Source organism: Streptomyces sp. NPDC051180 (genome assembly GCF_040689545.1).
In the GTDB taxonomy this organism is placed as follows: domain Bacteria; phylum Actinomycetota; class Actinomycetes; order Streptomycetales; family Streptomycetaceae; genus Streptomyces.
Genome location: NZ_JBFBBC010000022.1, coordinates 1 through 56574, shown reverse-complemented (window position 1 = coordinate 56574; position 56574 = coordinate 1). Strand labels below are relative to the sequence as shown.

At 71.1% G+C, this 56574-nt stretch carries 61 protein-coding genes (1 of these 61 only partly in view); 43 read left to right on the top strand and 18 right to left on the bottom strand.

The features are described 5' to 3' along the window. Window positions 1-219: the 5' portion of a hypothetical protein gene (locus AB0424_RS28720; RefSeq protein ID WP_366309487.1), read on the bottom strand. Its footprint begins 27 nt before the window's first position; only the first 219 of its 246 coding nucleotides appear in the window; the start codon lies at window positions 217-219; its stop codon lies beyond the left edge, outside the window. Window positions 220-533: 314 nt separating this feature from the next. Here AB0424_RS28720 and AB0424_RS28715 point away from each other — a divergent pair, with 314 nt between their 5' ends. The 15 genes from AB0424_RS28715 to AB0424_RS28645 all read left to right on the top strand — a co-directional run bounded on the left by AB0424_RS28715 (window position 534) and on the right by AB0424_RS28645 (window position 9415). Then, complete coding sequence (locus AB0424_RS28715) at window positions 534-737, top strand: hypothetical protein (RefSeq protein ID WP_366309486.1); 204 nt, start codon at window positions 534-536, stop codon at window positions 735-737. 16 nt (window positions 738-753) lie between these two features. After that, a complete protein-coding gene (locus AB0424_RS28710) occupies window positions 754-957 on the top strand; it encodes a hypothetical protein (protein ID WP_366309485.1) in 204 nt (67 codons plus the stop codon). Between the two features lie 48 nt (window positions 958-1005). Continuing rightward, on the top strand, window positions 1006-1404 hold the full coding sequence (locus AB0424_RS28705; RefSeq protein WP_366309484.1) for an SSI family serine proteinase inhibitor: 399 nt from the start codon (window positions 1006-1008) through the stop codon (window positions 1402-1404). A 226-nt stretch (window positions 1405-1630) separates the two neighbouring features. After that, window positions 1631-2140 (top strand): hypothetical protein, encoded by a 510-nt coding sequence (locus AB0424_RS28700; protein ID WP_366309483.1) that lies wholly within the window; start codon window positions 1631-1633, stop codon window positions 2138-2140. A gap of 582 nt (window positions 2141-2722) precedes the next feature. Next, a complete protein-coding gene (locus AB0424_RS28695) occupies window positions 2723-2989 on the top strand; it encodes a hypothetical protein (RefSeq protein WP_366309482.1) in 267 nt (88 codons plus the stop codon). Window positions 2990-3056: 67 nt separating this feature from the next. Beyond that, window positions 3057-3500, top strand: a complete 444-nt coding sequence (locus tag AB0424_RS28690) for a hypothetical protein (RefSeq protein ID WP_366309481.1) — start codon at window positions 3057-3059, stop codon at window positions 3498-3500. A gap of 86 nt (window positions 3501-3586) precedes the next feature. Beyond that, the gene (locus tag AB0424_RS28685) at window positions 3587-4063 is read left to right on the top strand and encodes a DUF6573 family protein (RefSeq protein WP_366309480.1); all 477 of its coding nucleotides are present in this window, start codon (window positions 3587-3589) and stop codon (window positions 4061-4063) included. Window positions 4064-4178: 115 nt separating this feature from the next. After that, the gene (locus AB0424_RS28680) at window positions 4179-5786 is read left to right on the top strand and encodes a ParB N-terminal domain-containing protein (protein WP_366309479.1); all 1608 of its coding nucleotides are present in this window, start codon (window positions 4179-4181) and stop codon (window positions 5784-5786) included. A 318-nt stretch (window positions 5787-6104) separates the two neighbouring features. Further along, window positions 6105-6437, top strand: coding sequence for a hypothetical protein (locus tag AB0424_RS28675; protein ID WP_366309478.1), 333 nt, complete (start codon window positions 6105-6107; stop codon window positions 6435-6437). A 26-nt stretch (window positions 6438-6463) separates the two neighbouring features. Then, on the top strand, window positions 6464-6640 hold the full coding sequence (locus AB0424_RS28670) for a hypothetical protein (RefSeq protein WP_366309477.1): 177 nt from the start codon (window positions 6464-6466) through the stop codon (window positions 6638-6640). Between the two features lie 76 nt (window positions 6641-6716). Beyond that, window positions 6717-6848, top strand: coding sequence for a hypothetical protein (locus AB0424_RS28665; RefSeq protein WP_366309476.1), 132 nt, complete (start codon window positions 6717-6719; stop codon window positions 6846-6848). Then, on the top strand, window positions 6845-7150 hold the full coding sequence (locus AB0424_RS28660; RefSeq protein ID WP_366309475.1) for a hypothetical protein: 306 nt from the start codon (window positions 6845-6847) through the stop codon (window positions 7148-7150). Before AB0424_RS28665 ends, AB0424_RS28660 begins: the two co-directional genes overlap by 4 nt. 94 nt (window positions 7151-7244) lie before the next feature. Next, entirely contained in the window at window positions 7245-7691 is a 447-nt protein-coding gene (locus AB0424_RS28655; protein WP_366309474.1) for a hypothetical protein, read from the top strand. Between the two features lie 94 nt (window positions 7692-7785). Further along, the gene (locus tag AB0424_RS28650) at window positions 7786-8391 is read left to right on the top strand and encodes a hypothetical protein (RefSeq protein ID WP_366309473.1); all 606 of its coding nucleotides are present in this window, start codon (window positions 7786-7788) and stop codon (window positions 8389-8391) included. A gap of 346 nt (window positions 8392-8737) precedes the next feature. Beyond that, window positions 8738-9415: a hypothetical protein gene (locus AB0424_RS28645; RefSeq protein ID WP_366309472.1), complete on the top strand. Its 678-nt coding sequence runs from the start codon at window positions 8738-8740 to the stop codon at window positions 9413-9415. A gap of 136 nt (window positions 9416-9551) precedes the next feature. Here the strand turns inward: AB0424_RS28645 and AB0424_RS28640 are convergent, their stop codons facing one another. The 7 genes from AB0424_RS28640 to AB0424_RS28610 are packed head-to-tail and all read right to left on the bottom strand — an operon-like array spanning window position 9552 to window position 16832. Further along, window positions 9552-10061 (bottom strand): DUF6233 domain-containing protein, encoded by a 510-nt coding sequence (locus tag AB0424_RS28640; protein WP_366309471.1) that lies wholly within the window; start codon window positions 10059-10061, stop codon window positions 9552-9554. Between the two features lie 28 nt (window positions 10062-10089). Next, window positions 10090-11646, bottom strand: a complete 1557-nt coding sequence (locus AB0424_RS28635; protein ID WP_366309470.1) for a type VI secretion protein — start codon at window positions 11644-11646, stop codon at window positions 10090-10092. Continuing rightward, window positions 11643-13169 (bottom strand): SCO6880 family protein, encoded by a 1527-nt coding sequence (locus AB0424_RS28630; protein ID WP_366309469.1) that lies wholly within the window; start codon window positions 13167-13169, stop codon window positions 11643-11645. Before AB0424_RS28630 ends, AB0424_RS28635 begins: the two co-directional genes overlap by 4 nt. A 10-nt stretch (window positions 13170-13179) precedes the next feature. Next, window positions 13180-15144, bottom strand: coding sequence for a hypothetical protein (locus AB0424_RS28625; protein ID WP_366309468.1), 1965 nt, complete (start codon window positions 15142-15144; stop codon window positions 13180-13182). 4 nt (window positions 15145-15148) lie between these two features. Continuing rightward, the gene (locus AB0424_RS28620) at window positions 15149-15913 is read right to left on the bottom strand and encodes a hypothetical protein (protein WP_366309467.1); all 765 of its coding nucleotides are present in this window, start codon (window positions 15911-15913) and stop codon (window positions 15149-15151) included. Then, the gene (locus AB0424_RS28615; RefSeq protein WP_366309466.1) at window positions 15913-16227 is read right to left on the bottom strand and encodes a hypothetical protein; all 315 of its coding nucleotides are present in this window, start codon (window positions 16225-16227) and stop codon (window positions 15913-15915) included. Before AB0424_RS28615 ends, AB0424_RS28620 begins: the two co-directional genes overlap by 1 nt. After that, window positions 16224-16832: a hypothetical protein gene (locus AB0424_RS28610; RefSeq protein ID WP_366309465.1), complete on the bottom strand. Its 609-nt coding sequence runs from the start codon at window positions 16830-16832 to the stop codon at window positions 16224-16226. The genes AB0424_RS28615 and AB0424_RS28610 overlap by 4 nt, the downstream gene beginning before the upstream one ends. Before the next feature lie 669 nt (window positions 16833-17501). Between AB0424_RS28610 and AB0424_RS28605 the strand changes: the two genes are divergently transcribed. The 9 genes from AB0424_RS28605 to AB0424_RS28565 all read left to right on the top strand — a co-directional run bounded on the left by AB0424_RS28605 (window position 17502) and on the right by AB0424_RS28565 (window position 26256). Next, the gene (locus AB0424_RS28605) at window positions 17502-18599 is read left to right on the top strand and encodes an NlpC/P60 family protein (RefSeq protein ID WP_366309464.1); all 1098 of its coding nucleotides are present in this window, start codon (window positions 17502-17504) and stop codon (window positions 18597-18599) included. A gap of 24 nt (window positions 18600-18623) precedes the next feature. After that, window positions 18624-19214 (top strand): hypothetical protein, encoded by a 591-nt coding sequence (locus AB0424_RS28600; RefSeq protein ID WP_366309463.1) that lies wholly within the window; start codon window positions 18624-18626, stop codon window positions 19212-19214. Between the two features lie 198 nt (window positions 19215-19412). Next, on the top strand, window positions 19413-19703 hold the full coding sequence (locus AB0424_RS28595) for a hypothetical protein (RefSeq protein ID WP_366309462.1): 291 nt from the start codon (window positions 19413-19415) through the stop codon (window positions 19701-19703). Between the two features lie 565 nt (window positions 19704-20268). Further along, on the top strand, window positions 20269-22284 hold the full coding sequence (locus AB0424_RS28590; protein WP_366309461.1) for a hypothetical protein: 2016 nt from the start codon (window positions 20269-20271) through the stop codon (window positions 22282-22284). A gap of 360 nt (window positions 22285-22644) precedes the next feature. After that, window positions 22645-23763, top strand: coding sequence for a hypothetical protein (locus tag AB0424_RS28585; protein WP_366309460.1), 1119 nt, complete (start codon window positions 22645-22647; stop codon window positions 23761-23763). Window positions 23764-23842: 79 nt separating this feature from the next. Beyond that, entirely contained in the window at window positions 23843-25057 is a 1215-nt protein-coding gene (locus AB0424_RS28580) for a hypothetical protein (protein WP_366309459.1), read from the top strand. Then, window positions 25050-25442, top strand: a complete 393-nt coding sequence (locus tag AB0424_RS28575) for a hypothetical protein (RefSeq protein WP_366309458.1) — start codon at window positions 25050-25052, stop codon at window positions 25440-25442. Before AB0424_RS28580 ends, AB0424_RS28575 begins: the two co-directional genes overlap by 8 nt. After that, complete coding sequence (locus AB0424_RS28570) at window positions 25439-25711, top strand: hypothetical protein (RefSeq protein ID WP_366309457.1); 273 nt, start codon at window positions 25439-25441, stop codon at window positions 25709-25711. Before AB0424_RS28575 ends, AB0424_RS28570 begins: the two co-directional genes overlap by 4 nt. A 29-nt stretch (window positions 25712-25740) precedes the next feature. After that, complete coding sequence (locus AB0424_RS28565; RefSeq protein ID WP_366309456.1) at window positions 25741-26256, top strand: hypothetical protein; 516 nt, start codon at window positions 25741-25743, stop codon at window positions 26254-26256. Window positions 26257-26335: 79 nt separating this feature from the next. Here AB0424_RS28565 and AB0424_RS28560 read toward each other — a convergent pair whose 3' ends face one another. Continuing rightward, window positions 26336-27082: a hypothetical protein gene (locus AB0424_RS28560; RefSeq protein ID WP_366309455.1), complete on the bottom strand. Its 747-nt coding sequence runs from the start codon at window positions 27080-27082 to the stop codon at window positions 26336-26338. Between the two features lie 312 nt (window positions 27083-27394). Here AB0424_RS28560 and AB0424_RS28555 point away from each other — a divergent pair, with 312 nt between their 5' ends. The 6 genes from AB0424_RS28555 to AB0424_RS28530 all read left to right on the top strand — a co-directional run bounded on the left by AB0424_RS28555 (window position 27395) and on the right by AB0424_RS28530 (window position 36840). Then, window positions 27395-27574, top strand: coding sequence for a hypothetical protein (locus AB0424_RS28555; protein ID WP_366309454.1), 180 nt, complete (start codon window positions 27395-27397; stop codon window positions 27572-27574). Then, window positions 27571-27909: a hypothetical protein gene (locus AB0424_RS28550; protein WP_366309453.1), complete on the top strand. Its 339-nt coding sequence runs from the start codon at window positions 27571-27573 to the stop codon at window positions 27907-27909. Before AB0424_RS28555 ends, AB0424_RS28550 begins: the two co-directional genes overlap by 4 nt. Before the next feature lie 1367 nt (window positions 27910-29276). After that, a complete protein-coding gene (mobF, locus tag AB0424_RS28545; protein WP_366309452.1) occupies window positions 29277-34307 on the top strand; it encodes a MobF family relaxase in 5031 nt (1676 codons plus the stop codon). An 85-nt stretch (window positions 34308-34392) separates the two neighbouring features. After that, a complete protein-coding gene (locus tag AB0424_RS28540; protein WP_366309451.1) occupies window positions 34393-34857 on the top strand; it encodes a hypothetical protein in 465 nt (154 codons plus the stop codon). 100 nt (window positions 34858-34957) lie between these two features. Next, window positions 34958-35629: a plasmid partition protein gene (locus AB0424_RS28535; RefSeq protein WP_366309450.1), complete on the top strand. Its 672-nt coding sequence runs from the start codon at window positions 34958-34960 to the stop codon at window positions 35627-35629. Beyond that, window positions 35626-36840 carry a hypothetical protein gene (locus tag AB0424_RS28530; protein WP_366309449.1) on the top strand — a complete coding sequence of 405 codons (1215 nt, stop codon included), beginning with the start codon at window positions 35626-35628 and terminating at the stop codon, window positions 36838-36840. Before AB0424_RS28535 ends, AB0424_RS28530 begins: the two co-directional genes overlap by 4 nt. A gap of 72 nt (window positions 36841-36912) precedes the next feature. On the opposite strand, the gene AB0424_RS28525 is transcribed toward AB0424_RS28530, so the two are convergent. The 4 genes from AB0424_RS28525 to AB0424_RS28510 all read right to left on the bottom strand — a co-directional run bounded on the left by AB0424_RS28525 (window position 36913) and on the right by AB0424_RS28510 (window position 42440). Then, window positions 36913-37563, bottom strand: coding sequence for a hypothetical protein (locus AB0424_RS28525; RefSeq protein WP_366309448.1), 651 nt, complete (start codon window positions 37561-37563; stop codon window positions 36913-36915). Further along, the gene (locus tag AB0424_RS28520; protein WP_366309447.1) at window positions 37564-39960 is read right to left on the bottom strand and encodes a TraM recognition domain-containing protein; all 2397 of its coding nucleotides are present in this window, start codon (window positions 39958-39960) and stop codon (window positions 37564-37566) included. Window positions 39961-40185: 225 nt separating this feature from the next. Then, a complete protein-coding gene (locus AB0424_RS28515; protein WP_366309446.1) occupies window positions 40186-42120 on the bottom strand; it encodes a hypothetical protein in 1935 nt (644 codons plus the stop codon). Further along, window positions 42117-42440 (bottom strand): chromosome segregation ATPase, encoded by a 324-nt coding sequence (locus tag AB0424_RS28510; protein ID WP_366309445.1) that lies wholly within the window; start codon window positions 42438-42440, stop codon window positions 42117-42119. Before AB0424_RS28510 ends, AB0424_RS28515 begins: the two co-directional genes overlap by 4 nt. Before the next feature lie 346 nt (window positions 42441-42786). Here AB0424_RS28510 and AB0424_RS28505 point away from each other — a divergent pair, with 346 nt between their 5' ends. From AB0424_RS28505 to AB0424_RS28455, 11 genes are all read left to right on the top strand, one after another. Next, a complete protein-coding gene (locus AB0424_RS28505) occupies window positions 42787-43107 on the top strand; it encodes a hypothetical protein (protein ID WP_366309444.1) in 321 nt (106 codons plus the stop codon). A gap of 4 nt (window positions 43108-43111) precedes the next feature. Beyond that, window positions 43112-43258: a hypothetical protein gene (locus AB0424_RS28500; protein ID WP_366309443.1), complete on the top strand. Its 147-nt coding sequence runs from the start codon at window positions 43112-43114 to the stop codon at window positions 43256-43258. Between the two features lie 93 nt (window positions 43259-43351). Continuing rightward, a complete protein-coding gene (locus tag AB0424_RS28495) occupies window positions 43352-43639 on the top strand; it encodes a hypothetical protein (protein ID WP_366309442.1) in 288 nt (95 codons plus the stop codon). Next, complete coding sequence (locus AB0424_RS28490) at window positions 43636-43932, top strand: hypothetical protein (RefSeq protein ID WP_366309441.1); 297 nt, start codon at window positions 43636-43638, stop codon at window positions 43930-43932. The genes AB0424_RS28495 and AB0424_RS28490 overlap by 4 nt, the downstream gene beginning before the upstream one ends. Then, on the top strand, window positions 43932-44240 hold the full coding sequence (locus tag AB0424_RS28485; protein ID WP_366309440.1) for a hypothetical protein: 309 nt from the start codon (window positions 43932-43934) through the stop codon (window positions 44238-44240). Before AB0424_RS28490 ends, AB0424_RS28485 begins: the two co-directional genes overlap by 1 nt. Before the next feature lie 70 nt (window positions 44241-44310). Further along, on the top strand, window positions 44311-44517 hold the full coding sequence (locus AB0424_RS28480; RefSeq protein ID WP_366309439.1) for a hypothetical protein: 207 nt from the start codon (window positions 44311-44313) through the stop codon (window positions 44515-44517). Window positions 44518-44520: 3 nt separating this feature from the next. Then, complete coding sequence (locus AB0424_RS28475; protein WP_366309438.1) at window positions 44521-45603, top strand: DnaB-like helicase N-terminal domain-containing protein; 1083 nt, start codon at window positions 44521-44523, stop codon at window positions 45601-45603. After that, complete coding sequence (locus AB0424_RS28470) at window positions 45600-46376, top strand: hypothetical protein (RefSeq protein ID WP_366309437.1); 777 nt, start codon at window positions 45600-45602, stop codon at window positions 46374-46376. The genes AB0424_RS28475 and AB0424_RS28470 overlap by 4 nt, the downstream gene beginning before the upstream one ends. Before the next feature lie 441 nt (window positions 46377-46817). After that, window positions 46818-47195, top strand: a complete 378-nt coding sequence (locus tag AB0424_RS28465; protein ID WP_366309436.1) for a hypothetical protein — start codon at window positions 46818-46820, stop codon at window positions 47193-47195. A 186-nt stretch (window positions 47196-47381) separates the two neighbouring features. After that, the gene (locus AB0424_RS28460; RefSeq protein ID WP_366309435.1) at window positions 47382-48857 is read left to right on the top strand and encodes a hypothetical protein; all 1476 of its coding nucleotides are present in this window, start codon (window positions 47382-47384) and stop codon (window positions 48855-48857) included. Window positions 48858-49145: 288 nt separating this feature from the next. Beyond that, window positions 49146-49643 carry a hypothetical protein gene (locus AB0424_RS28455; RefSeq protein ID WP_366309434.1) on the top strand — a complete coding sequence of 166 codons (498 nt, stop codon included), beginning with the start codon at window positions 49146-49148 and terminating at the stop codon, window positions 49641-49643. A gap of 88 nt (window positions 49644-49731) precedes the next feature. Here the strand turns inward: AB0424_RS28455 and AB0424_RS28450 are convergent, their stop codons facing one another. From AB0424_RS28450 to AB0424_RS28440, 3 genes are all read right to left on the bottom strand, one after another. Further along, window positions 49732-51444 carry a hypothetical protein gene (locus AB0424_RS28450; RefSeq protein ID WP_366309433.1) on the bottom strand — a complete coding sequence of 571 codons (1713 nt, stop codon included), beginning with the start codon at window positions 51442-51444 and terminating at the stop codon, window positions 49732-49734. 223 nt (window positions 51445-51667) lie between these two features. Then, window positions 51668-52576: a hypothetical protein gene (locus tag AB0424_RS28445; RefSeq protein WP_366309432.1), complete on the bottom strand. Its 909-nt coding sequence runs from the start codon at window positions 52574-52576 to the stop codon at window positions 51668-51670. A gap of 130 nt (window positions 52577-52706) precedes the next feature. Beyond that, the gene (locus AB0424_RS28440; RefSeq protein WP_366309431.1) at window positions 52707-52835 is read right to left on the bottom strand and encodes a hypothetical protein; all 129 of its coding nucleotides are present in this window, start codon (window positions 52833-52835) and stop codon (window positions 52707-52709) included. Window positions 52836-53039: 204 nt separating this feature from the next. On the opposite strand from AB0424_RS28440, the gene AB0424_RS28435 reads away from it, so the two are divergent. Beyond that, the gene (locus AB0424_RS28435; protein WP_366309430.1) at window positions 53040-54149 is read left to right on the top strand and encodes a hypothetical protein; all 1110 of its coding nucleotides are present in this window, start codon (window positions 53040-53042) and stop codon (window positions 54147-54149) included. 223 nt (window positions 54150-54372) lie between these two features. Continuing rightward, a complete protein-coding gene (locus AB0424_RS28430) occupies window positions 54373-54654 on the top strand; it encodes a hypothetical protein (protein WP_366309429.1) in 282 nt (93 codons plus the stop codon). Window positions 54655-54733: 79 nt separating this feature from the next. On the opposite strand, the gene AB0424_RS28425 is transcribed toward AB0424_RS28430, so the two are convergent. Beyond that, on the bottom strand, window positions 54734-55414 hold the full coding sequence (locus tag AB0424_RS28425) for a restriction endonuclease (RefSeq protein WP_366309428.1): 681 nt from the start codon (window positions 55412-55414) through the stop codon (window positions 54734-54736). Between the two features lie 628 nt (window positions 55415-56042). Beyond that, complete coding sequence (locus tag AB0424_RS28420) at window positions 56043-56273, bottom strand: hypothetical protein (protein ID WP_366309427.1); 231 nt, start codon at window positions 56271-56273, stop codon at window positions 56043-56045. Window positions 56274-56574: the final 301 nt, after the last annotated feature.

Below are 56574 nucleotides of genomic sequence, written 5' to 3'. Positions count from 1 at the left end.
CGGCATGCCCCGGCCGGGCCGCGCGACCTCCCCGCCGCTGTCCACCAGACTCGTGCCGAAGAAGAGCATGAGCACGCCGGCGACGGCGACGCCCACCGTGACGGCCCCAACGACGTCGCCCTGTCCGCTCACGCGCTCCGTCCGCTTGAAGATCATGTACGCGGCCAGGATGCCCAGGAACAGCAGGAAGACGTGGACGGGGTTGATTACCAGGGTCACCGAGACTCCGTGGTTCGGGGAGCCGTACGGCTCCTTGTCAACAGGGGGAGCCCTCCGGACGCAGACGAAACCGGCCCCTGAACTGGGGCAACGGCGGACGTCTTGTATTCCGAGTGGTGACTCAGGTCACATGGGGAGGGCTTTTTTTTGAGTGGGCGGGCGCTCAGCCCCAACTGCCCTGCCGACCGCTGCGTGAACTGGTACCGCGCCCGATAGGCGCGCCCGATGCTCGGCTTAGCCCCAGTCTACCGGGGGATGCCGCCGCGGATCGAACGGCTGAACAGCGCTTCACTGAGCGCCGGGTGACGAGTTGTTTGCCCCGCTCCTCACCGTCCTGGACTCAGCGGCTCCCCGCCGCCCTCGCCTGCGACGCCGCCGCGTACCTCACGGCCGCCGCCCCCGGCCCGCCGACCACCGCCGCCGGGGACACTTACACCACGACCACCGTCGACCTTGTGGTCGAGGTCCTGGAGGGCACGACCCGACACCAGGTCGTCACCGCCACCCGCGTCCGCTGACCAGGAGCCCCACGCCATGCCGTACATCGTCGCGATCAGGTACGTCCCCGGCGGCCCCCGCGTCACCGGTGAGTGGGACGACGAGCCGACCGCCGACCGGAAGTTCCGCGCGTGGGTAGGGCTTTACGGTGTCCCCGGCCCGACCGTGATCACGCTGGTCGAGCAGACTCCCGACGGTCGCGAACGCCTCATCAAGCAGTGGCCCGAGCCGCCGGCGTGACCCAATCGAGCGAGGTGACCGGGCACCCGCCCCCGCGTTGATCCGATCATGAACAAGATCGTCACCGCCCTCACCGCCGTACTCTTCGCCGCCACGCTCGCCCCGGCCGCGGTCGCCGCCGCCCCCTCGGCTGACGACACCCGCCTCCAGCTCACCGCCGCCCGCACCGAGGGCGAGACCGAGGTGATCGGGTATGTCTGGCTCGACTGCCCCGCCAGCGGCCGCCCCGCCCACCCCCACCGCGAAGCGGCCTGCCACGCCCTCGACGCCGTCAACGGCGACTTCGACCGCCTGAACGCCGAGCCCAACGCCACCTGCACCGCCGAGCACGCACCCGTCACCCTGACGGCGAGCGGCACCTACAAGGGCCGCACCGTCGACTGGACCAAGACCTACGACAACAACTGCGAGGCGACGCGTATCACCGGGGCGGTGTTCTACTTCTGACGGGCATTCCGACCCGTACAAGGGCATGACGCCCATACCCTGAGCTGCGAGGCGGCCCCGAGCCGACTGGTCCTCAGCTCCCCGCGCCGCCTCGCACCGTGCCCCCGAACCACCCCCCCGGTTCGGGGGCACGACCATGCCCACCGTGGAGCGCCGGTCACTCGTCACGGTGGACCCGCGCCGCGCCACCACCCCACCCCCCTTCACCTGCGGAAGCGTGGCGCCCATGAAACGCCGTACCACCGTCCTCGTCCTGGCCGCCGCCCTCACCACCGGCTGCGTAGCCGTCCCCCACACCCCCGCGCCGCCACCCGCAGCCCAGCCCGCCCCACTTGCCCCCGCCAACGACCGGCCGCCGGCCCCGCTCCCCGATCCGGACCCCACCCAGGCCCCCGCACGGGAGGAGCTCGGCGCCGTCGAGACCACGCCGCCCGCGCCCGGCCGCCCGGCCGCGAAGCCCCCAGCCGCGGCTGCCCTCCCCGTCGAACCGCCGGCCGCACGGCCCGCCGTACGTCCCCACGGCCGCCCCGTCGCCGCGAAGCCCGCGCCCAAGAAGACCCCGAAGGCGAAGACGAAGACGCCGGCGAAGAAGCGGAAGCAGGCCGCGACCCCGCGTCGCCAGCAGCAGCCGGCCCCCGGCCAGACCCCCCAGATGCGCCAGCTCTGCCGCGAAGCCCAGCGCATCGGTGCCCCCATGGGCGCCGCCGACCTCTGCCGCTCCACCTACGGGCGGTAGTTCTCAAGGACGGCCTCCCTCGCCCGCGGCGCCGTGGGCGAGGCGGCATCCGTCCGTAATCCTCCGTAGCCCGCGCCGTTGCCGACAGCGAGCCGGCCGGGCTGAGAAACACGGCAGCAGCAGGAGGCAGAGGGGCCGCCGGGGCCCGGAACGGCACCCGCCCCCCGCTCACGGGGCCCAGACCGTACCCCCGCCGTCGCACCCCCAGACCGTAAGGCGACCGCACCGCCGCCCGGGGCTGAGCGGGAGCAGCAGCTACCGCGATGTGGCCGAGGCCGAATAGCTGATCCCAGCGCTGCGGACCGCCCCTGGCCGAGCGTCCGGCCACCCCGCCCACCGGGCCGAGGCACAGACCCCCGCGTGACCGGAGGCCCCGTCACAGCCCCCGCTCAGGGCACCCCGACCCCCTCGAACACACCCCGAACAACCCGAGCCGAATTCACTCCCAGGAACAAGAAAAACCGCAGGTCAAAGGCCGTTTCTGGCTCGTGACGTGACGGGAAATTGGTAGAGTTGTCTTTGTCGGAAGAGGTTGGCCCCGAATCCGACGCGAACCACGTACGACCCACGAAGGAGCCGGAAATGCAGCTCACCGAGACCCTGATGATCTCCGCGCTTGAGGCCGAGGCCGAGTACCAGACCCTTCGGGGCGACCTGCTCAGCGCCAAGGCCAAGCGGGACACCGTCCTGTACGCCGCGTGGCGCCAGGTGCCCGACGCCCAGGCCGTCGCCCGCCAGCTCCCGAGGACCGTCACCGTCTCCACCATCCGCGCCGCCGTTCTGCGCGTCGCGCCCCCGGCCGACTTCGAGCAGCTCGTCCTGCTGCCCGAGTTCGCCGACCAGAGCTGATCCCACCGCCCCGGCCGGACCGCCCGGCCGGGGCCCCGACTCCCCCACCACCAGAACGGAGACCACCGTGAACCTCCCCTTCGACCTCCTGACCCTGTCCGTCGGCATGGCCCTCGGAGCCGTCGGCGCGCTGCTCGCCACCGCCGCCGACCGGCACCTGTCCAACATCCAGCACCACCGCGCCGCCGAGCCCGACGCCCAGCAGGGCAACGCCTGCCCCCTGCCGGACGAGGCCGAGCAGCTGCACGACTTCACCGTCGTTTTCGAGTGGAGCACCGACGAGCTGGGCCACCTTGACCCGTTCTGCGTGCACCTGACGGCCCCGGACGCGCTCGCCGCCCTGTACGACGCGTACGCCGACGCCGCCGAGCAGTACCGCACCACCATCCCCGCCCTGATGACCGCCGACGGCCACGCCGCGCGCCAGGACGTGGCGATGGAGATCCTCAGCCACATCCACACCTTCCCCGGCACCCAGGTGCCCGTGGACTTCTCCCACATCTACGCCTGACCCCGCCGGAGCGGGCGGCGGTAGGCCCCGCCGCCCGCCCCGGGACCACCCCGAACCACACCCGACTCGCAAGGAGAGCAGCAGACATGACCGACGACCAGAACCGCGCCGACGCCCTGAACTGGATCCCCGGCACCGACGAGGACTCGCCCGAGACCCTTGCCGACCTCCCGATCCTCCACGTCTACACCCGCGCCCACGCGCTCGCGGACGGCTTCCTGATCGCCGTCCCCGAGGCCATCGCCAAGGAGGCCGGATTCCGGGCCCCCATCGCCCTCACGGCCGCCGCATGGGCCGACTGTGTCGCCTGGAGCGACGAGGACGACGAGAAGCAGCCGGGCGCCTTGCAGGACGAGACCGGTCGACTGTGGGACGTGCTCCAGATGACGAAGTACGCCATCAAGCGCGCCCCGGAGCCCTCGACCATCGTCACCGTCGTGCTGCACCGCGTCCCGCGTGACGGCCGCTCCGACATCGCCCGTGAGACCCGGCTGACCCTCAGGTCCGGCCCCGGAGACCAGGGCGAGTTGGTACTCACGGTCATGCTCCCCGACGAGGACTGACCCCCGTCCGGTCCGGGGGCGGCGGTAGGCCCCGCCGCCCCCGGACCCTCCACAGCCGAATGGGTGAGACCCGGCCGGCTGCGACCCACGCCGATAGTCATACGAAGGGCTCGACATGACGACCACCGTGAAGAAGACCGCCAAGAAGGCCGCCGCGAAGAAGGCCGCCGCCCCCGCCACGCCGACGACCGCCCCCGCCGACACGGTCCCCCAGCAGTCCGCCGAGCCGGTCCGGCACGACGTCGGCCGCCTGGAGTACCTCGACCCGCACGCGCTCATCGTCGACCCGTTCAACCACCGCCGTACGGGCCGGAAGAACGACTCCACCGCCCCCGACCCGAAGCTGATCGCCTCCGTCCGTGAGCGGGGAGTGCGGGTGCCCCTGCTCGTCCGCCCGCAGGCCGACGGCGCGATGGGCATCGTCTGGGGCCAGCGCCGCCGCGCCGCCGCTCTGCTCGTCGCCCAGGAGGAGCAGGCCGCCGGACGCCCCTACGCCTACGTGCCGTGTCTCGTCCGCGAGGATCTCGCCGGAGCCGACGACGAGGCCCTGATCGAGTCCATGATCGAGAACGACCAGAGGGCCGCCGCCGACATGCGCGACGACCTCGACGCGCTGGAGCAGCTCGCCCTGATGGACATGAGCGACGCCAGGCGCGCCAAGGCCGCCCGGACCCTCGGCTACAAGCCCGCCGAGATCAAGGCCGCCAACCGGGCCGCCAAGCTCTCCGACGCGGTACTGGGGTTCGCACTGGGCGAGGAATTCGACCTCCTCCAGACCGCCGAGTTCGCCGAGGTCGAGGACGTGCCCGGAGCGTTCGACCACCTCTTGGAGGCCAAGGAGAAGGACGACGCCGAGGGCAAGGGCGGACGCGGGCACTGGGCCCACGCCCTGGAGGAGATGCGCGAGGAACAGCGCCGACGCGCCCGTACGACCGAGGTCGAGGCCGAACTCGCCGCCGCCAGGATCAAGGTCATCCCCTTCCGCACCAGCTACGCCCACACCACCGGCCGACTCCTGGAGGATCTGCGCACCGCGCTGGACAACCCGATCAGCGCCGAGCGCCACCAGGCCGACTGTGCCGGACACGCCGCCGCCATCGACCCGGACACCGTCGAGCCGGTCTACCTCTGCACGGACTGGGCCAAGCACGGCCACACCCTGCCCGGTGGCGCGACGGCCGCCAGGACCGACACCGAGGGCGAGGCCAAGCAGAAGGAGGCCGAGCGCGAGGCCCGCCGCCGCACGATCGCCCACAACAAGGCGTGGCGCACGGCCCGCCCGGTCCGCCAGGAGTTCATCACGGCACTGTGCGCCCGGAAGGAGATCTCCGAGCCGCTCCGGGTGTTCGTCCTGTCGATGATCACCGGCACCGGCTACGCGTACTCCCGGTACGTCAGCAAGAAGGACACGGCCCTGATGGCCCAGTTCCTCGGCACCGCCGACCCCAACGCCGACCAGCCCGGATGGAAGCGGGTTGCCGACCCGTTCGGCGCCGTGATCGCCAAGTGCGGCAAGGCCCGGTGGTGGCGCCCCCTGCTCGCCCAGGTCTGCGCCGCGATGGAGAGCGAGGTCATGTACGACGGCGCATGGAGGACGCCGACGCAAGAGGTGTCCGGGTGGCTCGCCCTGCTCGCCGCCGAGGGCTACACCCTCTCCGAGATCGAGCACGGCATGGCTCCGGCGAAGCCCGAGACGCCCACCGACGAGGCCGACCAGGAGTAGGACCCTCCCTCGGAGGGGCGGCCCGCGCCGCCCCTCCCCGGGCAGCAGAACGGCGGCCGTCCGCATCAAGTACGGAACCCCCGAAGGGGCTTTGGCCCGGCCGCCGGTCTTCGAACCACGCCGACCCGCGCAGAGCGGACCAGCCGTGAAGACCCCAGGGTAGCGGCTTCACCCGCCCGAGTGGAAACCCGCCGCGACACGCCGGGACAGGGCCCCGAACCCCCCTCGATGTGTCCCAGATTTGGTATGTTCTCTGTGTCGGAACCGGTTGGCCCCGGACCGGCGCGAACCACGCGAGACCAGCAAGGAGCACCACCGATGAACCACATGACGGGCACGATCTCCACGGTCAACGCCCCCGCCTGCCTCACCTGCTACGCCGAGACGTCCCAGATCGGCGCGTGCCGCGCCGAGACGCTCGACGCCCGCCGCGACGCCGCCCACGCGCTCTACGCCGCCCTGCTGGACGAGGCCGCCGAGTACTGCACCAGCGCGCTGGACGACATCGCCCACGACCTGATCGCCGTTCAGGAGCCCCGCGACGGACTCGCGGCCCTGGAGTCCCACCCGGTCTACAGCCAGATGCGCACCCTGTCCGCGACCGCCCAGGCCCTGCGCCTGCTGGCCCCCGCGACCTTCCCCAGCGCGTGAGCGACCAGCCCGAGACGGAGACCACCGTGAGCCAGCCCCCCGCCCCCAAGACCCCCGCCCAGCCCCCGCTGTGGACGGAGATGACCGCCGACCGCTGGAACACCAAGGGCACCCAGACCGCCCTGTTCGCCACCGGCGACGACGGTTTCGGCACCGGCTCCCTCTTCGCCGACGAGGACGGCGACGAAGGCGCCCTGTTCTAGACCCCCGGCCGGGCGGCGGTAGGCCCCGCCGCCCGCACCGGGTCCACCCGAACCACCCACCCCGAAGGGAACCCCCATGTTCGACGACGACCAGCCCGCCATCCCCCGTATCCACGGCATCCCCCACCCGCGCCAGAGCGAGGACAACCCCCTCCCGCCGGTCACCATCGTCAACCCCCGCCGCTCCCCCGAGGACGGTGCCGAATGACCGTCACCGCAACGCTCCTGCCGTACACCGACGAGGAGATGGACGCCGCGATGGACGCGTTCTTCCCCCTCCTGAAGTCCACCGCCGCCCGCCACGGCCGCCCCATCGGCGAGTACGTCGAGTCCGAGGAATTCGGACTCCACGCCATGGCGTACGTGCTCGCTCTGCGGGAGACCGCCCCCCGGTCCACCCTTCACGGCCGCGCACTCGCCCGCTTCCTCCAGATGCGGGCTCAGGGCCCCGGCATGGACGAGGTGATGGAGCACCTGACGGACGCCCTGTACCAGGCGCCCACGCACTAACCCCCCAGTCCGGGGCGGCGGTAGGGCCCGCCGCCCCGGACCCCCAACCGGGACCACATAGGCACCCATGACACGAGAGACCAGAGGACGTCTCATGGCCGCTCAGCTCCGCCGGACCTACACCCTTCCCGACATCGGAAACGCCGCCCACGAGGCCCTGGAGGCCCTGCACAAGGCGCACGACCGGGTCGGCCGAGTCATGGCAGTCGTCACCGCTATGGCCGTGGTCGACATCCTGACGGACCACGACGACGCCGCCCCGTTCGACGCCGCGCACGCCGAACTCATCGAGGCCGAGGACGGTTCCCTGCACGCCACCGGCCGGTACTGGACCGCCGCTGGCGAGGAGCGCACCTTCACGGACGCCGTTGGCGAGGACCGGGGCCACTGGGGGGTGTTCGGCATGAACGAGTGGACCCCGAACCTCGGCTACGAGAACGAGGGCGTCTGGAAGCCGCTGGTGGACCCGCTGGCCCCACGGAACGGCCAGAAGGTCTACCGGATCGACCTCGCCAAGGCCGTGACCCTCCCGGTCGACTGACCGCACCCCAAGCAGTAGCCCCCGGCCGGGCGGCGGTAGGCCCCGCCGCCCGGTCCCTCCCCCTCGAACCACGACCAGCACCAGGAGCACGACCATGGACGCGCAGACCATCACGGACCGAGCCCGCGAGGCCGCCACCCACCTTGGCCCGGAGTGGACGACCGCCCCGGACCCCGACTGGGGACACCACGCCGTACGGCTCACCGCCCCCCGGTACGGCGGATACCCCTACGTGGTGCAGCTCTTCACCGGCAGCGGACGCCTGATCGCGCGAGGCCGCCGCCCCGACATCACGGACGGAGTCGCGGCCGCGTACCGCATCCCCTCCCAGGAGATCACCGTTTCCGCCGACAGCACCGGGCAGCGGCTCGCGCAGCACATCAAGCGCCGCCTGCTGCCCCCGTTCTCCGACGCGCTCGACCGGCACGCCGCCGTCGCCGCCGAGTACGAGCAGCGCCAGGTCGAGGTACAGCGCGCGGTCGACCTGATCAGCGCCAAGCTCCCGAAGTCGTGCGTCGGCCCCAGCTACTCGTTCTCCAACGGCCGCCGGATCAGCGACTCCCGCGCGTACGGCGCCGCGAGCATCACCGTCGACGTTGACGCCAAGGGCAAGCGCACCGAGGTCAGGATCACGAACTTGCCCCCCGAGCACGCGGCCTACGTCGCCGAACTGGTCCGGCTGGTGGAGGCCGAGGACTGATCGGCACCGCGCCGCCGAAGGGTGGCTGACCTCCCCCGGGGGTCAGCCACCCCTTTCGGGTGTCACCCGTTTGCGTGTGGCCGACGGCCGGCAGTGGCACGTGCCCCCGGCGCGAGGGGCGCCGCCGCTGCAGCAGCCGGGCGCCGGCCGCGCCGTCGCCGCCCCGCCCCCGCGAAGCGCCGTCCCTTCAGTGGCCGGGCGCCGTACCCGGCTTGCCGCCCGCGGAACGCACCCTCAGGAGGCGCCGGCCCCAGACCGGCCGCGTGTCCGTACGGCGCCACCCCCACCGCACATGTCCAAAACTTGGTACCTTTTCAACGTCGCCCCTCTCCCTCTTGGAGCCCCCGTGATCCCCGAAGGCCGCACCGCCGTCGACGACGCCGGAGCCGCCCGGCTGCTCGGTATCTCCCTCGGCACCTTCCGCAACAAGAAGGCGTGGCAGCAGCTGGAGCCCGCGCTCCTCAGCCGCCCCGACGCCCGCACGCGCGTCTACGACGAGGAGGTCCTCCGGGCGATCGTGGCCGGCCAGCCGCTCCCGGCCCGCCCGTGGCTCGACGCCGACGCCCCGCTCGCCGACGGCGACCTCCTCGACAGCATCGAGGCGTGGGAGGCACTGCCCGAGGAAGGCCGGGTCACCCTGGCGACCTGGCGGGGCTACCTCTCCACCGGCGCCGGCCCCAGCCCGGACACGAACTTCGGCACGCCCAGGACCAGCCCGGGGACGAAGACCAAGGCAGCACCCGGTGCGGCGGACCACTGGTACCGGGCCACCGTGCTGCAGTGGGCCGCCCAACGTGAGGACGCCCCGGCGAGCGGAGGCCGCCCCCAGGGCAGCAAGGACAGCCGGCCCCGCGACCTGTCCGGCGACGCCCGCCACCAACAAGCCGAAGAGCGGCGCGCCCATGTGCGCACCGCCCTCACCACCGACCCAGCCCCCGACCTCGACACCCTCGCCGCCGACCTCGGCGTCTCACGCCGGCACGCCGAGCGGCTCGTCGCCGAGGCCCGCGAGAGCCAGATGTGATGCCTCACGAGGCTGGTGCCGCCGCACCCGCGTGGCTGCGGGTGCTCGAGGAACGCCCTACCCGAGTGGGCGGCCTCGGCCTGCGGCGAAGAGGGCGCACCTCGTGCGCCCTCCCGTCGTCGTCCGGGCCCGGGCCTCAGTCCGCTTCATGTCCGAACCCCCTCAGCAACGGGTCCAACTCGGTTGCCGCCCGGCACAGAGTGCACGTCCGGGTACGGGGATGCTCGGCGGCCGTGAGGGCCTGGTCGAGCTTGAGCACCGGAGCACCGGCCGGCGCCTCGGGGCAGTCCGAGACGTGGAGCACGGACTCGGCCGGGCCGCGGCCGCGTTGCGAGAGCTTCTCCAGGACCCATCCCCAGGGCTCGCCTGGCCCCGGGTCTGGGTACGTCGGCGGTGGCGGCAGCACCTTGCGCGGCACGTCGTCGTACGAGACCCCTTCAATGGGCCGTACCTGCGCTGACGGGTCCAGCCACACCCGGTACTCCGCCGCCTCTACCTCGCCTTGGTCTGTGTTCCTCCAGATCGCGATGCCGACGAGGTAGAGCCAGCCGCCGGGGATCTGCTCCCGCTCGATCAAGCGCGCCGTGAGCGTCTGCCCGTCGGGCATGACGACGGTGACGCGAGCGGGCAGCGGATCGGTGGGCACTCCCTCACCGTATGACGAACCCGCGGGCTTAGAGCGCCATCCTCTCGTCGGTCTCGAACAGCGCCTCCTCGGTGGGCGTCAGCATCAGCTGCACCGCGAAGCTGCCCGCCTTCCCCACCTTCCACAAGGCCCGGCCTCTTTCGCCCGGTCCCCAGCCGTGGATCAGCGCGCACTCGGCGTCCGTCAGACCGATGGTGTCGCGGATCGTCCGCAGCGGCCCGAGGTCCTGCGCGAGCTGGATCCGGGTGTCACATGAGGCGATCAGCTCACGCCCGATGGCGGCCGCCTCCGAGTCCGCCGCTCCCACCGCCTCGAAGTCCGACAGCCGGTGGGAGACCAGGACCTGAATCACACCCTCCCCGCGGCTCAGCCGCAGATCGGCGTCCACCTTGCGGACCATCGCCGTGCCGCCGGACCGCAGCGCGCGCCACAGCTCATCGCGGACGACGACCCGCGGTGGCCCGGGCCGGTCGATGACCGATTGCGCCCACGAGCTCACGCAGGTCAGGACCATGGCGATCGTCTCGTCCTGCGTTCCCTGCAGAGCACTGATGTCGACGCTCTGGATCGGCGCGTTCCAGTCCAGGCCCACGCTGGTCCGCTGGTCGAAGAGGCCGCCGAGGTGCCCGTGGATCATCGAGCCGAGCGCGGAGCGCAGCGAGGCCAGCTGTTCCCGCGCCGTCTGTACGTCCCCGTCCCGTACGCGGAGCTCCTCGGCGACTCGCGGCGAGGGGTCTTTGAGGACCTGATAGACGCTCGGGAGCGTCGGCACGTCGAGCCTCGACTCCGAGGACCCGTACAGCTCCCGGGTGACCTCCCGCACGGCCAGGTCCAGGCCCTCCTCCTCCTGCGGCAGCAGGGTGCGCCGCAGCTGCAGCTCCAGCAGCGCTTTCAGCAGGGTCAGCCGGCGCCGGTGGATCTCGGCGAGCCGGGACTGACGGGTCGCCGCGTCGAGGATCCGGTCGAGGCCCTCGCCGAGCGGCCCGGCGTCCAGGGGGTTGACCCGCCCCGCCAGGCCGGGGCCGAGCCGGACCGGCTCGACACCCAGCGCCGCGCACAGCTTGCGGTACTCACCCTTGAGGTCACCGGCGATGAGGGTCTGATGGCCGAACGCCATCAACCGGAACGACAAGGCTTTGACCAGCGCGGACTTGCCCCGGCCGGGGATGCCCGTGACCACCACGTTGGGGTTGGTCGTCACCTTCTCCGCCACCCACGCGGACGGATGCGCGGAGAACGCCGTCTGGTTGACCGTGTTCCAGCCGATGTACGGGCCCACGGCGGGCAGGCTCGCGCCGTGCAGGAACGGGTACAACCCCGACGCCTGCCCCGTGTCCGAGCGGAAGACGGTCGTACGGGCCGAGCTCGCGGCTTGCCCGGCGTCCGGCTCCGCCCAGCCCCGGCGCGGGGCGATCCGGCTGGCGAAGGCGGGGTCCTCCAGCCGTTGGGCCTTGCGCAGCTGCGCCGCCGTGGCCGCCCGGGGTCCGGGGACGTCGCCGCCCCGGCCGCCGCCCAGGAGCCGGCCGACGGGAGCGGAGTCGAGATCGGTGTCGGCGCCACGGCGCCGCAGCAGACGGCCGATCACAGCGCCATCCTCCGCTCCGGCAGGCCCTGCCCGAGCGGCAGCGCGGCCGCCGCGAACACGCTGTCCTGCGTGAACCACGCCCTGCGCAGCTCCAGCCCCGCGTCGGAGGCGTCGGACTGCAGCTCCGCGCACGCCGTTTCCAGCTGCGCCAGGTCCGTGACGGTCACGGCGATAACGGCCGTCAGCCGCACCACACCCTGCCCCGCGGCCCGGGCCCGGTCCTGCTGCCGGGCCACGATCGCCTCACGACGCTCGTCCTCCGACTCCGACCGGCCCGACTTGGCCCGCAGCTGACGGGCCGACTGACGCTTCGTCTTCTCCCGCGCGAGCTCGCGACGGGCCCGGGTCGGCCCGAGCGGCTCGTACACGATCGACAGCGACCTGCGCGCGTTTGGCCTTGGCCGGAGCAGCGGCTGCAGCACCGTGCCGTACACCTCCCCGTGCGGCAGCCCCCGCACCTGATAGCTCACCGTCCATGCCCCGTCGTGCGCGTAGGAGCCCGCGCTCGTCTCCGCGGCCGCCGGCCCCGCGAGTTCCGGGTCGACCCCGGGCACCGCCCCCTGGTACCCGTCGATCTGCGCCGACGCCTTTCGCTCGGCGAGCATGAGCTGGGCGTCCGGGTCGTACGCGGTGCGGATCGTGGCCGCGAGCCCGCGCTGGTCGAGCCACTCCTCGACCTGCAGGCCCGCGCTGGAGATGACGCTGGCCCGCGCGTTGAGCTCGCGGACCAGGACGGCGGCCGCGCCGCGCTGTCCGCCGCCGGCCCCGCGGATCGCCAGGCGGGCCCGCTGAGTGGCCAGGGTCAGCGTCAGGTACGTCTCGCGGACGGTCGCGGCGGGCCCGGCCGCGAGCATCAGCTCGCCGAGGACCTGCACCGAGGCGTCCGGCGCCGTCGGCGACAGGTGCCGCAGAGTCCACGACCGCAGAGCCTCCCCGTCGTCCGGGAGCGACCTCTGGTGCACGGCGATCCGCACGAAGGGGCTGTCCTCCTTGCAGTGCGCGCGAAGGAAGGCCGCCCATCCGGCGATCCGCGAGTTCTGTGTGGCGGTGTCGACGAGCGCGAGCCCGCCGAACGACACCCGGGCGACGGCGCTGTACGTGCGATCGTGCGGGTCGTAGACGATGCCGATCTTCCCGCCGAGACCGTTGGAGGCGTCCAGAATCCTCAGCCGGGCCAGGGTGCCCGGGAGGTCCATGGGCTGCTCGCCCGCCTGTGTACGGGGGGCCCACAGGCCCGAGATGAAGCGATTCCTGCCGGTAGCCACAGCGATGTGGTGCCTTACTGCTAGGACGATCCACTCGTCCGCCGTCAGGCCCTGCACCCGCCCGAAGGCGAGCGCGAGCAGGACGAGGGCGAGCGGGATGAAGACGGTGGCGGCCGTCAGCGACCGCTGGTAGACGGGGAGCAGCGCGGACCCGACGGCCAGGGCCATCAGCAGGAAGCCGCTGCCGGAGAGATTGCCCATCCATCCGGACTGCTCGGACTGCCAGCCGCCGTACCGCACCGGCTCTTGGGATGACATGAGTGAGTCCTTAATCCGGGCGCCGAGGGATGGTGGGAGGCGGGAGGGGCACGGGCATGGGCCGCGCTCCCTCCGGACCCCGCTCCGGGACCGCCGGTGGCGGGCCGCTGGAAGGCGCGGGCGCCGACAGCTCGCTGGGAGGCGCGGAGGGCGCGGGGGGCGCGGGGGGCGGGATGTCCAACGGCGCCGGCCCTCCGGACCGCTCTTCCCCCGCCGTACCCCCCTCGCGGCCCTGATCGGATGAGGGCATCGGGCTGTGGCCCCGTGGCGGGACGACATGGGCGCCGACCCGCTCCGAGGGGCCGAGCCCGGCGTTCGCGGCCATGTTCGCCATGGACCCCTCCAGCACGCTCTTGCCGGCGGACGCGAGCTGCAGCCCCAGGGCGAGCGGCCCGGCCACCTTCGAGCCGAAGGAGCCGCCGGTCGAGCCCTTGAGACGGCTCGTCAGGGAGTCGTTCGACCAGAATCCGCCGCCTCCTGCGGGCCCGCCCGTGGATGGCGCCGACGTCGCCCCGTCCCCTTCCAGGGCGCGGGAGTAGGCGGGCCCGCCTCCGACGGCGCCCGGTCCGGACGGAGACCGGCGCTGTGCACCGTGGAGGGAGGAGAGGCTGGAGCCGATGCTTTCGATGGCCCCGGACGCCACGCTCTTGCCGCCACCGTTCGTCGTGAACGTCATGTACGCGGCCAGGGTCGGCCACGCGAACCCCGCCACCAGGAAGATGACCAGTCCGACGATGACGTTCCGGACTCCTTCGGCATCGGTCATCGTGGTGAAGCCGAGCGCGAAGCACATCGTGATGACCGGCTTCGTCAGGATCAGCGCGATGAGCGCGTCCCGCGAGCGCGGCCACCAGCTGCTCGTCGGATCCGCGAGCTGTCCCGCGAGCGAGATCGGCATCGTCGCGACCAGGATCATGATCCCGGCCTGCCGCATCAGCATCTCCAGCCACAGGGCGCAGATCGCGATGACCGCCAGGACGCCGACGATGACGACGAAGGCCACCGCATTGGCGGCGACGCCTGAGCCGGTGACCAGCGCGCCGCCGACGGCCGCGGTGGTCCCGGTCCCCACCAGTCCCGCGAACAGAGTGCCCAGCCGCTGCTCCAGTACCCCGGCCGGGTCAGCGCCGCCAGCGTCGAAGGACAGCGTGATCAGGGACAGGCTCAGCTGGTCGCTCCAGTACAGGGCGGTCTGGGTCCCCGTGATGTACACCGACAGGATCGCCCCGTACTTCAAGAGCCCCACCGCACCTGTGGCGATCGGGGCGCCCTGCATGGAGACGGCGGCCTTCCCGAACTGCAGCATCAGCACGAAGCACGCGATCACCGCCGACAGCGCCGTGGTGAGGCTCAAGACCTTCCCGATACCGGTCTGGGCCAAGTTGATCGTCGACATCGCCGCGAATTCCTTCGCGAAGCTCTGCAGGAACCACACGACCCCGCGGCCGATGTAACTCGCCAGCTTCCCGAAGGCGTCCGCGGCCAGCTCGGCGACCTTCTCCTTGAACCAGTCGACCGGTGTGGAGGCGGGCGACGGATACTTTTGCAGGCCCTGCTCCCAGCAGAACTTGAAGGGACGCCCCTTGTCGACGCACTTCGACACGTACGCGTCGAGCTTGGGAAAGTTCTCCGCGTTGTGGTCGGCCTTCTTTCGCCACGTCTCCAGGGCCCGCTGCTCGTACAGCCGCTGATCCTCCTTCGAGCAGGTCGACGAGGCCATCCCGTTCGCGTCGCAGGGCGCGATGCTGTTCGGCTTGTCGGCGCTGGTGAAGTCGCAGCCGTCCGCCTCCCCCAGGACGCACCAGTTGCCCGCCTTGTCGACGCCGGCGGCCTGACCGCCCTTCTCCCACTCCGCAGGCGGGGGCTTCGGTGGCCCCCATGTCGCGTGCAGCTTCGAGTCGTCCGCGACGGCAGCCGGGGCGAGAGTGCCGCCGGCCAGCAGTACGGCGACGAGCAGCAGCAGAGCGTGCGTCACGCGGTTAGTCGACACGGACCACCTGCACCCAGCCGTCGGCCCAGGCGTACGGGGAATCCGGCGCGTAGGCCGCCGGGAACGTCCGCAGGCGCGTGTACCGCTCCTCGGTCGTCCGCTTCCAGTCCCCGTCCTCCCAGACGAGGATCACGTCCTCCGTCTCGTCGAGCAGAGGTTCGTCGTCCGGCCCCTGGTCGGCGAAAACCGCGTGCCGCTCGTAGGAGAGCCAGATCTGCACGACACTGCCGTCCTCGACCAAGGACCGGCCCCGGGCGGCCACGACCGTCGTGGTCACCGTCAGCCCGGCCGGGGCGTCCCCGGACGGCGGCAGCCCGGCCTGCGACCGCAGCGTCCGCACCCGCGAGATCTCCGTGTCGATCCAGCCCCGCGAGGCCCGCGACGTCGTCGCCTCCAGCTGACGCCGGGCCTGCACGTCGTCGTACCAGGCGTACTCCTCATGCCGGTAGACGGCCGCGGACAGCGCCCCCATGCCTCCCTTGGGGAAACCCGTCGAGGCACCGTCCTTCTGCCCGGTCGGGGGGATCAGCCGCAGCGGCCGGGCCCGGCCGGGTGTCATCGGGCCAGTACCGGTCGGACGCGGCGCCGGCCCGGCCGACGCGGTCGTCTCCGGCCGCGCCTTGCCCTCCGCGGCGACCGGCCCGTCCAGGGCGATGCTCGCCACGACCAGCCCGGCCCCGACAGTGCCCGCGAGGACGAGTCCGCCCAGGACCAGCCCGACGCGGGCCCGTCGGCGTTTGCGGGTCCCGTCCATCAGCTACCACCGGCCGAGGAAGCCGCCATGGAGTACACGGTGGCGAGCAGTGCCGAAGCGCAGCCGAAGCCGGCCGCCGAGATCAGCGACCACTTGACGCCCTTCTTCCCCCGCACCGCCAGACCGTCCCGCTCGGTCGACTCCCCCAGACCGATGAAGCCCAGGGACATCAGCAGCCCGAGCAGTGACATCCCGAGCCCGATACCCGCCGTCCACCCCAGCACCGTCGAGCTCAGGCTCACGAGCGGGGTGGGCAGGCTGGGGGTGTACCCGGGGATTGGGCCGTCCGCCAGAACAGTGATCGTGTCGGTCATACGCATGAGGGCACCTCTTCGCTGATCGCGGGGGTCGGGAGCGGCTCCAGCGGCGCCGGAACCGGGGCGGCCGGGAGGGGATCCCCCCAAGCCGAGCAAGCGGAATCGAGGACGGCCTGGAGCAGTTGCTGGGCCGCCCGCCAGGTCCGCGAGCGCAGCCGCTCCGGGCCCGTGAGGCCGAGGGCGGGAAGCCCTCCGTCGAAGGGGAGTTCCAGGAGCGCGGAGACCCGGGGTGCGAGCATGGTCGTCGCCGCCTTCACCGCCGCCGGCACGGACCGGTCCGCGCTGCGGACGACGACGACCACCGTCCGCCCCAGCGGCAGCCCCTCGGCGACGGCCGCCATGACTGCCCCCTCCAAGGCGTGCATCCCGTCGGCCGACGCGTCGGCGACCAGCAGCGGTACCGCGTACGGCAGTCCGCACCAGCCCGCCGTCACCGACGTCCGCCCCTCCGAGCGCGAGCGCACGACGTCGTCGGCCGCCGGCCGCGCGGTGTCGGCGACGACGAGGTCCCACCCGCCGATCGCCGCCAGCTGGTACCAGGCCCACGGATCCTCGGGCAGCACCAGCGGCGGCGCGCTCCAGTCCTGGTGATCCGTCAGCACATGCCAGCTCCGGCCGCCCGAGGACAGGCACAGCGACGCGGCCGCCTGCACGCGGGACTGTGTCGAGGGGCTGCCAGCCGGGACGGTCCGCAACCCCCCGCCCGGCTCCCCGGCCCAGCGCGGCCAAGGCGAGGACAGCCGGGCACAGGTATCGAGCACCACCGGACACAGCCCGGCGTCCGCCGCCGACGCGGCCAGCAGCCCCGCGACCGTCGACCGCCCACTCCCTCCGACTGCCCCGAGGACCGGCACCGTCAGCCGTGCCCGCTCAGGCCAGGCGATCGGCTCAGTTTTCTTCGCCATGGGACCCCTATTCAGCGCTTCGCTGCAGCAATTGGGGGCCGCCCGGCAGCCCGCCCGTCCCCCTGCCCCACCGCGCTGACGAGAGCGGAGCACCGCATGACGTGGACCACCCCCCGGCCCCGCATCCGCAGAGCACAGACGGGGTGTCTACCCCGACTAACGGACCGTCAGGCACGCGGGATACGCCCCCCGGCCGAGTGACAACTCGCTCTGGTTTACGTGCATTTCCTACTGAAAAGGAGCCTGTGAGAATGTGGCCCCGCCGCCGTCCGGCTGGCACACCCACACGCATGGGGGCCCTTCCTGAAGCTCAGAACACTGCTGCTCGGTGCCTCCTCCGGAGTCGGCGGCCCCGTAATCCTCGGTATGGCCGTCATGCTCGTGGCCGCCGTCATCGCCGACGACGACCAGGACCGACCGGTCGCCGCGGTGTCCTCCGGCGCGCTCCGCGTAGGAGGCAAAGGTGGGGTCCCCGCCCAGTACGCCGGGCTCATCGAGCGAGCGGCCGCCGCGTGCGGTCAGGGTCTGCCCGCGCCCGTCCTGGCCGCGCAGGTCTTCCACGAATCCGGCTGGAACCCGCGGGCCGAGTCGAGGACACCGCCGAGGCGCGACCCGAAGACGAGACAGATGATCCCCGGCCGCGTCGTCGCCCAGGGCATCAGCCAGTTCACCCCCGAGACGTGGGCGACCCGGGGAGTCGACGGCGACGGCGACGGCGACCGCGACGTCTTCGACCCGGCCGACGCGATCCCGTCCCAGGGCCGGTTCATGTGCAGCCTGCTCAAAACCGCCAAGAAGCATCCGGACTACGCCGGCGCCCCGATCGAGCTCGCGCTCGCCGGCTACAACGCAGGCTGGGGCCGGGTCGACCAGTTCCGCGGAGTCCCGCCCGTCGGGTTCGCCAAGGGCGAGACCCACCGGTACGTGCGCCTGATCATGGACACCAGCCGCAAGCTCACCGCCACCCTCTCCGCCCCCGGCGGACCGGTCGAGCTCCCCGCCGGCTTCCAGGTCCCTGACGACGCTCCACCCCAGATCCGTACGGCGGTCGCGTGGGCACTCCAGCAGCGCGGCGGCTGGTACCAGCTCGGCGGCGACTGCACCAACGCCCACGGCGACTCCCGCAGCCACTGGTGCGACTGCTCCAGCCTCATGCAGCAGGCATACCGGGCCGCCGGGATCCCCATCCCACGCGTGACGTACGACCAGGTCAACATCGGCCGCCGTATCGACCTCGACGCCCCCCAGCCCGGCGACCTGGTCTTCAACCCGGGCAGCGACGGCAGCGCCGCGCGCCCGGGCCACGTCGGCATGTACGTGGGCGAGGACGCCCAGGGCCGGGGCCTGGTCGTCGAGGCACCCCGCACGGGAGTCCGCACCCGACTCGTCACCTACGACAGCTGGAGAACCTCCACCAGCCGCATGACCCGCGTCACCGAGGTCCGCCGCGTCGTGGACTGGTGACTAACCCCTATGGAGAACCCCACCGTGACGACCGAGACCCTCTACCGCCCCTGGGGCACCCCCCTCCCCGACTTCTGGACCACCGAGCCTCCCCCGCAGGACGTGCTTCTCGGCATGGGCTCCAGCGAGACCGTCCCCAAGGCCCCGCCCGCCTACAGGGAGCGTGTCGTCCGCGTCGTCCGGCACACCGCCTCCGGCGACCCCCGCCAGCTCGACCAGGCCGCCGCCGAAGGCGAGCGGCTCGACGAGGAGATCACCGCCGAATACGGCGAGGACCACCCCCACACCGTCAGCATCCGCGAACTCCGCGGATGGGTGTGCCACACCGCCGGCCTGCACCCCAGTGCCGTGCGCTGGTACCTGCACACGACCCGCTCCTGGGCCCGCACCGCCGGGGCTGACTCCGTCCCAGCCGAGGCATCCGCCCTGCGGGCTGCAGGGATCTGGCAGTACGTCACCGACACCGCCGAGTTCGCAGCCCTCGGCGCCGAGCTCCGCCCCCTCCTCGCCGAGGTCCTCGGAGCACACAGCCAGGTCAGCCGGTACGTGCACCGTCGACTCGCCGAGCTCGATACCACGAGCTGGGAGGGGAAGCCGGATGACCAGAACGGGTGATGCCGACGTGGGGAGGCTGACGATGCATCCGGGCGCTAGCGGGACCGTGTTCAACTCGAAATCGGTCGAACTGCCGTGATGGCTCATCATTTCCCGCGATGCGGGAGACCGGAGAGTAGACGCCCGTCCCGCGAGAAGTCACGCGACACGCGCGCGAGTCGTAGTGAAAGCGCGTGGAAGTGTGGAAAGATCGCCACCATGGCTAGGAAGATCGGAAACGAAGGGCCGGACCTCGGCGGACCGTTGCGCGGTCGTGCGCAGACGGGGCGCCCGGTGACGTACGACCCGAGGTCCGGTCAGAACTGGCGTACAGGCGTGGTGATCGTGCCGGACATGGCTGAGAAGGCCATCAAGGCAGCGGGCTCCACGGGACTGTCGTTCGCAGGATTGGTCAACGAGCTGATCAAGCGGATGCCGGTCGACGAGAACGGACGCCCCGTGTGGGCGGACGAACTCAACCGACAGGAGGCGCTTCCGTTGACCGGATAGCGCCTCCCGCAAGACCGTCTGAGCGCGGCAAAAAGCCCCGGTCCAAACTTCAACCGGGGCGGCGCCTTTCCGACGTACAGGGTCCAGCACCTTTCCCGAGCTGCTGAATCCCAAGTTGTTTGCCTGCTACAGCAACACCCACCCGAAGAGGCGTCTCCCAACGCCACCAACCCAGAGGTCCCCGGCTTCCCAACCGAGTTCCTCGCCCTCGCAAACCGGAGGAGGTGAGTCGAGCCCCACAGACGCTTTCCAGGGCGTCTGTCGGGCGGTGGTCCCCTTACCACAAATGGAGCTAGAAGCGCCCCCTTGAGCGACCTGGTTGGCCGCGCTCGGAGCCCTCCGCCGCAGTGGCGAGAGGGGGCTTCGGCGTTCATATGCAGTTAGGAGCCCTCCCATCGTAGCGGACCGCTACGGTGCCGGACAGCTCATGCCCGCCCCCGGAGTGTCCGGAGGAACGGGCGTGCACAGCCCGTCATCTGCCCCGATTCACACCCCTCGTACCGTTGCCCTAGCCGCGCGCGCGGACCTGCAGGAACTCTTCCTGCAGCTGTCCCCGCGGCTGTCGGTGCGCGTCGACACCAAGAACTCCGAGGGCAAGTGGCAGCACAAGTACGTCGAGCGATCCCTCCCGGACCGGGCCCCGCGAGGCCCGTACGCCGTCTATCTGTCCAGCTTCTTCCGCGGCTACCGGTGGCTCTGCTTCGACCTCGACACCAAGCGTGGCGACGTCGGCCCCGACCTCGCAACTCTGCTCCGCTGGTTGGAGGAAGCGGGCCTGACCTATGTGGTGGCCGCCTCCGGCTCCGCCGGCGGACGGCACGTATGGGTCACCGCCGAGACGCTCCTGGACGCCCCGCTGGTCGAGTCCATCGCCGTGTCCGCCGCGAAGCGCCTGCCCACGCTCGACTTTGGCCTGCTCAAGTCCCGCACGGGCGCGGTCCGCCCCATTGGCGCCCCGCACCGCAACGGAGGCCGCAGCGAGCTGCTGAGCCCGGAGACCCCCCGACGGGCCGCCGAACTGCTCACCCCCGCCAGCTGCGGCAACCCGGCGGACGCGTTCCTCCGGCTGCTGCTCGTCATCGACGCTGTCCCGGCCGCCGAGGACGTCCGCCCCAAGCTGGTGGGCCGCGACGAGTTCGGCAAGATCATCGACGACAACGGCCCCCGGCTGGCTGGCACTCCCCGCACTGCGCTCGACCGCGAGACCATGGCGCTGCTCACTCGTCGCCCGCCCGCCGACAAGGTCAGCGAGGTGTGCGCCTCCCTGCTCACCAAGTTGGCCTTGCGCCGCTGGTCGCAGCGGATGGTCGAGCGCCTGCTGGAGGACCGCCGCTACCGCGAGGGTGGGCTGCTGCACCTGTGCACCTCGCCCGGCGTGGGCTCGCTGCGCGTCATGCTCAACGAGGCCGAGGCGGAAGAGAAGTTCGAGCGCCAGTGGAAGCGGTGCGTGGCGTACGCGGCCAAGCTCCCGCTCCCCCAGGACGCGCTGGAGTGGACCGAGAACCTCGCCGACGTCGTCGCCCAGGTCGAGCAGCTCCAGGCCGCCGCCGACGCCTGCCCGGAGCGCTGGGCCACCGAGTCCGGGCCCGCCGACCGCGCCGCACTGGATCTGTTCTGTCTGCTCGCCCTGCGCTCCGGCAGCACCGTGCTGAGCCTGGATGTCCGCCGGGCGGCCCTCGCCACCGGCTACGGCCGTTCGACCATGCATCGCGCGTTCGGCCGGCTCCGTCTCGACAGCTGGCTGGGCCACGGCGCGGACACCGGCCCGGCCAGCACCCACGAGTTGCTCCCCGTCACCGCTTCGCACCCTGCATTCCCTCTCTCTGCACGGGGTGGGACACAAAGAAACCTGCCCCCCAAGGGAGTAACCCGGCACACCCTCCTCTCCCGCCTGGAGAAGCAGATCGCGGCAGGTCAGGCGGACCTCTTCTCGTACGGCCGCGGCACGGCCAACCACTCCGGAGGGCTTGGGCACCACGCCGGACGCGTCTACCAGCAGCTCGCCCTGCACGCCGACCGAGCCCTGAGCCTCACCGAGCTGTGCCAGCGCACCGGATACGCCCCGCGGACCGTCGCCAAGCACCTCACGCGGATGCGGGACCTGCTGGTCGCGACCCGGGCGGTGATGACGGTTCACCACGAGTGCCCCACCTGCCAGGCCGCCCCCGGGGAACGCTGCCGTACAGCAGCAGGAGCTGTTCTCCGCCGCCGTGGAGCCGACCAGCACACCGCCCGCCAGACCCTTGCAGCCGAGCGCTCCAGTACCCCGTACTACCGGCCCCGACCCGGCTCCCTGGTCGCCGCCGCGAAGGCTCTGGGGTGCCACGGTGTCAGGGCAAGCCGTGCACGCCGGTACGCCGTCGAGATTGAGCTGTACCGGTGGTGGCAGCAGGAGGAGGAGTGGATGCGTGCCCCGAAGGCCGGCATCCGCACCGGCGTCCAGACCCACGACGAGCAGGCCGCCCTGGTCCTCACAACGCTCCCCCGCCAGCCCCGCCGCCGTTACCCCCGGACCTCTGACGGTCGGGGCGACCACGGAGCAGCCCGGGCCCGTATCGAGCGCCGCATCGCCACCGCCTGATGTCACGGCTTGCCGTGCACCCTCCGGCGTAGCCCGCAGTTCCACCGTCCTTGAGAACGGGGCTCCACCACAGGGCCTGTTATTACCTGATCACCTGACTGCAATGCATTGCATTCCATTACATCTCAACATTGCATTGACGAAATGCAATGCAATGGATTAGACTGAGGGGACTGCGAGGGCGAGGAGGACTAGATCACCGAACGGCTGGCCGCGTACGCAGCAGCTCCTCGCTGATCTGCTCCACCGCACCGGCAGGGGCCAGCGCCGGGCAGTTACCCGTACACCGGCTGGGCCGTTCGCCGGAAGCAGGTCCTCAGCGCCACCGACCTCCCAACCACCGAGCAGGAGACACCGAAGATGAGCGAGCAGCAGGTCGAGCAGGGCACCGACGAATGCGCGTTCCCCGACTGCCACCGCCCCCGGGTGCCGAAGGACCCCACGGTGCGTGGGAACCGGCCGAAGTACTGCGACGACCCCGACCACAACGCCATGACCGCATACCGGGCCAAGCGCCAGGGCGCTGCCGGCACCTCGGCGGCCGTCCGGGCCTCCGAGGAGGACACCGACCGTCCGGTGACCGGTGCGGCCGCGACCGCTGTGCTCGTGCGCGAGTCCGTTCTCACCGCCGTGAAGGCGCTGGGCGTCGAGCTCCCCCGGTATGTCGAGCTGATGGAACGGGTGGCCGACCCGGAGGCCGCCGAGGCCCAGGTCGCTGCCGCCGAGACCCGGGCGGAGGCACGGATCGCCGAAGCCCAGCAGGAGCTCGTCACCGAGCGCGGCCGCCGCGAGACCGCCGAGCGCAAGGCCAAGGCCGCCGAGGAGGCGAAGGAGGCCGCCGACGAGGCAGCGGACCAGGCGATCCGCGAACTCGACGAGGCCAAGGAGCGGTTCGAGGTAGAGACAGCACGCATCCGGCAGGAGGCCGAGGCCGCCGCCCAGGAGGAGATCACGCAGGCCCGGGAGGAGATCACGCAGGCCCGCGCCGACGCGACCGCCAAGATCACCGCCGCCAAGGAGCAGGCCGCCGAGCAGGTCGCGGCCGCCGAGGCCGCTGCCGGCCGGACGCAGAACGAGGCCAAGCGCCAGGTCGAGGAGATGAAGCTGACCGTCGAGCAGGAGAAGGCCGGCGCTCAGGAGGTGAAAGCCAAGTCGTTGGCGGACGTCGAGGACGCCAACGCCCGTGTGATCGAGGCGAAAGGGAAGGCCGAGGAGGCGCATGCCGCCGCCCGGCAGGCCACCAGCGACGCGAACGCCAGGGTCGAGGCAGCCAGCGAGGTGGCCAAGGAGCTCCGGGAGGAGGTCGGGCGGCTCCTTGAGAACGCCAAGACCGCCAGCGGCCGCATCACCACGCTGGAGACGACGAACGGCGAGCTGTACAAGGATGTTCGCACCCAGGAAAACCGCGCCCGCGACGCGGAGGAGCAGCTGCGCGACGCCACCCGCCAACTCCAGGAGCTGCAGGGCCGGAAGAAGTAGATCCGGACAGGCGGCGACTTCTCGCCAACCATCCGCAACTAGGTTGCGCTTTACTTTCTTTTTGGCGCAACCTAGTTGCATGACGCATTCTCAGACCGTCACCATGCCGCCCCAGCTCACCGTCCGTGAGACCACCGCCGACCAGGTGCCGCCCATCCCCGACCCGGCCAAGGCCCGCAAGTACTTCGACACCAAGGGCGGCTTCGACGAGGGCCGCCTCCACGCGGGCGCCGGCGCCTACCAAAAACTCGTTCTCGACGTCCGCCGCGCGCAGCTCTTCTTCCACTGCGACGACTGGCGCGTGCCGCGCGACGAGCATGCCGATCGCTTTCCGCCCGTCGAAGGGCGCTGGCACCCGTTCCACTGGCTGGAGGTCCCCAACCTCATGTACTGGACCATCGATGCCCACCATGCGGTCAAGGAGCGGCCCTTCCTCACCCTGGAAGAGGGCAACGCGTTCGCCCGCCGGGTCGCCCCGCTCGCCGAGACCCTGCTGACCAATCTGCAGCCCGTCCCCGGCACCGACTCGTACGACTGGAGCGCGGAATCCGCGAGCGCCGGCCTCGACATCGCGGCCGCCTGTACCCGCTACGTGGACCCCCCGAAGGGCCGACGGGCCGAACTCGTGAACATGGCCGAGGCGGTCAAGGCGCACCCCGATCTGGTCCGCGACACGTGGGCGGTCCATGACGATGCCCAGCTCGACGAGCAGGCCGAGGCCCTGAACCGGTGCGGCCTCACCCAGAACCCCGTGATCGCCGAGGCCATCGGAATCGACCCCGACACCCGGGGAGCCTCCCTCGTCGGCACCCGGGCCTGGCTCTACGAGCACCGCCGCCAGGCCGCCGCCGGCCGCCCCATCATCTCTGCCGCCGCCTGGCTCGCCGCCCACCCCGTCCTCCTCACCGACGCCACCACCGACGCCGAACTGGAGACCCTCCCCGACCGGGCCGCCGAGCTCGCCGACGCCGAGGGCGTCTACCTGCTCAACTGCAGCCCGTACGAGGTCCGCCGGATCCGCGCCAAGCTCCGCGACCAGCTCCTCGACGAGATCGCGACGTACGGCGCCGCCCGCGCGAAGGCCGAAGCCGCAGTGAAGACCGCCCGCGCCGAGGTCTACGCCAGGTTGTTCAAGGTGTTCGCGTGGGAGAGCAAGGAGGACGGCAGCCCCGCCGTCAGCGACACCGACCTCGGCAAGCGCACCCAGGTCACCCGCCAGGCCATCGCCAAGCTCCGCGAGCAGCTCGACGCGCCCGTCACCGCCGAGCCCGAAGAGGAGTCCGTCCGTGCCTGACCCGACCACCGGCGCCGGCTTCGACGCCCCCACCCCCGAAGTCGCGTACAGGAGCGCCCCGAAGATGCTCTCCGAGGCCGCCGCCCTCCTCGACCTCTCCGCCCGCCGCCAGGCCGCAACCGCGGCCGCCGTCGCCGCCGGCGGGACGTACGAGGACCCCGACGAGCGGACCTACCTCCTGCGCAGGGCCGCGCTCGCCGACCGCCTGTCGATCGAGTACCCCGACGTCGAGGACTTCCTCACCGACGCCGCCCAGCTCGCCCACGAGCTTGCCGCCTACGACCGCGACCACGGCACCGGCCAGGGCCCCATCGGCCCCGACGCGATCGAATGGGACCCGTCCCACCGCCCCTACGTCCGCCAGGAATACGAGGTAACCCGATGACGACCCACGACCCGACGACCGCTCAGGCCCCCGTCCTCCTCGCGGCCGCACTGCAGGAGCTCGCCCGGGAGTACCCCACCGACCCCGATGACACGGCTACCGTGACCCTCACGGTCACCGACCCGGCGACCGGCGAGCAGCACCAGGCCCACCTCCAGCCCGGACATCTCAGGTGGCTGACCACCCTGGTGATGGACGAGATGACCACCTGCCGCAACGCACACTCGGACGGCACCGGCCAGTGCGGACACTGCACCACCACCCGATGACAGATCAGACCACCGATCAGGAGCCGGAGATGAGCGAGCGCGGAACCGTACCGTGGGCCGAGCTCGCCACCGACCCGGCGACCATCGAGCGCTACCGGGCCAAGGTGCACCACCGCGGCCCGGACGCTTGCGCCTACTGGACGGGGGCGATCAGCAGCTCCGGTCACGGCAAGCTCAGGGCAGGGTCCCGGTCGAGCGGGAGTTCCCGCGTTGTCACGGCGCACGTCCTTGGCTACATCCTCGCCCACGGCACCGCCGCCCTCGCCGAGGGCCACGTCGTCCGCCACGCATGCGACGAGTCGAGCTGTCAGCAGCCCGCCCACTGGATCGCCGGCGAGCGCGTCGACAACATTCGGGACTACTACGCCAGAGCCCACCGAGCCGGTCACGCCCTCGGCGACGTCCGCGGCCCGGACGGCCGAGCCGTCGCCATCCGCGACGCGATTCTCACCGCCCAGGCGACGGGCGCCGACATCGAGGCCGCCATCGCCGCCGCAATCGCGGCGGGTAACCCCAGCGGCTCCGTCCAGGACGCCCTCTTCTAGCCCCAGCCGGTAACAGTTGACCGCCCCTTGTCAGCACGAAGGGCCCGAATCTCCGGGTCCTTCGTTGTATCCCGCCCTGCTACGACGCGTCCGGGTGTACATCGTCCAGGCAGAGCCCGAGGAGTACCGCCAGGTGCCCGCCTGCCGCCCACCGCTCAAGCGTCGCCCGGTCGACGAGGCGGACGTCGTTGCGCGCGGCCCACACCACCCGCTCCCGGGCGAAGGTGCCGCTGCTGACGATGAGGAACAGCGCCCGTGGCTGGGTAGCGCCGTCCGGTAACGCCTGTCCGCCACTTCCCACCGGCCGAAGAACCGCGCGGCCCCCGCTTCCCCGACCGGCCCGCTCGACTCCGCGCTCGAAGGCGACCCCGAGCTGACGCCCGTCCGGCCCGTCGCCGACCAGGTGCACGACACCGGGGCGGATCAGCACCCCGCGCACGTTCGTCCAACCGTCGCGCAACAGCAGCCGGCCGACGATTGTGCGGAACGCGCGGTCGTCGGCTGCGTCGACCTGGTCGAGGCCGAACCGTGCTTCCCGTCGCTGCCCTTCGAGGGCCAGCTCCCGGCGCTGGCGCACCGCAGCCCGCAGCCCGCACGCCCCGGCCACCGCCGCGAGCAGCGCCGCCCACCAGCTGACCCGGGTCCCCAACCAGCCGAGCACGGCGATCGGTAGCGCGAGCACCGTGAGCACCGCGGCGAACGTCGGCGCGACCTCCCACCACTCCGGGCCGTACTGCCCGCTCAGCCGCAGCCGAAGTTCCTCGCGCTTGCGCCAGGCCCGCCGCGTACCGACCGGAGACCGGTCCCACCACTGCACGCTGTTCACCCCCCAGCCGCCTCGCCCTCACAGGATGCCGCCCCTGTCATATCTGCCCGTTCCAGCATCCGTACAGCTACGGGGCCGCAGATCAGACGCGTTGCCCAACCCTCCCCGGCACCCGCGAGGTAATAACAGGCCCTGCGGCGCGGCTGAGTCACCCAAATTTGGGTGACTCAGCCGCAGTCCGGAGCGGCATTCCCTCAAGGGGCACGCCCTCTTCCACCACGACCACGGACGGAGAACCCTCGTGCCTGAGTACGTACTCCCCCTCCGGATCTGTGTGATGGGCCTCACACCCTTGTGCTCGGGTGCTCGGCCGTGACGGAGCGGATCGAGGCCGAAGGTGAGAAGGTCTGGCGCTGTACCGCCCCCGACTGCACCCGGCGCACCTACGGCACCGGCCACCGGGACGACGAGGATCTCCCCGGCTACACCGAGACCGACGGGGACGGCACGGCGATCGTCTGCTGCTGCAACGGCGACCCCGCTTCGAGGTGACCGCCGCCCTGGCCGCCCAGGACGGTCCCGACGGCCAGGGCGCCGGCGTCGAGTCCAGCCGGGCGCCGACCGCATGGGAGCCCGAGATCCGCGACGTCATGGTGAAGGACCTCTCCCACGTTCTCACCGGCGGATGGGTGTGGATCTCCGGTGACCCGGGCTGGCGATTCTTCACCAGGGCCGACTACGACCCCGACTGTGGGGACACCACCGTCACCACCACGTACAGCGACGGTGAAGTGGTGAGAGAGGACCCGTGGCCCGAGGCCCGCCTCGTGTACTCCGGACCGACACCATCCCCACGGCGAGCCGTCCCGGACCGGCCCGGCTGGTGAAATGGTGACCGTCCCCAGTGGTGACGGTCCCGGCCGTCCCCACGGCCCCCTGTCGCCACGGCGGTGGGGACGACCCTGCCGCCGGTAACAGTTGGACGCCTTCGTCCCCACTGTCGTCACCAGTGCCGTGGGCGGACCTGATTGGTGACGAGGCTGTGGTGAGTCGCTATTGGAGCCACGTCCTGCGGCGCGGCCTGGACGACTGCTGGTGGTGGCGCAGCGGCCACCCGAGCGATGCGCCCCACCGTGTCAGAACCCGGGGCACTTGCTCGCTGGGACCCGGGGCGACAACAACCGCGACGCCGCAGCTAGACGCCGGCTCGCCGGGCACGCGCTGGCCGACGTACGGGGCGCGGCGGGCCCGGGCCCGGGCGGTCCAGGCCGTCCCTCGCCTCCGCCACCAGCCCGAGGAGATCGAGGACGCCATCGCCGCCGCCCTCTCGGCAGGCAAACCCCAGTGGCACCCACCAGGACGCGCTCCGGTGGCCACCGCAATCCCCACGGCCCCGGCCCCCTGTCCGGGGCCGCCGCCGTTTGGTGACCGACCCCTGGGGACGTTTCTCGGCGCAGCACATCACCGGGCCCGTCATCACCAATCACCACACCGACCGCGGCCCGACCCGGCTGGGGAACTCACCACCACCATCCCCATGACCATCGTGGGGACGTGCCCGCGAACCGCCTCGCGCCGTCACCAAATCGACTTGGTGACGGCGCGCGCGTGACCACCCGGCCGTGGGGGCCACTGAACGCTGCCGACGTCACCACCACGGCGCTCGCGGTGGTGACCGTCCCCACCGTGATCGCGGTCGGCGTGGGGAGCGGCCCCAAGCGACACGGTCGCGCGCCGTACCGGCTGGTGACGTGGGGACGGCGGTGGGGCATCGCCACCGCCGAAGGCCTCCCCCGGTAACAGTCGACCCCCGCGCGGGAAGCCGCGAGGGGGTCGGTGTCGTCGCCGCCGACCGTAGCGCATGGCGCGGCCGGCGACCACAGGCCGCCCCCTAGGTTTCGGCGACGGCCGCCCGGGGTCGCTGCCGCTCCGGCGCAGCCCGGCGGCAGGCACAGCCCACCATCCGACGGCCCGCATATTTCGGTGCAAACCAATCGCATCGCCAGCGAGCCCCGGGTCCCCCGATACAGGCCGGAGGCCCCGCCAAAGGCATCCCGGACCGCCGCACACCCCACCATGGAACCTCCGATTCCGACCCTCAGCAGACCCAGGTCACAAGATCCATAACTGCCACCCGATCGTCCCGACTACCTACTCAACGTAATCCACCTGCTCACTACAAGAAACCCCACACCTATGCATCACGATCCGATGGCTGTTGTTGATCTTGAAAATCGCCTACTCTGAGTACTCGATGTTGTCGATCAGTGCAGGCTCAGATCCCGGCTACCTGACCAAGGAGGTCAGTGCCGGTGCCGAGCATTACTACCTGCGCTCGATCGATCTGCAGGGCGAGCCGCCCGGCTACTGGCTCGGCGACGGCATCGCAGACCTGGGGCTGTCCGGAACGATCAACAACGAGGTCTTTACCGACCTGTACACGGATTTCATCGACCCCCGGAAGCGGGACGAGATGTACGCCCGGATCGAGGCGATCCCGCACGCGATGGGGAGCGAGGAGTACGCCAAGGCCGAGGCGAAGATCCGCAAGGAGTCCCGGCTGGGGGCGGCCCCGCGGACCTATGAGAAGGCGTACGAGAAGCGGCTGGAGAAGGCCCTCACGGCCGCCGAGTCCCGAGCCCCGGGCGGAGTGCTGAGCCCCGAGCAGGTCAAGGCGATTGAGATCCAGACCCGGAAGGAAGCCCCCTCCGCCACGCACTACTACGATCTGACGTTCTCCGCGCCGAAGTCGTGGTCGGTGGCGCACGCGGCGCTGCAGATCAAGGCCGCTGAGGCCCGAGAGGCCGGCGACCTGCAGGCCGCCGAGCGGTTCAGCGCGCAGGCCGACCAGCTGTGGGACTGCTGGAAGGCTGGCGTGCAGGCTGGCATCGAGCACATGCAGGAAGAGGCCGGATACACGCGCAAGGGCCACCATGGGCAGAAGGTCGACGGCCGTTCCAGCGGCGAGTACGTCAAAACCGACCGGTTCATTGTCGGCGCCTTCGCGCAACACACATCGAGGCAGGACGACCCGCAACTGCACGTTCATGCCCCGGTCCTGAACAAGGTTCTGAGCAGGGAGATTGACCCGGTCACCGGCCGCGAGCGCGAGGTGTGGCGGTCCCTCGACGGCACCGGCCTGTACCGGCACAAGCAGGCCGCCGGGCACCTTGCCGAGCGGGTCGCCGAGCAGGAGCTGGAGCGGGTGCTCGGCTGGCGGGTGCAGATGCGCCCGGACGGCAAGGCCCGCGAGATCGTCGGCGTCGACCAGGACCTTCGCGACAGCTTCAGCAGCCGCCGCGTCGCGATCACCGCCGAGGTCGCCGACATCGCCAAGGCATACGAGGAGAAGTACGGTGCCGCGCCCTCCGCGTACGCGATGGCCCGCATCAGCGAGGACGTCAGCCTGCGCCAGCGCAAGGGCAAGAAGCACGACGCCGTGAGCCGGGAGACGCTGCTGCAGCGATGGGAGCAGTCCAGCAAGGAACGCCTCCGCGAGTCGCTCACCGAGGTCCCCGACCGGATCGAACACGAGTCGGCCCTCGCCGACCTGCACCGGCCGTACAAGGAGTTCGACGCCGAGGTGATCCAGCTGCGCGCCATCGCCGCAGTGCAGGAGCAGAAGCCCACCTGGACCCGCCCCGACCTGATCGTCGAGCTCAATCGTCAGCTGCCCGACACCCTCGGTGGCCTGGACCGTCGGCAGGTGCGGGACCTGCTCAATCGGCTTGCCGATGACGCCCTGTCCCCCACCGCTGAGAACGGCGTGGTGCGCACGAAGGCGCCCGCCCTGGTGGAGATCGCCCCCGAGCTGCAGCGCGCCGACGGCACCTTCAAGTACGACCCGAACCCCAAGACCTTCGACCGGTTCGCCACCGAGAAGCACCTGCAGACCGAGGAGCGGCTGGCGAAGTTCGCCGGCGAGCGCGGTGCGCCGACCGTCCCGGCCGAGCTGGTCGAGGAGGTGATCGCCCAGCGTGGCCTGAAGGGCAAGCAGGCCGAGTTCGTCCGCGAGGCCGCCACGTCTGGCCGCAAGGTCGACCTGCTCGTCGGCCCGGCTGGCGCGGGCAAGTCCTACACACTCGCTGCCCTCACCGAGGTCTGGGAGGCCCACGAGAACGGGAAGGTCATCGGTCTGGCCAGCGGCCAGCGTGCTGCCCAGGTGCTGCGCGAGGAGGGTGTCGACAACGTCGCCAACATCAGCATGCTGCTGCTCGCCAACCGGGCGATGGCGGAAGGCAAGGCGTTCCCCAACGCCGAGCAGTACCGCATCCCCCGGGGCTCCCTGGTCATCGTCGACGAGAGCGGCATGACCAACAACACGGACATGGACGCCGTGCGCGCCCTGGTCGAGGCCAGCGGCGCCAAGATGATCCCCGCTGGTGACCATCACCAGCTGACGTCCGTGGGCGCGGGCGGCATCTTCGCCCAGTGGGTCCAGGACGCCCCCGGCGTGCACGTCCTGGACGAGGTCCGGCGCTTCCGCGACACCGACCCGATCACCAGGCAGAAGACGACCCGGCAGTGGGAGGCGGACGCCTCGCTGCAGCTGCGCAAGGGTGACACCGAGGCCCTCGCGGCGTACGAGCTCCACGGCCGGTTCCGCGGCGGCAACGCTGAGGAGATGACCAGTCGGGCCTACCAGGCGTGGATGACCGACTACCTCGCCGGACGGAACCCGCTGCTCATCGCCGGGGACAACCAGCAGGTTGCCGAGCTGTCCGCCCGAGTCCGAGCCGACCTGGTCCGCGCCAAGCGGGTTTCCGAGGATGGCGTGGTGCTGCGCACTGGCCGCGAGGAGTACGGCGGCGTCGAGACCAAGGCCGGTGTCGGCGACCTGATCCAGATGCGCCGCAATATCCGGAAGGTCACGGCGGAGAACGGCGACTTCGCGACCAACCGCGTGGTGGCGAAGGTGACCGGAACCAGCGACAACGGCGCGCTCATGGTGGAGCTGGAGGACGGCGCGCGGATGCACCTGCCGGCCGCCTACGTCGCCGAGCACGTCGAGCTGGCGTACGCGGCCACCGTCCACGGCGCCCAGGGCCGCACGGTCGGGGTGTGCCACTCGCTGGTCGACGAGTCGGTCAACCGCGAGGCGCTGTACGTCATGCTCACCCGCGGAGAGGGCGGAAACTTCGCCTACGTGATCACTCACCAGCCTGAGCAGAACCTCAAGCGTGAGGAGATCCCGCACCACCTCGCGAAGCTGGACTCCGCCCTGCAGCGCAGCGGCCTGGAGCCGACCGCGACGAAGGTGATCGCGGCCGAGCTGGAGCGGCGCGAGAACCTCGCCGTGCTGGAGCCGGTGTGGTCGGGCGTCAAGGAGCAGGACGCCGCCAAGCGCTACGGCACGGTCCTGCTCCAGACCCTGGGAGAGGCCGACTATGAGCGGGCCGCGTCGAGCGAGGCGTTCGGTTCGCTGATGCGGCTGGCCCGGCACGCCGAGGAGCAGGGTGTCGACGTCGAGGACCTGCTCGTGCGCACCGCGCGCTCGCGGGAGCTGGAGAGCGCCGAGGACGTCAGCAAGGTGCTGCACGACCGGCTGCAGAAGGCGGTCAACCTCATTCAGCGGGACGAGCGGAAGGCGGAGGAGGCCGAGCAGCGCGCGGCACTGGTCGAACAGGAGGCCAAGGTCGCGGACGCGATCGAGGCCGCCCAGGCGCCGATGGACCCGGAGCAGTTGCTGGAACTGGCCGATGCCGAGGCGCCGGCCGTCGCGCACGGCGAGCTGATGAGGCAGACGATGGCGACACAGACGGGCGTGGAGACCCTGCAGGCCGGGACGGGCGAGGAGGCGCTGGCCGCGCAGGAGGCGCAGCTGGCCGCCGTCCTTAAGACAGCCGAGGAGATGACGGACGCCGAGGTCGAGCAGCTGGTCGACGCCCCCGCGCCCGAAGCAGAGCCCGCCCCGGCGGTCGAGCACAACCTGCACCTGGCCGAGCTGATGCGGCAGCAGGACGCGTTCACCATCGGGGTGGAGGTCCTGCACGCTGGCCAGGACGTCGAGGTCCGCGCCCGGCAGGCTGCCGAGCGCGATGCCCGATGGGAGGCCATGGACTCCTACACCGCCCGCACCCCGCAGCTCGACGGCGACCTGGGCCGGATGATGCAGGAGTGGGCCGTCGAGATGGATGAGCGCACCGAGCGCCTGGGCCGCCGGGTCGCCGAGGAGCCGCCCGCCTGGGCCGTCGACCGGCTGGGCCCGGTCCCCGAGGACCCGATCGCACGCGCCGACTGGGAGCTGCGCGCCGGCCGCGTCGAGCGGTACCGCGAGGCGCACGGCTACGACCACGAGACCAACGCGATCGGCCAGGCCCCGCCGCAGGGTGCGGTCGAGGCTCACGCCGACTGGGATCGTGCGCGCCGAGCCCTCGGTGTCGATGAGAGTGCGGCCGACATCGCCCGCGCGTCCGACGAGACCCTGCAGCAGATGACCGAGCGCGCCGATCGCGAGGAGGCGTGGGCGCCGCCGTACGTCGGCGACGAGATGCAGAAGGCGTACACCGCCGAGCGGAACTACGCCGACCAGGCCACCCAGCTGGAACTGCGCGCCCAGGAGCAGGCGGAGAAGGAAGCCGCCGAGCATGAGGCGAAGGTCACCGAGACCATGTACCAGGTCTCGAAGGCCACCGGATACAACGAGCACCAGCAGGCCATCGCGCAGTCGATGGCGCTGCAGCAGGTGCCCACCCTCCAGGCCGAGATCGACCCGTCGGAGCTGGTACGCGACACCCTGGACCGTGCGGAGACCTCGCAGAGCATCGCGGAGACGATGGGCGAGCGGGCCCGGCAGCTGCGGGAGATCCACGAGACCCGCGAGCGGTGGGCGGAGGAGACGCAGACCGTCCGCGACGAGGCCAACCTCGCACGCACCGAGCTGGAGCGCCGTGCCCCCGAGGTAGAGACAGAGGAGCCGAAGACCGGCACCACGACGAGCGCGGCGTCGTCGCCGCAGCCCTCGACCGAGGAGGAGCTGATGCGGGCCATGGAACAGGCCCGGGAGGCTCAGCAGATCCTCGCCCAGCGGGCAGCCGAGCGTGTCGAGCGCGAGCAGCAGGCCGCCCAGCCGCAGCCGCAGCCGGAACACTCCGAGGAGCGGGAGCGCGAGCGCCTCGACCGCGCCTTCGAGCGCGAGGACGCGTACGCGCACATCGGACGGGACCTGGCCGCCGCCGACCGGGAACTGGCCGAACTGTCGGCCCCGGCCGCGCCCGAACCGGCCCCGGAGCCGATGGCCCCCGAGCCGCTCATCCCGGACTTCGACCACGACATGGACCTGTGAACCGAGGAGCCGACACGATGACGACGTGGACGCGAACGACGAGCTGCTCTGGCTCCGTGTCAGGGCACATGGCTACGGTGCCGTCATGACCGACAACGCGTGGTGGGGGAAGCCGGCCGCCTTCCTTCCGGCCACGACACCGCCTGCGGCACCGGCCCGGGATCTGCCCGACGGCATCGTCCGCGCGCGCCAGGAGCTGGAGCGGCTGCGTGACGATGCCATCGCCTCACAGCCCGTGGGCGACCCGCTGTCCGTACAGGTTGTCCCCTGGTGCTCCCCGGACGGGATTCCCAGCTGGCTCGAAGGGGTCGTGGACACCACCCGGTGGCTCCTGGGCGAGCGACCGTACGCGCCGATCTCCCGGCAGGTCGCGCCCTACCCCGAGCTGCCGGTCGGGCAGGTTCGGCTCGCCTCCGAGGACTGCATCTTCGGGCACAAGTGGCACGACGTATCCGAGTGGTACGCCGGCGCCGTCAAGCAGACGATCGTCTGGGCCCGCGGGGCGGAGGATGAGCCGCGCCCCCTCTTCGGCCCTCCGGCTACTGCGTAGCGGCCAGTTGCAGCACCGTTGCCCGTCCCTCAGGGGGCGGGCACATGCGTGTCCGGGGGCATTAGTGCTTTGATCTCGGCCCTGGCCATAGGCTCTCGCCATGCTCATTGCGAACATGTCCCCCCGGACGATGGCCAAGACGACCGATACCGGATGGCTGTCGCACGCCCTGGTAGAGGACGAAGAGTCGTACGAGGTCGTGGGGTACGACGCCGACCACTCCAAGCAGTTCTGGAGCTGGCACAAGCCAGAGAAGGGCGGCTTCTCGTTCCCCGTCCACCTGATGGCGTCGGCTCAGTTCCACAAGGAAGTCGCTTCCCCGACCGGGAAGACGATCGCGATGGTGGACTGCGGGCACAGCGAGAACCACCCGCACATCGCCGACTCCGTCCTGCGCGTCGCTGATCTGGTGATCCTGCACATGTCGCCGACCAGCGGGGACTATGAGCGGATCTCCGACCCCGAGGACGCCACCCCGTTCATGGACATCCTGCGCCGCAGCGCGCCGCTGCGAGCCACGCGGGCGATGCCGCCGACCTGGGTGCTGCTGAACCGCACGGTGGCCAACGCGGGGTCGACGGGTTATTACCGTGAGGAGATGACCAAGGACGGCTACGACGTGTTCAGCACCGTCATTCCGCGCAGCGAGCGCTTCGCCGACTCCATCGGCGCCCCGGTCGAAGGGGCCGCTAAGACGGCGTTCGGCGCGCTGGTGACCGAGATGAAGAAGCGCGGGCTGCTGCCCGTGGGCGACCTGGAGGGCGGCCAGTGAGCCCGAGCCAACAGCAGATTCGGGCGCAGCGCGCGGCCGCCGCCGAGGAGCGGCGAAAGGCGAGGGCCACAGGCCCGGACCCTTTGGAGACCGGGGCACCCGCCGACGACGAGCAGGTGGCGCCTTCCTCGCTGGCTGTGGTGCCGGCCAGTCGCGGTGAAGCTGAACCGGAGACCCCGCAGGCGGTGCCCGTCGTGCATGGGCTGCAGGCGTACCGTCCGCAGCCGTTCACACCGGACCTCATTCCCGCGCCCGAGGAGCTGGATGCCCAGGGGCCGATGACGGATGACGAGCTGGTCGAGCTCGCCTATTGCGAGGCCGCGTACACCAACGCAGACAAGGCCGACTGGATCAAGTGGATGGCCGCGGAGGCGGTCCGCAACCGCAAGATGCACCGGGGCCCGGACGGCACGCGGACGTGGCCGGAGTACTGCGACGCGAAGTTCGGCGAGTCCGAGTCCGAAGTCAACCGGTCGATCCAGCAGTGGCGCCTCAAGCGCGCGATCGTTGAGCAGCAGACGACAAGGATGTTCTCCACACCCTCCTCCCATGTCCAGACGCTGCTGCCCGTCGTGGCCGAGTACGGCGGCGAGGACGAGGTCGCCCGCAATTACGTGGCGATGCGGACCTGGGCGGCCGAGAACAAGGTGCGGGTGACCGCCGCCGACCTGGAGTCGTGGGTCCAGCGCGCCCAGGCCGTGGAGAAGCCGGCCGAGCGTCCCGCACTCACCGGGGAGAGCTTGCTCGAAGTACGCGAGGAGCGTGTACGGCTGCAGGCGCAGGCCGAGGCCCGGAAGGCTGCGAGGAAGGCGGCGAGCGAGGCCAGGCAGACGGCCCCGGAGCCGGAGGCGGTACCCGAGACTCACCCAAATTTGGGTGACTCTCCAAAGGTGGAGGCCGCGCCGGAGGGTCACCCAAATTTGGGTGACCAGGCACCCGAGGCGATCGCCGGGGCGGGCGATGGGGATCAGCATCAGGCCCCAGAAACGGGCAACGACGGCACCGGGACCGGCGAGGACCAGCAGTCGGAACAGGGCCCCGACCCGCTTGCGATGCGGGCCCAGGTCGCGGCGAGCACGCTGGAGGGGATGAGCGAGGGGTTCGTGATGTCGGGGCTGCTGCGGCACGCGAGCCCGGAGACGCTCAAGACCATCGTGGAGGCGGCGCTGTCGCTCGCCGAGGCCGCCGAGGCGGAGCTGGCGAGCCGCTGACGAGGCCCGCGCACGCCGAAGGGGGAGTCACCCAAATTTGGGTGACTCCCCCTTCGGCGGTTCTGGGGACGGTCAGCCGCTCTTCTTCGCCATCTCCGCCTTCGTCGGCCGCAGCTTGACGAACTCATCGATGTACTCGTGCAGGCCGCCGTCCTCGAACGCCATCTGGTCCTCCTCGATGGGGACCTCATGGAGCATGACCCGGTCGGCCTTCGAGGCGTCCTTGTGGCCGCACCCCTCGAACTCGGGGATCAGGATCTGGTCCCTGAGCTGAGGCCACCACCGCAGGTGCCATTCCGCGGCCCGGGGCGGCGGGGCCTTGGGCTCATACGCCCAGTCGTGGAAGTGGGCCAGCCAGGTCAGCTGGATCCGCAGTTGGGGGTGCTCGTACCAGCAGGGCCGCCAGTGCTCCCGCGCGTACATCGGGTGCAGGGTGCTCCGGCACCAGTCGGTGAGCCATTTCCACAGCTCCCGGGCCCGGTCCTGGTCCGCCGTCGCCCAGTTCGGGGTGGGCGGGGGCCCGTCCTCTTCCTCGGAGCCGGGGCGCAACTCCTCGATGGACTCCAGGATGTCGGCGAGCGCCTCGTGGATTCCGGCGATCGAGGTGGAGGGGTCCTTCCCCTCCAGCTTGCCGATCCGCTCCACGAGCGCCCCGAAGCCCTCCTTGAGGACCGCGAGGTCACCGGCCAGGACGGTGAGCATCCGCTCGGGCTGAATGGCCATTTAGAACGCTCCGAAGTTCCGCACCCGGCGCGGCGGGGTGGTGTCCTGCGCGCCGGTGCTCTCGTCGGTGGTTGCTTCCGGCTGCGGGGAGATCTGCTCCTCCAGGTGGACCGTCGGCGTGGCGGTCGGCGGCGCCGGAGCCGGGGCGGGCTCGGCGGGCGCGCTCGGGACGACGACCGGGGGCGGCTCGACGACCTGGCCCGGGACGATGCGCAGGTGGTCGCGGGGGCCGGGAACACCGCCCGTGGACCAGTCGCTGACCGCCGGGGCGGAGGTCCACGGGCTGGTGGACGGGGCCGGAGGCGCCCACAGCTCCTCGACCGGAGCGGGGGCCGGGGGTGTCGTCCAGGCGCCCGCCGCCGGGGCCGTGGGAGGCATCGCGGGCGGAGCCGGGACGGCGAAGGGCGGGGCGACCGGCGGAGCGGGCGCCCACATGCCGGCCGGGGCGGTGGGCGGCATCGCGGGCGCGGGCGTCCACGCCGACGGGGTGACCTTGGCCTTGCGCTTACGGGCCTTGTCGCGCGCGTCCTTCTTGCCGCGCCGCTCCAACTGCTTGAGGTCCTTGCGGTCCCAGACCATCTGATAGCGGGCCACGACGGGGCCGCCAAGGTGACGGCGGAAGATCAGGGCCTCGCCCGGCTTCAGGTACATGATGTCGGAGGGCGACATCGTCGGTTCCTTGACGTACCGGAAGCTGCTGCTGCTCGTCGTCGTCCCGTTCGGGCCCGGGCTCCTGGCGCCGGTCTCCTCCTTGACCCGCTTGGTGCCGGTCAGCTTGCTCATCGACTCCAGGTGGTCGTCGTTCTTCAGGCCGCCGAGGACCACGGCGGTGCAGTTGTCCCAGATCGTCTCGGCGCCGTTGCGGCCCCACCGCTCGCGGATCTGCCCGCGGGACTGGAAGGCCGCGTCCACCCTGATGCCCAGACCGCGCGAGTCGGCGGTCCACTTCTCCAACGGCACCGGGCAGATCAGCGCGGCCTCGTCGAGCTCGAAGCTCACCGGCGGGTCGTTGCGCTCGCCGTCCTGGGCAGGCGCCCGTCGGCGTGCGGCCTCGTAGATGTCGCCGGTGAGCGTGGTGAACAGCGGGCCGATGCCGCCCGTGCCGGTGTTCTCACCCAGCACGTACACCGTGTCGCGGCCGGACTCGATGAACTCCTCGACGTCGAACTGCGGCACGTCCGGGTTGTGGGCCTCCCTGACCGACTGTGCGATGTCCGGCAGGGACAGGCACTCGAAGGTCGTCGACAAGGTCAGGAAGACGTTGTCCAGGGTCGTGGTCTTGGAACGGGAGTCCGCCGACGCCGACGCCTGCGTCTGCTGCAGGTCGTCCGCCCAGCCCTGCGGCACGATGTCCGGGTTCTCCCTCAGGGCGTCCTCGAAGATCCGGGTGGCCGGGGTCTCCATCGGCTTCTTCGACCAGCGGGCCACGTCCAGGAGGGACAGCCCGGCCGTGTCCGCGGCCCACATGAACGACTTGAGGACCTTGAAGCTCTGGGAGTTCCAGAAGTCCCGGTTGTCCAGGCCCGAGGTCATGTCCGAGCCGTCGAGCAGGTACTTCGCCCGGCGCAGGGCCGTCTTGGGGTCCTTGCAGCCGATGACCGGATCCCACCGCAGGTTCGAGGGGTACTTTCCGGAGCCCAGCCGCATGGGGTTGAAGATCCAGATGCGCCCGCCGGCCCGCTGCCGCAGCGGCGCGGTCAGCTTCACGATGTCGACCTTGGTACTGGTGGCCACCACGGAACCGGGAGCGTCCACCACGAAGTTGCCGAGCAGCCCCGTCTTGCCCGCGCCCATCGGCGCGATGAGGACCGTGCTGTCCTCGATCGGCGACCAGATGTCGATACCGGTCTTGCGGTCCCTGCCCAGACGGACCCCGACCTCCGTGGTGGGGATCTGCCGGGGCGGCACGTCCGCCAGGGACGGGCGCAGGGCCCGGAGGGTCTTCTTCCTCAGCAGGGCCTGGCGGCTGACGTGCTTGCGGATCGCCCCGGACGGGGCGAAGCCGTCGTTGTCCCCGCCCATGCCGCCGAGGATCGAGCCCTCTTTCACCTTCATGTAGCCCGCGGCCACCACGGCCAGCGTCACGGCACTGGCCATCACCGGCTGCTCCGCGAAGGCCGAACCGACGAGGCTGACGGCCTTGCCGCCGACGGTTCCCATCATGTCGAGGACCTCGCCGAAGTCCGCGCCAGAGGACTCGGCAGGGCCCTGTTCGACCGTCAGGGCCACGACGGGAATGGTGCCGATCGCGGTGTAACGCGCCCGGCGGCGCATCTGCCGCTCGATGCGCGCCAAGGGGGCGGAGCCGGATGCCGGCGCGGACTCCCCATACGCGGGGAGATCGTTCGAGGGCCGGGGGGTGGTGGTCGTGGTCGTGCCCTTACTGTTGTCGTTCACGAAGGTTCCCTTCGTAGTGGGCCTCGGTGCGTAGCCGCCAAGCTCAAAGCGCACCGGGGCCACTCCAGTTGGTATACGTCGCTGTACTGACATGTGCCGCACGGTCGTGGCCCATCGTTGCTGACCTGCTGCGACCGGCGGCGCAGCCTCCCGCGAGGCGGGAAGGGATGGGCATACTTCCCGCCAGACCGGACCTTTCCGTCGCGAGCGCCCGTGCACGGACGGTCACACCGTGGCCGTCTCGTGCTCGGTCTCGACCTCGTCCTCGCTGCGGGGCGCGGGCACCTCTCCCCTGGCCTGGGCGGCCTGCTGGTCCTCCTTCTCGATCTCCCCGATGTGACCGCGCACCGCGTCGAGCCCGAGGTCCAGCTGGAACCTGTCGATGAGGTGACGGGCCAGCTCCCGGCGCGAATTCCGGGGACCTGCGGCGGCCGTCCGTTCCTCCGCCGTCATGGACTGCAGCAGCTCACGAATGCGCTGCCGGGTCTCACCAGCGGCGCCACCGCCGCTGATGCGGGTGTCGATCCGGGGCCGCTTCGGTCCGTTGGCCGGCACGCCCGCCTTCTGCAGGGCTTCGAGGGCTCGCAACCGCTCCTCCAGGCGTACCGCCTTTTCCCGGTCCTGCCGGGCCTGCTCCAGAACGTCGTCCGCCTCCTGGACCAGCTTGTCCCGCTCTCCGACGAGGGCCTCCAGTCGCTCGGCCAGGGCACTATTGCTGCCCTCCATCCGGACGACTTCCTCCCGTGCCAGGCGTGCCACCTCCTGAGCACCGGTCAGCTGCGCACGGATCTCCTCCAGCTCCCGGGACGTCCTCTGGTAGAGCTGCCCGGTCGACGCCTCGCTGCTCTCCAGCAGCTCCCGCTCCGTGCGCAGGGCCGCCAGCTTGAGTTGCTCCGCCTCGATCTCGGCGGACACCGACTCGCCCGCCTTCTGTGCCTCGCTCCGGGAACGCTCCAGCTGCTCGGCGAGGTCGGCCAGCTGAGCCCTGGCCGCCTCGACGGCCTCCTCGGCGGCCTGTCGGGCTTCCTCCGCTTCCTCCGCGCGAGCGTCGGCCTCCTTGGCCCGCTTCGAGGAGTCGATGAAGTCTGCGTTCGCCGCGATGTTCAACTGCTCCAACTTCGCCATCGCCGGGCTGTCGGGCCCATAGTCCAGCAGCGCGACGTCATCGGCGTTGGTCAGCCAGGCCATGCGCTGCATGAGCTGCAGTCCCTGACTCGGGAGGTGAGTGTCCGCCTGCTCCAGCGCGTTCTGCGCCTTGGGCCGGATCTTCCTGTCCACCTTCCGGGTCAGTGCCTTCAGCCGGCTCCGGGCCTCCTGCTTCGCACCGCGCCCATCCCTGCTCTGGACGGCCTGCTCCAGGTCCTTCTTCTCCAGCAGCGCCACGCGCAACTCGTAGGAGGCGTCCGCGGCCTCCCGGGCGCGTGCCCGGCGGACCATCTCGTCCGCACGGTCGTTGACATCCAAACCGAACAGGCCGAACACCCAGGCCCACAGCTTCCGCCAGACCAGGCCGACCAGCAGGAGGGGCCCGGGCTTCCGACCCTCGGGGCGCTTCTCGTCTTCCGCCAGCTCCGTCTCGCCGAGCGCGCTGTGGAGGGGCACGTAGATGACCCAGGCCGCGCCGATCGGCATGGCCGCCAGGAAGGGCGCCGCCCACACGTTCGGGGCGTGCACGATGTTGGCCGCCGCCGAGGCGAACACGAGGCCCCAGGCCGTGGCCCGCATCACCTTGAGCGAGCGGGTCCACCGCTGGCGCGGGTCATCGTTGGCCATCTTGAACATCTGGGAGAACAGCCGGATTTCCAGCACGTCGAACATCGACACGAAACCGATCGCGAACAGGAACGACAGGTTGACCGTGTCCTGAGCGAAGTGCCACAAGCCGTTCAGGGACACCGCGAAGCCGCCGATCAGGGGCTTTGTGTCCATGTGGAGGGGCTTGGGCGGGAGTGGCTGATCCTTCTCCCGGGCGACCGCGACGGCCTCCCGGTGTTCCTCGTCCCGCTTCGCCTGCTGCGCCGAGGACTTGGAGATGACCAGGTAGCCGACGACGAGCAGAGCGATGAGCACGGCGCTACCAGCGGCGACGAACACCCAGGGAGGCAGGTCGCCGACGAACTGCTCGGCGGTTTTGCCCCAGTCGATCGTGTCGAAGTTCACCGGCTCCCCTCCGGGTCGTCTTCCATTCCGCCGGCCAACAGCGCCTGCTCCCGCTCCAGCAGCTGCTCGTACCGTGCAAAGGCATTCGTGCGCAGGTCGTCCTCGGTGTCACCAGAGAGCAAGTCCGGGTGCCTGACCACCAGGTCGACCGCCACCCTGATCACGGTGTTCTCGGTGATCCGGCCGCCGCCCTTGTGGGACCGGGCGCGCATCAGCTCGCGGGCGAGGCTCGACAAGTCGGTGTGCTGGTCCTCTCGCAACGGCACCCACTTGGGTCGCTCGTCGGACTGCTCTTGATGCTTTGCCGAGTTGTCCGCCATCAGATGTCCCCCTTGGGGTCGTGGAGTCGGTGACTCCAAGAGGTTATGGGTCCGGGCGGGCAGCGCTGTGCGCGGTGCGGGCATCCGGTCGCGGACTGCCGAGAATCCCATCCGTCACTCCCTTCTATAGGTGTCGAGATCAACCTAACCTCAACACTCCAAGAGTTCAAGAGTCTTGAACTTCAAGGCTTTGGGGGTTATGTTGGTTCTGCAAACGAGAGAGGGCCAGACGGCTTGCAGGCCCCTGACCCTCTCTCCGGCCGGCGGTTGCAGCCCCCGGCCAACGCCCGGACAGGCGCGTAGGACCGCCTTCCGGATCGGGACACCCCTAGATGGAGGGATTTCCATGAGCCAGTTTGTCAGCAAGAGCTTGATTCCCGCCGCGCGGGTCGAGGTCCTCGACCTCCCCGCCCTTCGGTCGCCTGACTTCCACGAGCAGACGGCCGTCACCGGTGCGCGCCTCGTCGTCGTCGGCCGTATCGCGCCGATGTGCCGCGACTGCCTCGGCTTCGAACGCGTCGTCACCCACACCGGTGTCGTCCTCTGCGTCAACCCCATGCACGCCAAGGACAAGCCGAAGCTGCCGATGCGTCCGACCCCGCACGAGCGGGACGGCCGACAGGACAAGCCGCAGCCGGTCCGTCCGCACTCGCTGCTCGTCGGCTGACGCCGTGGCCTGCATCCAGGACCCCGCCGCGAGCGACGCCCTGAACCGGGCCGAGGAAGCCCGCCGGGACGCCGAGCGCGCCGCCGCACAGGCCGCCGCCATCAGGGAAGCGCGCCAGAACGCCGCCTCGTCCTCACCGACCGGCCACTGAACCACCCCCATCAGCCCGGCCCGGGCGGCAGAGGCACCGCTTCCGCCGCCCGGGCGGGCCGCACCCCGTCTTCTCCTTCCACGGAGGCTTGCTGTGCGCTCCACCTCGAAGATCACCACGACCCTCGCCACGTTCCTGTTCGTCTCCCAGGCCCCGGTCGCTGAGTTCGCCCAGAACCCGGCCCGGACCCGCGAGCTGATCCACGAGACCGCCGACCGTCTCGGCACCCACGGCGCCAACCGCGCGCTCGCCGAGGTCGCTTACGAGTACGGCGAGCACCCCGAGACCGCCGCCGCTCACATGACGGCCTGCCTGAAGGCGGTCGAGGACGCCAGGTTCCAGACCTGCGTCCCCGAGCCGCGTCTGGCGGTGTCCCGATGAAGGTCCCCACCACCGGCAACTTCACCGCCGAGCGCATCACGGCCCTGCTCGCCACCCTCGCCGCCGTCCTGGTCGGCGTCGCGGCCCTGCACCTGGGCGCCGATCTCTTCGACGTCGCCGGCGCCGCGCTCATCGCCTACGTCGTCACCGTCGTCGGCGTCGCCATGAAGGGCCAGCAGAAGCTGAGCCTGGCCAAGATCCTCGCCGCCACCACCAAGGGCGCCCTGATGGGGTCCGTCCTCACCGTCATCTTGCTCATCGGCATCGTGCGGGCCTTCAAGGGGATGGTGTGATGCTGCGCCTGACCGCCCCGCGCGCCCTGGCCACGAAGGTCACCGCGCACGCCACCGGCACCGACGACGCCCGTGAACTGCTGCTCGCCATGGGCATGGCCACCGAGGACACCACCGAGCCCGAGCCGGCCGCGAAGGTGGGCAGCGACTACGTGTCGCCCGCCCAGCGCCGCGTGGAATGGACCCGGAAGGCGGGCGAGATGAACGCCGCCGGCCACACCACCGCCGACATCGCCACGGCCCTCGCCATCGGCGAGAACCTCGCCGCCGAGCTGGTCGGCGACTGGTGGGCGGGGGTGGACCGGTGATCCGCGTCCTGACCACCATCGTCCCCGCCCTGGCCGAGGCCGCCACCAGCGAGGCGCTGGGGGCGGCACGGTGACCACCCATTTCGACCCCGAGATGAACGGCGGTACTCAGCTCGGCCTCTTCGACGAGGAGCAGGACCCTGCCGAGAGCACGGCACCCGCGGCCCCGGCCTCCCCCTGGCCGACGACCGTGGCGCGCCTCAAGGGTCGTCGCGAAGACCCGGAGATCCGGGGGAACGTCACCTACAGCGGCCGCCCCGACGCGGTGGAGGGCTGAGCGGTGAAGCGGCTCACCCGCAAGGCGGAGGAAGCACTGCTTGGGGCCATGCTGTTCCGCCCCGAGGCGTTGTCCTCGATGCGCTGGATCCCGTCGGGCGTCTTCAGCCGCCCGGACCACGCCGCCCTGTGGCAGACCCTCCATTCGATCGACTTCTCCCAGGTCGCCCGCAACGACATCCCGGCCACGGTCACCCAGGCCGTGGCCGGGATCGAGGAGCAGGGCATCCGACACCTGCTCAACCCGTCCCGACTCGCCCAACTGGCCAACGCCTGCCCCGACCCGCGTACCGCGCCGCTGTACGGCGGGATGACGCTGGAGGCGGCGATCCACAGGGCTGTCGAGCACGCCGGTGAGGAATTACGGCACACGGTCCGACGGACCGAGACCGACCAGGTCCTGGCGGCGCTGGAGCAGGCCGACAGGACCGGGCAGCGGATCGCCCAGCTGGACGCCGCATGGAAGGCCGCGCCGGAAGTGGTTCGCAACCTGCTCGACACCCAGCCCACCCAGCCCGTCGCCCCAGTGCCGCGCACCGCGCGGGCGCGCACCGACCTGCAGGCGGAGGCGGAGACCGTCGCCTCGCTGCTCTACCAGCCCCGCCAACTGGACGAGGTCACCCGGTGGCTGAGCGACCAGGACTTCTCTCACCCGGAGCTGTCAGCCGTCTACCGGGCGATGGTCACGCTCGACGAACGGCACGCGCCGATCGACCCGCTGACCGTCGCGTGGGAGGCCCAGCGTCACCCTGGCCCCCAGCCCAGCGAGCAGGTCTTGGCCGAGCTGGAGAAGGGCGGCACCCCCGGCACCGCCGCCTACACCGGCGAACAGGTCCTGCACACCGCCGCCCTGGACCGGATCGACCAGGCCGGGCACGACATCCGCAACTACGCCCGGCACCCCGCGCTCGCCCCCGGCGCCCTGGTCGACCACGCCGGGCAGGCCCTGCAGCCGGTCATCGCCGATCACGAGCGCGTACGGCACGCCGACCGAGAGCCGGAGCCCGACAAGGAGCCCGCCCCAGGCGCTCCCGCCACCCCGCCCGAACTTCCTTCACCCGAAGCCGAGATGGAGATGGACCTGTGAACAGCCCCCAGCCCGTGCCGTTCGATCCGACCGAGTACCTCCTCGCCCGCGAGCAGCAGATCACCGCCCCGTATCTGCCGGGCGTCGAGCCGCTGCCGCCCGTACGCTCCACGGCCCGCATGCTGTGGGAGCACTTCGGTCGCATCGCCCCGGGCCTCGTCACCAGTACGGCCACCGCGCTGGCGGGGGCGTGGCACGAGCAGCTGCCCGACGGCTCCACCCAGCCGCTGTGGATCGGCGGTCTGCTGACCGCGCTCACCGGCGCGGCCGGGATCATCTCCGCCGCCAAGCCGAACAGCGAGGCGGAGGTCACCCGGTTCGCCTTCGGCGCGGCCGGGGTGACCGCGCTGCTCGGCATCGCTGCTTGGACACCGGACTGGGCGCTTCGGGGCCTGATGTGGCTGCTGGGCACCGCCGCCGTCTATGCCGTCTGCGCGCCGCTGTGGCGCGGAGACCTCCGCAGGGATCGCGAGCAGCGGCACGAACGAGTCATGGCTGAGACCGAGGGACGCACTCAGGTGACCCTCGCCATGATCGAGGGCCAGACGCGAGCCGCCGAGGCCCAGTGGGCGTACCGCACCGAGGTGGCCCGGGTCGAGGCGATCAGCAAGACCGTCGAGGGCCTGGTCGCCGCGAGCGAGGCCCGCGAGAACCGGGCCGTGGCCCCTGGCGACGAGCTGTCCGTTGCAGCCCTGCTCAAGGCCGCCGGCCACCAGGCGCCGGTCGAGCTGACCGCCGCCGAGCGCGAGGAGCAGACGGAGGGCGCCGCGTGAACGCCGCCCAGCTCGTCCACAACGGCTTTCCCCCGGAGGAGGCCGCCGCCATCGCCGATGCCTGGAACGGGCTTTACCCCGCTATCCGCAGCGAGCTGGACCAGCGCGTGAAGTCCGCCACCGCCTTCGGAGCGGACCCCACCCGACTCAAGGACCTGCGCCGGGAGCTGGGCCAGCTCGACCGATGCACGCACCGCGCCTGCACCCAGTCCCCGCCCGGGTTCAGCCCGCATGCCGACCTCCGCCGCATCCAGGACGTCATCCGGCTCCTGCCCGACGACCTCGCCGGCGACGCCCACCGACTTGCCGCCCTGCTCGCCGACCGTGCCCTCGTCCAGCGCGCGCTCGCCACCGCCGAGCGCTCGCCGACCGTGCCCTCGTCCAGCGCGCGCTCGCCACCGCCGAGCGGTACGCCAACACCGACCGAACGGGAGAAAACCGATGACCGACACCCCCAGCACCCCGACCGACCCGGAAGCCGCCCACCGCGAGCAGGCCGCCGCCGCGGTACTGCCCGTGCTCACCTCCCTCGCCCATCAGGCCACCACACTGGAGCAGGCCAGCGACAACGGCGAGCAGATCACCCCGAACAGCGTCGTCTCCTACGAACTCACCGCGCACCACGCACAGCACCTGATCGCCGCCGGCGGACTGACCGCCGACGACGTCAAGACCGTCGCCGCCGAGCACGGCGGCGCCCAGGCCCACGCCGACACCGAGCGCGCCCTCGATCACGCCACCCACACCCGCGCCTACAAGGCGACCCCGCCGCCCCAGGCCGAGCAGGACACGGACGTCGAGGAGGAGATCGACCTGTGAGCGACTGGTGCGACCGCATCACCGACGGCTGCGGACCGCTCCTGGACGGCCGGACCAGGGATGAGTCCCCCCGCACCCTGGAAATCGCCCGGTAAAAACCGACTTCGGCATGGCCATGTGACAGACCACCAGCAGCCCCGGCGGAAAGCATCCGCCGGGGCTTTTCGCGGTGAGTACGGTGCTGACATGCAGATCAACGGGGCGGGACAGCAACAGCGCGGCCACGTACTACTCATCGCCGGAGACGCTGCCGTACGACGCCGCACCGTCCAGGTCGAGCCCAGCGCCAACCTCGCTGCTTTTTCGATCGTGCCCGTGCCGGTCCTGCTCGGCAGCGACGCCCCCACCGACACCACGTACCTCGACGGGGTCCGCGACCAGAACGCCCTGCTGATGAGGCTGCGCACCGCTGCCTCCGCCCCCGGCCCGCTGCTGATCTACCTCTCCGGCCGACTGACCGTCGACCGCCGTGGGCAGCAGCTCTACCTCGCGCTGCCGGGCACCACCGCCTCCACCACCCGCTACACCGCCCTGCCCTGGGAATGGCTCGGCGCCGAACTGCGAAGCCGCCCCGTCGGCCTGACCACCGTGATGTTCGACCTTGCCGCGGACAAAAGCGCCTGGCCCCTGCTGCAGGAGTACGGAACGCTGCCCGCCTCGACCTCCGCCGATGTGTACGGCGTGATCGCACCCCCCGGATTTGCCGGCAGCGCAGGCGTCAGCCCGTACACACGAGTCTGGATCGACCAGCTGCGCCGCAACCCCGACCGGCCCGCCAACTCCCGGATCCACGCCCTCACCATCGCCGCCGCCCAGCTCCCGCCGGGCAGCATGGTCCTGCCGTCCACCCCGCAGCTCGACGCGCAGTCGGTCGAGCCCCGGCCGCCGATGACAAACGTGCAGCGGCTGCTTGCCGGGGACACCACCCTCCTGGCCCGCCTGCGTAAGCCCGAGCCGCAGCCGCCGCGCCGCTCCGACGAGGTCCCGTGGGACGAGGCTGTCGGCTACGACCAGATGCCTTCCGCCTCGCACCAGCGGGTTGAGGAGACCCACCACCCCGTACGGGCCAGCGCCCACCCGCCGCACCCGACGGCCCCGGCGGCGCCGCAGCAGACCCCGCCGCCCGCGCAGCGAGCAGCCGTGCCGCCGGCCGCCGTCCGGCCGGTGATGCCTCCGGCCCCGACTCCGGAGGCTCCGGCGCCAGTTCCTCAGCAGCCTCCGGTGGCCCAGCAAGACCCTCGCCCGCACATCTACGCCCTTGCACAGGCCCGGCGGTTCAACGAGTCCATGCAGCTCGCTCAGGCGTGGGAGACCCACACGCTGCAGACGTACGGCATCCACTCGCCGCAGGCCACCCAGTGGCTAGAGATCCGCGCGGACCTCGCGAAGATGTCCGGGAAGGACCTGCTTGCCACACAGCTGTGGATCGCGGCGGCCCGGACCCGCCTTGCCCACCAGTCGCCGGACGCCCCTGAAGTGGTGGACGCTGCCCGCAGCGCTCACCACTGCTGGGAGCAGATCACCGATCCCGCCGAGGGACGTAGCACCGGACCGGAACTGATCAACCTGCTGCGGCAGCTTCCCACCCTGGACGCCCGGCACCTGCCCGCCGCTCAGCGGCGCCTGGAGTACCTGAACACCGCGCCGAGCGGACGACGCTGACCCCGCAGGGACCTCTGCGGTATCGCTTCGGCGGGCGCCGTACGCGCTGCAGAGAACCGGGGCGTATCACCGGCGGACTGCCCTTGCCGCGCGCTACGGTGAGAGAGGCCGCACCGCGTCGGCCCGACTCCGAGCCGGAACCGCCCACGCCGGGACGGCGACGAGGACAAGGGGCTCAAGCCTCACGCGAAGTCAGCACCGCCCCGTAGGGCTCCTCGTGGTCCACATGGTCCACCGACGCCACGGCGGCCGACGCGTGGGGCCCGCCGCCGGGAGAGCGACCGGTCCATGACCATCGACAAGCACGGCAAGCGCGCCGCCCGCGAACTTGCCGCGCGCGAGGGCATCTCGTACACCGCCGCCCGTCGACGCCTCACCACCGCGAAGGCCGCTGCCGACGACCACCAGGACGAGGCGCCGGCCCCGGCCGCCACGGAGGCACCCCGGTACTGGGTGAAGGAGTCCACCCGGCGCTACGCGGAGGAGCTGCGCAGCACCCCGGGCACCGCGTCGGCGGACGGGCACACCGGGTGGGAGTGCGACGAGGGCGCCTCGCTGATCGTGGAGGCGAACACCCCGGGGCCCGGGATGCTCGGCACGCACCACGGCGTCATCTACGCGTGCGCCGCTCACCGGGACGCGGCCGTGGAGCGCATCACGGACGGCGGGTACGACGTCGACCCCCGCCCGGCTCCGCCGGGACACCGGTGGAATCCGTGGCCGTGCGGCCACGTGACCGCACGCAACGCGTCCCTGGCGTCCCTGGCGGAGCAGACACCGCAGTAGTACGGGCCGGGTGCCCGGCTTCGTCAGACGGCGAGGCCGGGCACCCCGGCGACGTCCTCGCCGGGCGAGAGGCACTGCGGGTCCTGGGTCAGCTGGGCTCGATGCCGAGCCACCGCCATCGTTCCGACGCGGCGCCCTTGGCCGGGTTCGGCGGGATGAAGCCGACCGGGTAGGGGGCGGTTCGTGGCGCGCGTCCGGGGGCGGTCTGCAGCACCACGTGGTACGCCCCGACGGGCCTGTCGTCCTCGCCCAGGGGCCACAGGCCGACCAGGTCCGTGTCCCCGTCGGCCGTCTCCGCCCAGACCTCTAGCTGCGGGCCGTCCTCCCTGCCGGTCTGCAGCCAGGTCACCCCGAGCAGCGGCCATCCAGCAGCAGCCTCCCCGGCGAGCGTAGTGATCGCCTCGATGTCGTCGGCGAGCTTCGCCCACACCCTGGCCCGCTGTTCGGCCGCCTCGATCCGGCGCACGTCCTCGTCGTTCTGGACGACCTTGCCGTACACCCGCCGCGCCATGTAGTCGGCGTGCTCGGCCATCTCCCGCAGTTCGGCGGGCGTCTTGCCCTCCGCCTCGGCGCGGGCGTTGGCGGTGACCTGCCGCATCATCCCGGGGCTGGTGTAGGTGCGGGTGCCGTCCGGTTGGGTGTGCAGCTTCGCCTCGTGCGCCGTGTAGTCACCGGTGGAGCGGGCGAAGGCGTCGCGCAGCTGCTCGGCGGCGAGCCGGTACATGTCCCTCAGGACCGGGAGGGAGCCGACCGGTTCGCCGGCGGCCGTGCGTGCCTCGACCTCGGCGTAGTCCTCCCACAGGGCGCGTCGGCCCAGTTCGCCGAGGCCGCTGGCGGCCGGGTGCACCCAGCGGCCGTCGACGGCGCTGCGGAACCCGTCCTCGGGCTCCAGCGTTCCGTCGACGACGCGACCGATCGGACGACCTGCGTAGTCGACGACGGTGGCCGCCAGTTCCTCGGCCCGTCGGCGGGCCGAGGCTTCGTCGTATCCGGCAAGGAACTCCACCCGGAAGTGGGCCCGCCAGTACGTCAGCTTGACCCCGTCGGGCAGCGGACCGCGCTCGGCGTCGAGCTCGGATACCCACCGCTGCAGGTCCTTCTCGGTCAGCCCGCGCCCCTGCTCGATCCTCCGCGCGGCCCGGTCCAGCGTCTGGCAGTAGTCGGCGACGTGCGCCTGCTCCCAGGCGCCGTAGTGCTCACCGCGGGTGCCGAGGTGCGCGAACACGCCGCGCGGGTAGTCCGCCTCCAGGCGCCGGCGCTCTTCTTCGCTCAGTGCGCCCGGGGCAAGCGGGTCAAGCTCGTGGCGGTACCCGCGCTCCGCCACCTCGTCCGAGGACGCGTTGCCGATCTCCCACGTCATGTGCAGCAACGGCTCGTCGCCGCGGCGGTGGATGGGGCTGCGCATGTACAGCGAAAGTCGGTGCCAGGCGTCGTCGGCGTTCAGGGCGGCTGCCCGGGTCTCGATGACCGCGTTCCAGATGCGCACCTCCCCGCCGGCCCGCATCCGCTCCCACCACTGGACCTCCTCCCACTCCTGGCGTGCGCGGCGGGTGTCCCAGTCCCAGTCGTCCTTGTCCGCGAAGGACGCGGCGTGTGCCTTCGCGTCGGCGACTCCGAGCGCGTTGAGCTCGGCCGGGGACAGCCCGGCGGTCTCGCGGCGCAGCGCGGTGGTGAACTTCTCGCCCTGGCGGGCGGCGGCGCGGGCCTTCTTGCCCGCGGTGCTCTGCTTCTTCGGCGACATGGCGTACTCCGTGACGCGGCGGTCCCCCACGCTCCCGCCGGCCGTGTACGTCGAGGTCACAGGCAGGTCTTCTCGCTTCGCGGGCCCCAAGAGACCTTGGCCGACTGTGCCCCGGGCGGCGTGGGCGTGGGAGGCGGCAGCGAACGGCGGTACGCGTCTAGCCGTACGGACACGGTAGCGCTCGCCACTGACAGGGCGCCGAGAAACGGCGAGCGGCCCCGTGGACAGTTCCACGGGGTCGCTGAGGCGGGGCGGTTCAGGAGCGGTAATACGGATGAGGGGACTACTCAGCGGGCGCGGTGGTCAGAGCAACCGGCGGCGCCTGGTCGAGAACCGCCCGCCGCAGCTGCTCCAGCTTGGGGGGCAGCTTGTTCAAGCCGTACCGGGAGCGCCCCTCCGAGTAGCTCGTCGTCAACCCCTTCTCTTCCAAGGGCACGCCGGCGGGCCGCAGGGTGGCCTGACCGTCGTTGTCGAGGACGCCGTCGTGGTTGGGACGCAGGCTCACCCACAACTTGCTGGTGCCATGGGTGCGCGCGACGAGTTGCGCGCGCAGCGGCAGCCACTGGGCGAGCGCCGCGGTGCTCAGCGTCGACAGCTCGAACCAGTCACCGTCCGCCTGACCGTCGCCGTGCTGGGGACGGCGGTCTACGTACACCGCCCCGGGGCGCAGGCTCGACAGGCGCATTGCCACCAGCTCCCCCGACCGGGGCGCCGCGTCGAGCACCAAGGAAAGCACCGCAGTGAGCCGGATCCGGCCCGGCGTCATGTGGCCGCCGAGGTCCTGGTCGAGCTGACGCCTCAGCGCCGCCAGATCTCCGAAGGCGGGGGTGGGCTGGGGCGACACCCGGCCTCCGACGCCGAGCCGCAGCGTCGGCAATCCATACGCCTCGCGCAGCAGGTCCAGGCACTGCGTCCGTGCCTCGTTGGTTGCCTCTGAGGTCGGCGGGTACCCGCCCTGCACCCGGCGGGCCCGCAGCACGCCGGACTCGGCGAGCCGCTTGTACGGCGCGAGCGCGTCTTCCCCGAGGAGGCGCCGCAGGCTGCGCCGGGCACCTACGGGCAGCGCGCCCCGGTCCAGGGCCCGCTGCAGTTCTCCGCGGACCATACCGAGCTGACGCCGCCTCGCCTCGCCGACCCGCAGGTCGCCGAGGAACTGGTCAAGCGCGGTGATCGAGGGGAAGGGATCCGGCACGCACCCGATTGTGGCCCACAGGCGCCGGCCGCGCCTGGGGCGCGGAGTTTCTCGGCCCTCTGACCCCCACATACGCGTGCGCGCACGAGGGTTCTGCCTCCGGGGCTGCCGCTAGAGAGGAGCTGGTGGGTCAGCCGTTCCACCATTGGTACACGATCACGCCCACGACAAACACGGCCCCGATCTTCAGCGTGCCTTTGATGCCGAACAACCTGACGAGCATGTAGTCCCCCTCTGTCGTCGATGCGGGATCGCTCATTCTCCCGGCCGCCGCTGTACGGCGGGTGGGAATGGCCGGATCCCGTTCTGTTCGCTCACGAAGGCGACTTCGGAGGGCTGTGGCTTCCGTGAGCCCGGCCCGATTCTCATGTCCCACAGCGGAGACGGGCCACCTCGGTGGCAGCCCGCACGGTTCCCTTAATCTCGGTGCGGGCGGTGACGGGAAGCCGGAGAATCCGGGTCCATGAACACGGAACTGCCCCTTCGGCGCTTCGGCCCCCAGTTCGTGGCCGAACAGATTCAGCGCTACGGCAAGCGCCCGCCGGAGAATCGGATGCTCTCCTATGACCAGGCGGTACTGGACGAGTACGAGCCCTGGCGGATCTGGCTGGACGAGCAGCTTGCCCTCCTGCCAGAGGCAGACGCCGCCGCCTTCGCCACGAACCTCTGGCGTGACCAGAACTTCTGGCCCGACTTCATCGAGCTCGCCGCCGGCGCGGCGCTGCGGCGGCGAGGCTTCAGCCTGGAGTACGAGCGGCAGTGGGGCACACAGACACCGGACTGGACCGTCGTCGGCGAGAACGGCGAGCCGGCTGCCCTGGTCGAAGTCCTTACCCACAGTCCCCAGAAGGGGACGACCGCGAGGATAAGGGCGTGGCACGGACTGGTCGAGCGCCTCAAGCAGATACCGGTCCCCGTCGTCCTGACGGTGCACGGCGACCCCTCAGGCCCGCTCCCCACCCCGGACGCGCGTACCTCGAAGAAGATCGCCCAGGACCTGCGCCGGGCGCTTCTCTCCCCTCTTGTCCACCAAGCCGTCTTCCGGAGCGAGGGCTACACCTTCCTGCTGCGGGCCGACCCTCGCACGGGCCAGGCCATGAAGCCCCCAGGGATGAGCACGATCCTTCTCCCCCCAAGCAACATGGCCGGTGTCGTCTCAGCGGAGCCGGTCACCGCCGGGATCGAGAAGAAGGTCAGCAAGTACCGGGCGCTCGCCCAGGAAGCCGGACTCCCGCTGATCGTGGCCGCCGGCGCCGACAAGTTCACCGGCCTCCAGCTCCAGCACCTCGACGACCTGCTCCAGGGCAACGCCACGATCAGCGTGCAGTTCAACTTCGGAGACTCGTTCATTCACCACCCCGTCGAGGTCAACCCACTCAACCCGCCCCGCTGGACCATGCCCCCTGAACTCGCTGGCGTCCTCTGGGTGGACAACGAGTTCCCCTTCACCACCGCCTGGCGTCCCAACCCCGCCGCGGCAACCCCCGCGCCTTCCGCGCTCGCGGTCCAGGAGACGGATTCGGCTCACCCGGTCATGGCCAACACGGCAGCGGCCGAAGAACGGGTTGCCTGACGCCTGTATCCAACGGGGTATCAGATCGCGCGGCGTCCTTGTGTGCTTCGTACGGTGGCTGTAAGGACGCCCCTCAGGACGGGTGTACCGACGAGCCGGTCCTGCGTCCCGCACGTGCGCGGGACCGGCGTCCTGAGAACGAGGGCCCGTGGGGGTCCCGCTACCGGAGCCGAACTTCCATGCCCTTGGGGAATTGTCAGTACCGACCTATATCGTCTCTTGTATGAATGAAATGGACGCTCAGGCAGCTGCCCGCTGGATGCTGGGACAGGTCACCAACACCTCGGGTCGCGAGCTGTACCAGGTGGACGCGGCGGAGCACATTAAGAAGCACTTCGGTTCCGGGCTGACATACACGAACGACAACGGCAACCTCGCCATAGACAAGACTGTCCTCTCAGCCTTTCGTGCGATCAGCAAGGACACGGTCGTGTGGGAGCGAGGGGAGAAGTGCTGGCGCCAGCGCACCGGTTCCGACCCCCAGGGGGCGAGGCAGACTGATTAACCGCTCTTCCCCCCGCTTGATGCCTTGCAAGAAGCCCCGGACCCAAACAGGTCCGGGGCTTCCTCGGCACGAGCTCCCATCAGCCAGACAGTGGTCGGCGCGGGGGCGGGACGGCCCGCAGCAACTCCCACAAAGGCCGTGAGCCGCTGGCCCAGTCGCCAAGCATGCTGCGGTCGACGAGGTGCAGCCGCTGGGAGCGGGCGAAGTCGAGAGCAGGCTTGGAGAACCGCCCGTTGGTGACGAGAACGACGACGTCGCCGTTGTGGACGGGTCGGCCGGTGCCGTTGAGGACCTGTAGGTCCGGGGTGCCCACGGCCGCTCCGGACAGGCCGTTCTTGCGGTGCTTGCACTGGATTACCCAGCGCCGTCCGTAGGGGTCGGTGGCCTTCACGTCCGCGCCGTTGTCTCCGGCACCGCCGACCTGTACCGCGTTCGCGCATCCGTCGCGCTGCATCAGATCCCGTACCGCGTGCTCGAACTGCCGGTGATGCAGCGCGTCCAGCTGCGTCAGCGCGTACCGCAGCCCCTGGGCGCGCACCCGCTCCCACCGGGCGGCCCGTTGCTTGGAGACCGTCCAGGCCGCGGCCACCCCGGCAGCGAGAAGAAGCAGAATGACCGGCACCCACGGGTAGGCGCGGACGAAGTCCACCACCGCCGCGAGTACCACCCCCGCGATGACGAGGCCGCCGAGGGCCAGGAAGAGCTGATTGCTGCCGTCAGCCTTCCGCGAACGCCGCCGACGGGCCGGGCGCCGGCTCATCGCCCGTCTCCGTTCCGGTCCCACTTGATGGGGTACGACACGGTGGGCACCGGACGCGGCGCGGTCTGCTTCCACCCCGGCCAGCGAATCGGGTACGACACCGTCGGGTCCGGGCGAGAGGTCGGCTTATCCCACGCGGGCCACTTGACCGGATACGTCACGCCCGCCGAGGACCGCGGGGCAGGTAACCGTTCGCCGCCGCCTGTTGCGCTGCCCGTCGAGGTGGCGGAGCCGCCGAAGATGAAGACTGCCGCCACGATCCCGACTGCCAGCATGGTCTGCTGGTTCGTCCCGGCCGGCGCTCTCCAGTACGCCCGCACCTGTGTTCCGTCCTGCTTGGTATATCCCCTGACGAACGGCAAGGCCGAAGCCCCCTCCCCTTGGTCAATCGCGCGCTCCCCGCGCAACCGACCAATGTAGGTGCCGCCACTGACAGTGGGTCATTCCTCGGCCACTCTTCGTGATCTTGGGAGGCTTCAGGCAGGTCACACGTCGTTGGTTCGCTCGAACCGTCCTGAAGGTCGGCATGTAAAGCGGGCCGCCCGCACGAGTGTGGGGGCGGCCGCAGTCAGGACGGAGTGACAGTCGGAGCTGGGTGCCTCGACCATCAAGCAGGGACACCCTCCTGCTACCTCTGACGCCTGTTCTTCCTGTTATTCCATGCGATGGGCACGATGCCGAGGAGGGCGACCCAGGCTGGCGCCCCAAGTAGAGGGGCCAAGGTCAGCGCGATGAACCACGGCACCTCGTGTGAGTAGTAAGGGCCGAGGTTCTCTTCGAGCCACGGGTAGACCGCCGCCCACGCCAGTGCGACCCCCCAGTAAGCGGCCTGTAGCGCGGCCGCAATGTTCTTGGTCATGTAGAAGAATCTTTCTGTTCAGTATTGACATTCCTTCAGACATTGGGATAGCCTCCTGATGTTGACATTAAAGGTACCTTAGGTCTGATTCGTGACATCTGGTCACATGACCATGGTATCATACCTGTCAAGTTTTGTCATGCCCAACTTCCCTTCCAGGGAGTCGGCCTGACGGAGAAGCGGATGGGGCCGACACCAGTACCGGTGCGTCCACGCAGGCTCCGATCATCCGAATACATACCAAATACATACCGAAAACCAAACCATGGGGAAGCTCTCTACGGCGACGGCGACTCCCAAC

Excerpts from the sequence above, each read along its gene's own strand:
- AB0424_RS28440 (WP_366309431.1), bottom strand. The coding sequence starts at position 52,835 with ATGAGCGATCCCGCATCGACGACAGAGGGGGACTACATGCTCGTCAGG.
- mobF (WP_366309452.1), top strand. The coding sequence starts at position 29,277 with ATGTTGTCGATCAGTGCAGGCTCAGATCCCGGCTACCTGACCAAGGAG.
- AB0424_RS28570 (WP_366309457.1), top strand. The coding sequence starts at position 25,439 with ATGACGACCCACGACCCGACGACCGCTCAGGCCCCCGTCCTCCTCGCG.
- AB0424_RS28460 (WP_366309435.1), top strand. The coding sequence starts at position 47,382 with ATGCAGATCAACGGGGCGGGACAGCAACAGCGCGGCCACGTACTACTC.
- AB0424_RS28430 (WP_366309429.1), top strand. The coding sequence starts at position 54,373 with ATGAATGAAATGGACGCTCAGGCAGCTGCCCGCTGGATGCTGGGACAG.
- AB0424_RS28535 (WP_366309450.1), top strand. The coding sequence starts at position 34,958 with ATGCTCATTGCGAACATGTCCCCCCGGACGATGGCCAAGACGACCGAT.
- AB0424_RS28510 (WP_366309445.1), bottom strand. The coding sequence starts at position 42,440 with ATGGCGGACAACTCGGCAAAGCATCAAGAGCAGTCCGACGAGCGACCC.
- AB0424_RS28420 (WP_366309427.1), bottom strand. The coding sequence starts at position 56,273 with ATGACCAAGAACATTGCGGCCGCGCTACAGGCCGCTTACTGGGGGGTC.
- AB0424_RS28490 (WP_366309441.1), top strand. The coding sequence starts at position 43,636 with ATGAAGGTCCCCACCACCGGCAACTTCACCGCCGAGCGCATCACGGCC.
- AB0424_RS28605 (WP_366309464.1), top strand. The coding sequence starts at position 17,502 with ATGGCCGTCATGCTCGTGGCCGCCGTCATCGCCGACGACGACCAGGAC.
- AB0424_RS28700 (WP_366309483.1), top strand. The coding sequence starts at position 1,631 with ATGAAACGCCGTACCACCGTCCTCGTCCTGGCCGCCGCCCTCACCACC.
- AB0424_RS28540 (WP_366309451.1), top strand. The coding sequence starts at position 34,393 with ATGACCGACAACGCGTGGTGGGGGAAGCCGGCCGCCTTCCTTCCGGCC.
- AB0424_RS28505 (WP_366309444.1), top strand. The coding sequence starts at position 42,787 with ATGAGCCAGTTTGTCAGCAAGAGCTTGATTCCCGCCGCGCGGGTCGAG.
- AB0424_RS28620 (WP_366309467.1), bottom strand. The coding sequence starts at position 15,913 with ATGGACGGGACCCGCAAACGCCGACGGGCCCGCGTCGGGCTGGTCCTG.
- AB0424_RS28615 (WP_366309466.1), bottom strand. The coding sequence starts at position 16,227 with ATGACCGACACGATCACTGTTCTGGCGGACGGCCCAATCCCCGGGTAC.
- AB0424_RS28485 (WP_366309440.1), top strand. The coding sequence starts at position 43,932 with ATGCTGCGCCTGACCGCCCCGCGCGCCCTGGCCACGAAGGTCACCGCG.
- AB0424_RS28665 (WP_366309476.1), top strand. The coding sequence starts at position 6,717 with ATGTTCGACGACGACCAGCCCGCCATCCCCCGTATCCACGGCATCCCC.
- AB0424_RS28650 (WP_366309473.1), top strand. The coding sequence starts at position 7,786 with ATGGACGCGCAGACCATCACGGACCGAGCCCGCGAGGCCGCCACCCAC.
- AB0424_RS28565 (WP_366309456.1), top strand. The coding sequence starts at position 25,741 with ATGAGCGAGCGCGGAACCGTACCGTGGGCCGAGCTCGCCACCGACCCG.
- AB0424_RS28525 (WP_366309448.1), bottom strand. The coding sequence starts at position 37,563 with ATGGCCATTCAGCCCGAGCGGATGCTCACCGTCCTGGCCGGTGACCTC.
- AB0424_RS28655 (WP_366309474.1), top strand. The coding sequence starts at position 7,245 with ATGGCCGCTCAGCTCCGCCGGACCTACACCCTTCCCGACATCGGAAAC.
- AB0424_RS28585 (WP_366309460.1), top strand. The coding sequence starts at position 22,645 with ATGAGCGAGCAGCAGGTCGAGCAGGGCACCGACGAATGCGCGTTCCCC.
- AB0424_RS28660 (WP_366309475.1), top strand. The coding sequence starts at position 6,845 with ATGACCGTCACCGCAACGCTCCTGCCGTACACCGACGAGGAGATGGAC.
- AB0424_RS28705 (WP_366309484.1), top strand. The coding sequence starts at position 1,006 with ATGAACAAGATCGTCACCGCCCTCACCGCCGTACTCTTCGCCGCCACG.
- AB0424_RS28435 (WP_366309430.1), top strand. The coding sequence starts at position 53,040 with ATGAACACGGAACTGCCCCTTCGGCGCTTCGGCCCCCAGTTCGTGGCC.
- AB0424_RS28580 (WP_366309459.1), top strand. The coding sequence starts at position 23,843 with ATGACGCATTCTCAGACCGTCACCATGCCGCCCCAGCTCACCGTCCGT.
- AB0424_RS28595 (WP_366309462.1), top strand. The coding sequence starts at position 19,413 with ATGGCTAGGAAGATCGGAAACGAAGGGCCGGACCTCGGCGGACCGTTG.
- AB0424_RS28675 (WP_366309478.1), top strand. The coding sequence starts at position 6,105 with ATGAACCACATGACGGGCACGATCTCCACGGTCAACGCCCCCGCCTGC.
- AB0424_RS28685 (WP_366309480.1), top strand. The coding sequence starts at position 3,587 with ATGACCGACGACCAGAACCGCGCCGACGCCCTGAACTGGATCCCCGGC.
- AB0424_RS28680 (WP_366309479.1), top strand. The coding sequence starts at position 4,179 with ATGACGACCACCGTGAAGAAGACCGCCAAGAAGGCCGCCGCGAAGAAG.
- AB0424_RS28425 (WP_366309428.1), bottom strand. The coding sequence starts at position 55,414 with ATGAGCCGGCGCCCGGCCCGTCGGCGGCGTTCGCGGAAGGCTGACGGC.
- AB0424_RS28710 (WP_366309485.1), top strand. The coding sequence starts at position 754 with ATGCCGTACATCGTCGCGATCAGGTACGTCCCCGGCGGCCCCCGCGTC.
- AB0424_RS28455 (WP_366309434.1), top strand. The coding sequence starts at position 49,146 with ATGACCATCGACAAGCACGGCAAGCGCGCCGCCCGCGAACTTGCCGCG.
- AB0424_RS28630 (WP_366309469.1), bottom strand. The coding sequence starts at position 13,169 with ATGTCATCCCAAGAGCCGGTGCGGTACGGCGGCTGGCAGTCCGAGCAG.
- AB0424_RS28695 (WP_366309482.1), top strand. The coding sequence starts at position 2,723 with ATGCAGCTCACCGAGACCCTGATGATCTCCGCGCTTGAGGCCGAGGCC.
- AB0424_RS28465 (WP_366309436.1), top strand. The coding sequence starts at position 46,818 with ATGACCGACACCCCCAGCACCCCGACCGACCCGGAAGCCGCCCACCGC.